Source organism: Ilumatobacter sp., from assembly GCF_046290335.1.
Classification (GTDB): Bacteria; Actinomycetota; Acidimicrobiia; order Acidimicrobiales; family Ilumatobacteraceae; genus Ilumatobacter_A.
Map to the genome: position 1 here is coordinate 806,190 of NZ_JBKAGH010000001.1, position 57,482 is coordinate 863,671.

Sequence of the window (57,482 nt, forward strand, 5' to 3'; positions counted from 1 at the left end):
GGCCGATCACTGCGTCGACGACCGATCACTGCGATCGCCACGGTGATGAATCGCCTCCCGGTGATGGACCGTTCCTGGATCGCCGTGCGGCGGGTCTACATCGTGGCCGTCGTCAGCTTCCTGCTGTTCCCGATGGTGATCATCCTCAAGAGTTCGATCGATTCGTCGGCGACGCTGCAGGTCGGCTTCGACGGCTTCACCTTGCGCTGGTTCTCCGAGGCGTTCTCCCCCGACGGCTTCCGCACCGAGCTGTTGTTCTCGCTGCGTCTGGCGGTCGTCGCCGTCGTGCTCAGCCTCGTGATCTCGCTCGGCGCGTCGTGGGTGCTCGCTCGTTACAAGGTTCCCGGCAAGGACGCGATCATCGCCTTGCTGATGTCGCCACTACTCGTGCCGCAGGCGTCGCTGGCGATCGGTTTCGTGTTGTTCTTCCTCTGGTTGGGGACGGCACCGTCGTTCGAACGGTTGCTGTTCGCTCACCTCGTGATCACGGTGCCGTACATGTGTCGCATGTTGGTCACCGCGCTCGAGAGTGTGCAGCCGCAGATGGAAGAGGCGGCCCAGTCGCTCGGCGCCAGACCGCTGCGGGTGTTCTGGCGAGTCACCCTCCCCCTCGTACGCCCAGGTCTGTTCGCCGCCGTCCTGTTCGGCTTCCTCGTCTCGTTCGACGAGGCGGCGATCTCGGTGCTGTTGGCGAGCGGCGACACGACCACCTTCCCGGTCAAGCTGCTGGGCGCGATGGAGTTCCAGCCGACGCCGATCGGCGCGGCGATCTCGGCGCTGTTGATCGTGGCGCTGGTTGCCGGGATCATCCCACTCGAGCGGCGTTTCGGCATCGCCTCCAATGCCGTCGGCACGAGCAAGACGCCCTGATGCCTCAGCATCGTCGCCCCAGCCCGTCGTCAGGTCACCACACCCTCACGCCGACGACATCTTGCCGAAACAGAGTCCTCTTACGTTTGGAGCATGAGCATGAGCACTGGGGTCAGCGTGTCCGTCCCATCGTCTGAGCCGCACGTGCTCGACCATCCGGTGTTCCGCCGGTTCTGGTTTCCGCTGGTACACGTCACCGAGGTCGCACACGGCCCCGTGGCACGCATGCTGCTCGGCGAGGAGTTGGTGATCTGGTCGCCACAGCCGGGCGTGGTCGCCGCAGCGTCCGATCGCTGTCCGCACCGAGATGCTCGGCTCTCGACCGGCTGGATCGAGTCGTGCGGACTCGTGTGCCCCTACCACGGCTGGGGGTTCGGAGAAGACGGCGCCGCAACGAGGATCCCCCAGGTCGCCGAGGGCGCCGCGTTCCCGAGCAAGGCGGCCTTGACCATGTACCCCGCGGTCGAGCGATACGGCTGGGTGTGGGTCACCATGTCGGACGACCCCATCCTCGACATCCCCGACATCCACGAGTACGACGCCGTCGGCTGGCGCACGATCCGCGAACCCGAGTCGGCCTGGGACTGCACGGCGCTCCACCTGATCGACAACAACATCGATCCCGCCCACATCGCGTATGTGCACGAGAAGAGCTTCGGGACACCGTCGAAACCCGAGGTCGAGATCCCCGAGGTCGAACACCACGGGCGAGGAATGCGACTGACCTACGAGGTCGAGGTCGAAGGTCGCCCGGGCGAGATCGGGACCACCACGGTGAGATCGACGGTCAATCGTCTGCACGGCCCGTTCTTGATGTTGAACCGGATCACGTACCCGGACGGTCTCGTGCACCTCATGGTCAAGGCCTGTACGCCGGCGACTGCGACGACGACCCGACAACTCCAGATGGTGCTCCGCAACGACACCGAGGCCCAACGCCCGGCGAGCGACATCGTCGACTTCGATCACCAGGTCTGGGGCGAGGACCAAGCGGTCCTCGAACGCTGCTGGACCGACTATCGACTGGACCTCACCGGCAACGTGCATCTCAAGACAGACAAGGCGTCGATCGAGTACCGCCGATGGTTGCAGCGTCTGGTGACCGACGGCGATACCGCGACGCTCGCCGATCCCTCGACCGTCCAGATGGCCGACCCGGACGACGACGTCGTGAGCGACGCGGCGCCTGCAGGGACGCAACGGGGCGCGGCGTGATCGATTCGGCTCATGGTCGCCTACTCGCCGACCTCTCGACCGACGAGGCGGCCCGGCGGCTCACGGAGTCGTCGATCGTGATCCTGCCGCTCGGGGCCGTCGAGCATCACGGACCCCATCTGCCGCTGTCGACCGACCTGGTCATCGTCGACGAGGTCGCCTCCGCCGTCGTCACCGAGTTCGGCGACGACCTCGATCTCTGGCTGCTCCCTCCCCTGCCGTTCACGAAGTCGAACGAGCACGCGTGGGCGGCTGGCACCGTGTGGCTCAGCCCGGAGACGATGCTCGCGATACTGCGCGACATCGGTCGGGCCCTCGCGGCGCTACCGGTCCGCCGGCTCGTGTTCCTCAACGGACACGGCGGCAACACGAGCCTGCTCGACGTGGCGTGCCGAGAACTGCGACTCGAACACGGGTTCATGACGTTCCTGCTCCACCCGAGCCTGCCACCCGATCACGGTGGCGACGGGTCGCCGTTGGAGTGCGGTCTCGGCATCCACGGCGGGGCTGGGGAGACGTCGATGTTGCTGTACCTGCGTCCTGATCTCGTCCACCTCGACCTCGCCGTCGACAACGTCCCGACCTGGATGAACGACAACGAGCACGTGTCGTTCGCCGGCTCGGCCGGTTTCGGGTGGCTCTCCACGGACTTCGGCCCGACGGGCGTGATCGGCAACGCGACGCTCGCAACGCCTGAGATGGGCAAACAGATCGTGGAGGACTGCGTCGCAGCACTCGGCGCCACCCTCGCGGAGATCGCTCGCTTCGAGTTTCCCGATTCGGTCACCCAAGGTCGTCGCTGATGCTCGTGGGCGAGATGATGTTCCTGCGCGACCACTGGTATCCGGTTGCGGTCAGCGAGGAACTCACCGAGCAGGCCGCTCCACAGATCGTGCGGCTGTTCGGCGACGAGTACGTCGTGTGGCCCGTCGGCGACGGGTCGTATTCGGTCAGCGAGCCGTTCTGCCCGCACCGGTCGGCGCACCTCGGCGGCGGTTGGATCGCCGACGGTGAGTTGGTGTGCCCCTATCACGGCTGGCGCTTCGACGGCGGCGGTTCGTGCACGCTCATCCCGCAGATGGACGACGACCTGCCGGTGCCACCGCGAGCAGCGCTTCGGGTGTTCCCGACGATCGAACGCTACGGACTCGTCTGGACGTGCGTGGGCGAGTCGCCGGCGGACCCGCCCGTGTGGAAAGAGGCCGCCGAACACCCCGAGTGGCGCTTCCACGTGGAGTTCTTCGAGACCTGGAACGTCGCCGCGCCCCGCATCATCGACAACAACCTCGACCAGTCGCACGTCGCGTACGTCCACACCGGCACGTTCGGCGACCGCGATGACGCGACGATGCCGGTCTACGACGTCGAGGCGACCGCCACGGGCGGTTTCGTTGCGCGGATGACGATGACCCACCGGGGCGTCGGCGTGCAGAACGGCGTGACGACCGACGAAGACGAACGCCTGCAGCGATGCACCGAGGTCGAGTTGGTGGCCCCGCTGGTCACGCGCACGCGCCTCGACTACGGCGGAGTTGCACCCGACTACTGCTTCTTCAGCGCGATCACCCCGATCGACGACACCCGCTCGACGTACGTCCGTCTCGTTGCGCTCGCCGGCGACGAGGAAACGCAACCGTGGGATGCCTTCCACGCGTTCGGAACCCGGGTGAAGGAGGAGGACCGGTTCGTGCTCGAGAGCACGGTTGCCGATTTTCCCGTGGATCTCACGAGTGAGGTCCATCTGCGCTGCGACAAGATCACCCTCGACTACCGCCGCTATCTGATGCGCCAACTCGCGACTGTTTGAACGGAGCACCGTGTACGTCACCGAAGTCCCCGATTTCCGCAAGTTCTGGTACCCGATCGCGTTCGCCGAGGACCTGAACGCCGGGCCGCTCGCACGTACCCTGCTCGGCGTCGACGTGGTGATCTGGTCCGACGGCGACGGCGGCGCAGCGGCGGCCCACGACCTCTGCCCGCACCGCTCGTCGAAGCTGTCGATCGGACACGTCGAAGACGGCTGCGTCGTCTGCCCGTACCACGGATGGCAGTTCGGGGCCGACGGCAAGGCCACCCACATTCCGCAGCTCGATCCCGGCCTCCCGATCCCGCCCAAGGCCACGTTGCGGTCAGTGTTCTGCACCGTCCGATACGGCGTCGTGTGGGTCGCTCTCGACGAACCGGTCGGCGGGATCCCCGAAGTCCCCGAGTTCGACGATCCCGGCTTCCGATTCGTTCGACAGTTCGACGAGGTCTGGGCCGCCGCGGCGCCGCGGCTGGTCGACAACTCCTTCGATCCCGCCCATGTCGCGTACGTCCATCAGGGCACGTTCGGCACGCCCGAGAACGCACGCATCGAACCTCCCGACATCGAGTTCACCGACGAAGGTCTCGTCATGCGCGTGCTCGTCACGGTCGAGAACCACCTCGACATCGCCCGACGAACCAACGGTGTCGACGAACAACAGACCGTCCGCACGACCGAGAGTCGCCTGGTCGCCCCGTTCCTGCGGGTCATGTCGATCACGTACCCGAACGGACTGCGGCACCTGTTGGTGACCGGCATCGCGCCGGTCGACGACCGCCACCTGCGCCTCGTGCAGTGGGCGGCCCGCAACGACACCGAAGCCGACGTGCCGGCCGCCGACGTCGTCGCGTTCGACCGAGCGGTGACGCTCGAGGACAAGTGGCTGCTGGAGATGACGAATCCCGATTACGAACTCGAACTCGCACAGAACGTGCACATCAAGGTCGACCGGGGAACGATCGCCGTGCGCAAGATCTACCGCGAGATCGCCGCCGGCACGTGGCCGGGGCTCGGCGGGCGACTGTTGGAGACGGCGTCATGACGTCGGTGCCCGTCATCGACATCGCCCAGTTCGACAGCGGGTCGGCCGACGAGCAGCGACGTATCGCCGATTCGGTCGGCACCGCGTGCGAGGAGATCGGGTTCCTCGTCGTGACGGGTCATGGCGTGGCGCCCGGGGTCATCGACGACTTGTACGCGGTGGCGATGGAGTTCTTCCAGTTGCCGTTCGAGCACAAGCGCGAGGTCCGCTCGCCGGTGAACAACCTGTACCAGGGCTACGCGCATCCGGGCCCGAACCCCGGCGATCACACGAGCGAGCGCCAGTCGTACAACGTGTTCCGCTACGACACCGTGGCCGAAGCGGTTGCCAACGGCTATCCGCCCGACCTCGAGGGGTTGTTTTTCGATGCCTTGTGGCCGCGTGAGCCAGCCGGGTTCCGTAACGCCGTTCGGACGTACTACGCCGAGATGGAACGCCTCGCCGGGCGGCTGCTGACGATCCTCGAGTCGACGCTCGGCACCGACCCACAACGCTTGACCTCGATGCTCGACCACCATCTGTCGACGCAGGCGATCAACTACTACTCCGACGACATCGACTCGGGTCACGAGCGCACGCCGTACCGGTTCAAGGCACACCACGACGGCTCGCTGCTCACGATTCTCTATCAGGACGACGGCCCCGGCTCGCTGCAGCTCCATCGTCGCGGTTCGGGATGGATGGACGTTGCGCCGATTCCCGACACGTTCGTCGTCAACACGGGCGAGATCCTGACCCGACTGACCAACGGCCGCTACCCGGCGACGCCGCACCGCGTGCTGCATCCTCCGGCCGACGCACCGAAGGTGCCGCGCATGTCGGCGCCGTTCTTCTTCAAACCGGGTCTCGACTCGGTGCTCGCACCGATGCCCGAGTTGCTGAGCGCCGACGAAGAGTCGCGCTACGACCCGCACACGGGTCGCAGTTGGTACACGCTCAACCAGCGCAACATCGACAACGGATACGACTCGACCAAGCAGTACGAGGCGCTCGCCGCCGACGGCGTCCTGCCGGCCTGAGGGGCGACCCGGTTCCGCCGAGCCGATCAGCCGACCGGGCGGAGGCCGGCGAGGTTCGGTGCGGCGATGTCCATCTCGCCCTCGGGGATGGCGACCGCATCGCTCGTCCACGCCCAGATCGACACCATCTTGCGATCCGGTGAGACGACGCCGTTGCGACCGTGCAGCATCCGGTAGTTGTCGATGCAGAGCAACTCCCCCGCTGCGGCCCGGAAGTGGGCGCCGTCGGTTCGAGCGGTCGCCACCGCATCCGCCCACCGCTCCAACATCGCTGCGTCGGCGGTGGCTTCGCGGCCCGGCATCACCGACTGATCGGGGTTGGCGCGCACCTGCGTTCGGCCACCCGGGGCGAGGCGGGCGATCGGGTGGAACGACCCCTGCGGGAAGTTCGGCATGCTGTGATCGATCGGCTGCTCCCAGGCGAAGCGGGCGAACTCGGCGTCAGCGCTGAGCATCGTGAGGAGCTCGAGTGCGTCGACGAGGAACGAGGCGCCGCCCACGTCACACGGCCGCTCGCAGTACAAGAACATGTGGTCGGGCGCGAAGTCACCGAACCCGAAGCCGTCGTTGTGAGCCGGCTGATGTCCGTCGAGCGGCACGCGATACCGCTTGCGGCCTCGCTCGTCAGCGGGCTGTGCCGTCACGATCTTGGCCTCGGTCTCGGTGCTCTCGGTCGTCACCTCGAACTGCGGGCGGACCTTCACGACCCGAGGGCCGAGCATGGCTTCGCCGAACGCGATGGCCTCGTCGACCGAGCCGATTCCGGACACGAGCCCAGCGCCGTCACGCGCCACGATCGAGCGAGCATGTTCGGGAGTCGCCGCGCGACGCGGCACGAGGCTGGCGGTACGAACGTCCATGTGGAGAGCATGCACGGCGGCGGTCACCGCACCGTTGCGCGTGCATGACGACCACGTTTCGAGTCGCTCAGACTCCGGTTGACGGTGACGGCGACCAGCCGGGCGGCGCGAGCTCGAAGCCGGTGAACTCGAAGCCGGGCGACACGGTGCAACCGACCAGTGTCCACGCTCCGAGCGAGCGCGCCGATTGCCAGGAACCGGCTGGAACGACCAGTTGCGGGCGCTCGCCACGGGCGAGATCGACTCCGAGCACTCGCCGATCGACTCTCGTGTCCGATGTGAGGTCGCTCGTGGCGTCGACCGCTTCGCCGTCCGTCGCTTCGTCGTGGTGCGCAGCGTCCGGCCCACCGTCGTAGGTCGACAACTCGATCGGCGCGCCGGCGTAGTGATGCCACACCTCGGTGGCATCGACGCGATGCCAGTGCGAGACGTCGCCACCGGCGAGGAGGAAGTAGATGGCCGTTCCCACGGAGCGCCCCGAACGCGACGGGCCCTCCCACATCTGTCGGTAGCGACCGCCCTCGGGATGTGGCGTCAGCTCGAGCAACTCGACGATGCGGTCAGGGGTCAGCTCCGACGTCATCACGAGATCCTGCCAGCTTCGGTGGCAAGGCGCCCCGACGCCCCACCCTTCGATCATTCGTGACGAGCGTCACATTCATCCCACAGGGATCCCTTACGAACCATCGTCATCGTCGTTCCTGTCCGATGATCACCATCGGGAGTCACGAAAGGAACCGACCATGTTCAACCCTCGACACCTCTTGGCCACCGCAGCGATCACCGCAACCGCGGTGGTCACACTGGGCACCGGCACGACCAGCGCCCAGGCGCCCGAAGGAGACGACCTGCGTCCGCGTCTCGAGCGAGTCTGTTTGCGAATCCCCAACATGCAGATCCGCACCGACAACGTCCTCGCCCGGATCAGCGGTGACGCCTCGACTCGCGGCTCGCTCGCCTGGCTCGACGTGAAGATCAGCGAAGCCGAAGCGAACGAGCGTCCCCAGCTCGCCGAGGTCTTGACCAATCGCCGTGCCGTCCGCGAAGCCGCCGTACCGGTGCTCGAAGCCAGGCGGGACGCACTCGCCGGACTCGCCGAGCAATGCGCCAGCTACGGCGTCGACGTCTGATGACGCACGGGTCGAGTTCGCGGACCTCGGCCGCGACGGGCAAGCGGATGCGGACCCGGAGGGACGGCCGGATGCAGCGGTGCAGCATCGTCGGCGCCCTTGCGCTGATGGTCGCCGTGACGGCGTGCGGTTCGGACTCGGCGAGCGACACGACCGACACCGACCCCGACGTCACGGTGACCACCGACGACGACGCCAGCGAGATGCCGACGAACTCGGCCGGCGCAACGTCGGACTCGGGTTCGCCACCCGACGATGTGTCGACGACGAGCATCGGCCACGCGGACGGCGACGCAGGGCAAGCGAACGACACGCCCGAGGACGACACAGCGACCAACGCTGCTCCCACGTCGTCGAACGCCGATCAGGAGTCCTCCCCGGCAACGGACGGTTCGACACCCACTGCACCCGCGCCATCCGCGCCATCAGCGACGTCCGCGCCATCTGCATCGGCGACGTCCGCGCCATCTGCATCGCCGACGTCGGCACCGGCGTCACCGGCGACGACGGCCTCATCACCCACGACGACGCCCGCGCCGCCGACGCCGACACCACCGCCCTCTCCCGCGCCTGCGCCGACCATGTCCGCCGAGGACATCGCCGCGCTGGAACGAGAACTCGACGAGATCGATGCGTTGCTCCGCGACCTCGAAGCCGGCTTCGCTGCGGACTGACGCTCGGCACCTGGGATCCCGGCACACGCCGAACGCCGATGCTTGACTTGGGCGATGCCCGACTCGACAGCGCACCACGCGGAGGGAGATGACTGAGCCGGCGACCGACACATCGGCGAGCGCGGCGAGCGGCGCGGTACTCGTCGTCGAAGACGACGCCGACGTGCGGTCGGCGATCGCGACCGGCCTCGAGGTCAACGGCTTCTCGGTGGTCGCGCTCGACAGCGCCGAGGCGGCACTCGCCGAGATCACCGGACGCCTGCCCGACCTGATCGTCCTCGACGTCGGACTGGCCGGGATGTCGGGCATCGACCTGTGCGCTGCACTGCGGTCACGCCAGATCGACGTGCCCATCCTCGTGCTGTCAGCCCGCGACGAGGTCGGTGACCGCGTCGCCGGGCTGCAGGCCGGAGCCGACGACTACCTCGTCAAGCCGTTCGACCTCACCGAACTCGTCGCCCGCCTCCAGGCGCTCCTGCGTCGAGCCGGAACCGCCGCCGCCTCCGGGCCGTCATCCAGCTCGACGTCCACGTCGTCCAGCTCGGAATCCAGGTCGGCGAGTTCGTCGTCCAGGTCGGCGAGTTCGTCGTCGAGGCTGGTCTTCGGGTCGCTGAGCATCGATCTCGATCGTCGCATCGCCGAGACTCCGGACACCCGCCTCGAGCTCACGCGCCGCGAGTTCGATCTGCTGGCCGTCTTGGCCCAGCACCGAGGCATCGTGCTCTCGCGCATCCAGCTCCTCGAGTTGGTGTGGGGCTACGACTTCGAGGCGGACACGAACGTGGTCGACGTGTTCGTCGGCTACCTCCGCAAGAAGATGAGCTCCGCCGGTCTCCCGAAACTGATCTCGACGGTGCGAGGTGTCGGGTTCGTGATGGAACGCTCGTGAACGCCTCCACCTCTCGCCGATCGGCTGCCTGGTGAGGCTGGAGACCCGCACCGGACTCGCCGCGCTGGCGGCCGCGGTGCTCGCGCTGGTCATCCTCGCCGCGGTGGCGACGAATCAGTTCGAGCAGGTCGTGCGAGAACTCGTCGACGAACAACTCGAAGAGCGCTCGGCGACCGCACCGGTGCTCGTCGCCGTCGGCGACCGCGTCGCCGTGTCCGAACTCGACTCGACGATCGCGGCCGCTCGGGTGCTCGTCGACGGACGCACGATCGACATCGGCCGGCTGCCCGACGATCCGCTGCCACCGATCGACCGGGAAGGCTTTCGCACCGCCACGGCCGACGGCGAGGACTGGCGGCTGTACACCGTGCGCGTCGACGACGTCCCGGCGGCCGGCGACACCGCCTTGGTCGAACTCGCTGCCCCGCTCGGCGACGTCGACGCTCGGGTCTCGACGCTGCGCGGACGAATGGCGTTGGGCGGGCTCCTCGCGGCAGCGCTTGCCGGCGTCGCCGGTCTCGTCCTCGGTCGACGGGCATCGCGCCCGTTGACGGACCTCCGCAACGACGCCGCTGCCATCACCGGGTCTGGCGATGCCGACCTGGCCGTGCAGACGGCCTACGGCGCCGTCGAGGTCGACGACGTCGCCCGCACGCTCAACGACAGCCTCCGCAGCGTGGCTGACGCGTCGACGCGCCGAGAGGAGGCGCTGGTCGCGGCACGGGCGTTCGCGGCGTCGGCGACACACGAGCTGCGCACCCCATTGCAGAGCGCGATGACGAACCTCGACGTCGAACTCGCCCCGACGGGAGGGTCCGATCGGGTTCGTGCGGCGCGGTCGGATCTCGACCGGATGAAGTCCGCGCTCGAAGCTGTCCGCGCCTTCTCCGACGCCGAACTCGTCGATCCGACCTGGTTCGAGACGGTCGACGTGGCCGATCTCGCCGAGGAGATCGCGGCGAGCGCGTCTCGGGGATCGGACCGAGTGTCGGTCGCCGGCGACGACTCCCTCGAGCTGTCGGTGTGGCCCGATGGCGTGCGCCTCGCGCTCGACAACCTGGTCCGCAACGCACTCACCCACGGTCGAGTCGCTCCCGAATCGAACGGTACCGACGTCGACGACGTCACCGAGCAGCACGCAGGCGAGGTCATCGTGACGATCGATGCGGTTGCCGGGGCACTGACGGTCGACGACGGCGGTGTCGGCATCGCCCCGTCCGATCGCGAGCGGCTGCTGCAACCCTTCGAGCGCGGGGCGACGCGCGTCGCCGGTTCGGGGCTCGGCCTCGCCTTCGTCGCGCGCGTCGCGGCCGCACACGACGGCGACTTCACGCTCGACGACAGCCCCCTCGGCGGCACCCGCGCCATCCTGGTCTTGCGCACCCTCCCGTCGCCGCCGACCGAGCGTTCCTGACGCGCGACCGCCGCCAGGAGCGGACGCTTCAGGAGATCGCCGGAGCGTCGGAGCCGACGAACTGCTCGCGCAGCTCGCGCTTCAACACCTTGCCGGTCGCGTTGCGCGGGAGTGCTTCGACGATCGCGATGTCGTTGGGCACCTTGAACTTCGCGAGCCGCTCGACGCAGTGTTCGACCACGAGCGCACGGTCGATCTCCGCGCCGGCTTCGATCGCCAACACAGCAAGTCCGACCTCGCCCCACTTGTCGCTCGGCAGACCGATCACTGCCGCTTCGGTGACCCCGGGGATCTGGTACAGCACGTTCTCGACCTCGGCCGGGTACACGTTCTCGCCGCCGGAGATGTACATGTCCTTCCAGCGATCGACGATGTAGACGAAGCCCTCGTCGTCGACCCGTGCCGCGTCACCCGTCTTGAGCCAACGTCCCTCGAACGCGTTGGCGGTGGCTTCCGGCTTGTTCCAGTAGCCGGGCGTGATGTTCGGGCCCGCCACCCACAACTCCCCCACCTCGTCGGGCGCGCAGTCGTTGCCCTGGTCGTCGACGATGCGGAATTCGGTGTGCATCAACGCCTTACCGGTCGACCCGATCTTGCGGAGCGCATCGCCGGGATCGAGGAAGATGCTCGCCGGGCTCGTCTCGGTCATCCCGAACCCCTGTGCCAGGTCGACACCTCGTTCGGTCCAGGCTTCCATGATCGTGAGCGCGCACGGCGCGCCGCCGACGCCAGCCACTCGCAGACGCGTCAGGTCGGTGTCGACGAAATCGGGATGCTGCATCATGAACTGATACGGCGCCGGCACCGCGAAGAAGTGGGTGATCCCGGCAGCGGGGTCACCGATGAGGCGCAACGTCTCGCCGGGATCGAACGCCTTCATGATGACCACGGTGCCACCGGCGTGGAGGACCGGGTTGGAGTAACAGTTGAGCCCACCGGTATGGAACAACGGCAGCACGTTGAGGTGCACCGTATCGAGCCCGACGCCTGCGGGCACGCCGAGGTTGACGCAGTTCCAGAAGTTCATGCCATGGGTGATCATCGCCCCCTTCGGCAGTCCGGTGGTGCCGGACGTGTACATGATCGTGATGACATCGTCGTGTGTCAGCGCGGCCCGCCCGACCGGGGAACCGTCGTGCGCGGCCAGCGCTCGCTCGTAGGCGCTGTCGAGGGCGCCTCCGTCGATCTCGAGGAGGTGATCGATGCTGCACCGCTGCTGGAGTTCGGTTGCAGCCGCTGCGAACTCGACGTCGTGGACGAGCAGCTTCGGGGAGCTGTCGTTGATGATGTAGTCGAGTTCGTTGACCGTGAGCCGCCAGTTGAGCAGCACGCAGATCGAGCCGGTGCGAGCGCACGCGAACTGCACGTCGAAGTACTCGACGTTGTGCCGAGCACGCCGATCCGGTCACCGCGCCCGACGCCGAGCGACGTGAGGTACGCCGCCATGGCGTCGATGCGCCGGTCGAGATCGGTGTAGGTGAAGCTGCGCGCGGTCGCGAGGTCGCGGACGGCCTCCTTGTCGGGCCGATTCTTCGCGTGATGGTCGATCCAGTCGTAGGCGCGGGTTGCGCCATGGCCGGCGGGTCGTGACGACGTGAGCGACGCAACGGCGTCCGGGTCGGGCGTGAATGTGGTGTCGTCTGCGGCTGCAGTCATCGGATCCCCTTGTCGAGTCGAGCCGGCTCATGATCGCGCAGCCGCCCCCACCCTCACCACATCGGGCGCCACGCCATCCCCACCCCCACCCAACCCCAGCCCCAACCCCCAGCCCCAGCCCCAGCCCCAGCCCCAACCCCAGCGATGAGAACCCGTGCGGACAGCTCGCCTCGGTTCTCATCGCTGGCGGGTCGACGATGTGGCCGAGGGTCGCTACGTTGTGCGACCGACTCGAAGTCGACGATGATCGAGGTGGCAAGTGGCGAGAACCCAAATCGAGCGATCCGCCGAAACACGGCGGGCGATCAACGAGGCCACGATCCGTTCACTCGTCGAAGCCGGCTACGCCTCGACGACGACATCGGCCGTGTGCGATCGAGCGGGCGTGTCACGGGGAGCCCTCACGCACCACTTCTCCTCGAAGCAGGAGATGATGACTGCGGCGATCACCCACCTGTCCGAGGTGCGCGAACGCCAGCTGAGCAAACGTGCCAGCGAGTTGGCCGACGGGCCGGATCGCACCCAGGCGGTGATCGAACTGCTGTGGGAGTCGTTCACCAGCGACCTGTTCTACGCCTCGCTCGAGCTGTGGAACGCAGCACGAACCGATCGGGCACTCCACGAGACGCTGTACCGCGCGGAGCGCGATCTCGGTGCCCGCCACCGAGTACTCGTCGCCGAGATGTTCGGAGAGCCCTTGGCGGCGCATCCCCACTTCGACCGCGTCGTCGACATGATGTTTCGTCAACTTCGCGGTGCTTCGGTCACCCGCATCCTTCGAGGGGATGCACATCACGAGGACGCGGTGATCGGCGATCTCGTCACAGCGATCGCAGCGATGACGGCGATGAGCGACTCGGTCGCTGGCGGGCTCGATTCCACGAGCTGACCTGGTTGGGCAGTCGCCTGGCCTGCATCTGTGGGCGACCACCTGCCAGCTCGAGTTGACAAACCGAACATTCTGTTTCTAAAGTCCTGCGGCAACGGACGGCGTCTTGCAACGACTCGCAGACGTCACCCAGTCGCGTGTCGCAGGGGGCGACATCGCCGAACCCACCCCGGTCGCCACTCCCGAGGCCGCTGCGAGAAACGGAGCATCCATCATGCCCACCATCGACGGCGCACTTCGCGCCACCGCCCGCCGCGTGCCCGACGCCGAAGCGCTGAGTTTCGACGGCAACGACTACACCTATGAGGAATTCGACGAAGCGGTCGAACGTGTCGCGTGTGCGCTCGCCGGACTCGGCGTGGCCAAAGGCGACCGCGTCGCCTTGATGTCGACCAACTCCGACCGCTTCGTCCTGGCGTTCTACGCCACGCATCGACTGGGCGCGATCTTCGTTCCCATCAACCCGTCGTCGGCGCCGCCCGAGATCGAGTATCTGCTCAGCGACTCCGGTGCGATCGTCTTCCTGTTCGACCCCGCGCTGCGCGCTGCGGTCGACGCGACCATCTCGATCGGATTACCCGAGAGCTGCCGCCGCGTCGTTGCGCTCGGCACATCGGGCGATCACCTCGACCTCTTCGCCCTGGCAGCCGACGGCGGCTCGTCGCGGCCGGACGTCGACGTCAGCGAAGACGACGACGCTCTGATCCTGTACACCTCGGGAACGACGGGCAAGCCGAAGGGGGCGCTGTTCGACCACCATCGGTCGATGTGGGTGGGCGTGAACGTCATCGCCACCTGTGGGATGCGCGTCGGCGATCGTTTCCTGCACGTCGCTCCCCTGTTCCATGCTGCCGAGCTCTGCATCATGTTGATGCCCGGCACGATGATCGGCGCGAAGCACGTGATCCTCAGCGGCTTCGATCCGACCGTCGTCGCCGACACGATGGAGTCGGAACGCATCACGATGTTCTTCGGCGTCCCGACGATGTTCCAGTTCCTGCTCAAGGTCCCCGGTCTCGCCGAGCGTGACCTGTCGGCGTGGCGGACGGGACTGTTCGGCGCGGCACCGATGCCGGCGTCGGCGGTCGAAGCACTGGTGTCGACGCTGCCGCACGTCGACTTCATGCAGCTGTGCGGGCAGACCGAGGGGGGGCCGGGCGGTATCTACAGCGACGCCGCACAAGTGCGAGCCCGTCCGGATGCGAGCGGGCGCCAAGCCCTGCCGTTCACCGAGTGCCGAGTCGTCGACACGTCGGGCAACGACGTCGAACCCGGCGGAACCGGCGAGTTGCTGCTCCGGGGCGAGACGATCATGAAGGGCTACTGGAACAGGCCGGAGGCGACCGCCGAGACCATCGTCGACGGATGGCTCCACACCGGCGACCTCGCCCGACTCGACGCCGACGGCTACATGACGCTCGTCGACCGGATCAAGGACATGATCATCACCGGCGGCCACAACGTGTACTCCGTCGAAGTCGAGAACGCGTTGGCCGCGCACCCCGACATCGCCGACTGCGCGATCGTCGCGAAGCCTCACGCCGAATACGGCGAGAGCATCGTGGCCGTGGTCACGCCTGTCGAGGGAGCGACGATCACGCTCGACGAGATCAAGGAGTTCTGTCGAGCCCGCGTGTCGCACTACAAGGTGCCGCACGATCTGATCATCCGCTCGATCCCGCGTAACCCCTCCGGAAAGATCATGAAGCACGTGATCCGCGCGGAGATGGACCCCAGTGCCTGATCAGTGCCTGATCAGCGCCGGACATCGGTCTGACGTCGGTCTGCCGTCGGCCCGCTCGGGCACGCCCGCACGCTGGATGCCCCGATCACGCCCATCGAGGCCGTCATCGGCGGTCGCTCGCACCCGTGCGAGAACCCGCGGACGCAGGTGCAATCGATCGAGCTTGATCGAAATCTGATCCAGCGTTCGGTGTGCGTTGGCGCTACGACCCCGTGGCTCCTCACCCGATTGCAGACGACACGGCCGATCAACGAGCGCCCTTTTCGCCTGGCACTCGACATCACTCGCGACATCGAGAACCCTGCCCAGCGGGAACCCTTCCTGGACAAACTCGCTGCGCAGCCCTCGGCAAGCGACGGTCGGTCTCGCCGAATTGCTCGATTCGGACGCGACGCTGTCCCGGAGCTGCACGACCTTGCTGCGATGCTCCAGCGTCAGCTGCTTCGACTGAGGAAGATCACCGACGACCTTCTCGACTCCGCCCGGCTCGACAGCTCGGATCATCGCCAGCAACCGCCGTCCACTGGTTTCGATCTGTGCGAGTGCATGGCGGTGTGCTTCGTCGCGGAGCTCGAGCCGGAGGAGTTCGCTGTAGCCCAGCAGCCCGTGGAGCGGTGTGCGGAGTTCGTGGCTCACGTGAGCGAGCAGTTCGTTTCTGGCCCGCCGAGCGTCTGCCTGCGCTTCCTCGGCCCGGTCGGTCGCCACCGCGGCGCGAGCGCGAACCAATGCGGTCCCGATGGCACGACCGATCTCACCAACCGCAGCGACCTCGTCATCTGCCCATCCGCCGACCGGTGCGAAGTGGTTGATCCCGACCAACCCGATCCCCTCTCCGTCGACCACGATCGGGACCTGGAGCACCGCAGCGACGCCGAACGACGAGAACGAGCGCTGTTCGGCTGCTGCCGACTCCGGTAACTCGCTGATCGCGGCAGCTGCGAACACCTCACCGTGTCGCGCCAGCTCGGAGGTGTGCGCGAAGTCGTCGGAACGAAGCCGTTGGATCACGGGCAGCTGCGGGAGGACGCCACTGGCGGTCCATTCGAAGAGGTTCTCGAACGTGCCGTCATCGTGGTACACGGTCACATACGACCGATCGGCGCCCAGCCGTTGCGCCAGCTGTTCCAGCGCAGCCACGACCTCCGATGTCACCTCGTCCCACGACGCGCCGGACAGTCGCCAGGCCAAGTGCTGGCCGGCCGCGGCTTCGTCGCTCATCCACACAGCGTTGTCGATAGACCATCGCCAACGGCGCCACCCGCCAGATTCTGATGCGGACTTGAGAAGCTTGATCGGATCTTGATCCGGTCTTGAGAATTGCCACGGAGGCACGAAGGTCGCCGCAATTGGGACGTTCTCCTCTGGAAAGCTGCAGCGCAACATACGAAAATGAATGCTGTCGACACAAGCCCCACCCGGGGCTGGTCGATGCCACCCGGCCCCATGACGCTGCGAGCGATCCAAGCGATCGGCGGGGCTCGGATCCACGCCCCAGACCCCAAGGAGCACTACCCGGATCATGATCACGATCGTCGTTCCTCTCGACGGATCCCCCTTCGCCGAGCGAGCCATTCGCCCCGCATGTGCGCTGGCAGCGCGCCTCGACGCCGCACGGATCGTGCTGCTGACGTGTGAGCCCGACGATGCCGACGAAGCGAAACGCCGACTCGATGAGCTCGCAGGGCTCCACTCCTCTGGCGTCGAGATCGAGACCAGGGTCGTCGGCATCGGCCAGCCTGGCGACGTCATCCTCGAGACGGTGTCGACGGAACCGGAGGCGATCCTGTGCATGGCCACACGGGGCCGCGGCGGGCTCGGGGCAGCGCTGTTGGGCAGCGTGGCGCTCGGCGTCGTACGCAAGTCCACACGGCCGTTGATCCTCGTCGGGCCGCGCTGCGGCACCGCGCTACTTCCGAGCGAACGCGGGCGGCTCCTGGTGTGTTCCGACGGCTCGGAGTTCTCCAACAGCATCCTTCCGATCGCTGACACGTGGTCCGAACTGCTCGACTTGCGCCCGTGGCTCACCGAAGTCGTCGGGCCTGATGAGAACCCGGAACCTTCCTACCGACCGGTCCCGAACCGGGAGATCGAAGCCGCCAAGCAACGCCTCGGCGTGCTTTCGACACGGTTCGTCTCGTCGACCGACGAGCCGGGCATCGAGGTCCTGCACGGCACACCGGGCCACTCGATCGCGGAGTTCGCCGAGCGGCTGCCCGCTGCGCTGATCGCCATCGCATCGCACGGCCGTACGGGGCTCACTCGACTCACGATGGGCAGCGTCGCGACCGAGATCGTCCGCCACGCTCCGTGCCCCGTCTTGATCTCCAGGCCGAGCGACAACTGAGCGAACCGACAACTGAGCCAGCCCGCCACTGCGCCGACCGACAACGTGAGCAACGGCGGATGGCCTCACGGTGAAACCCACCGAACACCAGGACCACCAGCATGAGCAGGAGAGCGAGATGATCGAGACGAGCGAGTACAAGATCAACGACATCGTCGTCGGGGTCGACGGTTCGGACGGTTCGCTTGCGGCGCTGCGATGGGCCGCTCGAACCGCGAAGGCACGAGGAGCGCGTGTTCGAGCCATCAGCGCATGGCAATATCCCGCGCACGCCGTCACGCCCGCCGGCCCCGCACGGTTGCCCGACGCCGACGAGATGGACCGTCAGACGTGCGAGGAGCTCGGTGCGTTGATCCGTCGGGAACTGGGAGACGATGCAGGTCGCGTCGACGCCGAGGCCGGTCGCGGCCCGGCGGCGACGGTGCTCATCACGGCCGCACGCACCGCCGATCTGCTCGTGGTCGGTGCACGAGGGCTCGGAGGATTCAGCGGGTTGCTGCTCGGATCGGCGTCGCAGCAATGCGTCGAGCACAGCCCATGTCCGGTGGTCGTGCTGCGCGGTGGCACCGAACGCACCGGCGGCCCGATCGTCGTCGGTCTCGACGGCTCCGACGGCGCTGCTCGCGCACTGGCGTGGTCGGCCGCCCAGGCCGAGGCGACCGGCACGTCCGTCGTCGCCGTACACGCGCTCGGGGCCGGACCGAACAACACGACGATGGATGCCGCACACGCAGCACTCGAACGGTGGTGTGCCCCGATCGAGGAGCGCTCGATCCGTTGTGACCGTCGCGTCGTGGCGAGCGATGCGCGCACCGCGTTGGACGACGTCGCCGACGCGACCGGTGCGTCGCTCATCGTCGTCGGTAGCCGAGGATTGGGTGCGGTGCGCGGCTTGCTGCTCGGCAGCGTGGCCGGCTACGTCGCGCGTTACTCGACACGGCCGATCGCCGTGATACCTCGGGCTGCGACGAGCTGATCGCTCGTGTGCGGACTGCGCGAGCGGATCGTCAGTCGAGTGCGCCGTCCGGTGCGACGTCGAGCGTGACGTCGAGGCGCAACGTGCCGGCGCGGTCGTGGGTGATCTCGATCGGACAGACGGTGCCGCGATCGGCGCGCACGATCCACTCGGCGACCGTGCGGTCGCCGGTGCCGTCAGAGCCCGAGGAGAACGAACGGACGGCGTTCTGCCGGAGCGCTCGTCCGGCGAGTTGGCCGAGGTCGAGGCGCTCGCTTCCGGTGACGAGCGATGCGCCGTCGACCAGCGAGAGTCGAGCGGTCATCGGCTGCACGTAGCCGCTGGCCAGGGCACGCTCGGTGACCGCCGTCTTCATCCAGCCGGCGTTCTCGACCACCACGCGGAGCCGCCACGTGCCGTCGCCGAGCGCCTCGACGATCGTCTCGCGATGCCGCAACAGCGGTGACGACAATGCCAGTCGCACAGCAAGACGCGAGTGCGGGGCGATCTCTGCTTCGAGGAGATGGGGAGGCGGGTTGCGAAACACGAGCTCGCTGTGCCAGCCGCCCAACTCGACGCGACCGAGTTGGGGATGGTCGAACTCGTACCAGTCGACGTAGCCCCCTGGCACGTTCTCGTCGACCCACGCGAGCAGTTGCAGTTCCTCGTCGAGTGGGTGGGTTCGGTACCACTCGAGCGGGTGCGCCTCGTCGAGACCGGCTGCCTGGAGCGCGTTCCAGAACTCGGTCGTCCAGGCGTACACACCGAGGTGATCGAAGGCCCAGTCGGTGCCCACCCCGCGGATGACGCTCTGCGGGTGGTAGCGGAAGTCGTGGAAACCCGAGATCGACGGGTAGCCGGTGAGCTCGGTCGCCATCTCGCCGAGCACCTCGTAGGTCCACAGATCGTCAGCGGCGAAGGAGTCGTCGGGCTGGTCGCTGTAGGCGCGGATGTGGACCCCGGAGAACGTGTGGTACGCCAGATACGCGCAGATGTTCTTGCGGTCGGTGACCGCCCGCAGCAGCGCCGCGATCTCGGGTTCGCTCCCGGGATACTCGCCCGCGTCCCACGGCCCTTCGACCTTGCGCTCCCACTTGTAGGGGAACTGCCGGTTCGGGTCGATGCCCTCGCGCAACGGAGCGCTGGGGACCCGCACGCCGTCGTAGCCGTGGATCCTGCCTTCGCCGAGCAGTCGGTAGTACGGGCCGTCGCCGTCCTCGTCGGGTTCACGCGCGATGAGCAGCCGCGGGTCGGCGGGATACGGCTTCCATGTGCCGTTCGGGTCCAGGACGCGCATCTGGAGCAGGCGCCCGTCACGGTCGACATCATCGGTGACGAGGCCGTCGAGTCGGTCTGGCGTCGGCCAGGGGTGCACGCTGCCGCGAACGAACGACGGGAGTTCGGCGAGCGAGCGCTCAGCCCCGTCGGGGTTGACCCGGGGGACGAGGTAGAAGGCGCGCGTGTCGAGAGCCCGGGTGATGTCGGCGTCGCGTCCGAACCCGGCGGTGAGGTGATCGACGAGATGGACGATCGCCATCGTGGCCGTGACCTCCGAGGCATGGATGTTGCCGTCGATCCAGATCGCCGGCTTCTCGGTGGGTACCCCGACCGCGTGGTTCGTCACCGTGAGCAGCCAGAGATCGCGACCTTCGTACGACTGGCCGATCGAGGTCAGCCGGACGAGATCGGGGAAGTCCGCGGCGAACTGCTCGAGCCACAGGGTCAGTTGCTCGAAATCCGGATACCGGTCGTACGCGACGTCACCCATCGCCGCACACTACGACCCGACCGCCAGGCTGTCACGGTGAGGTCGAGATCGACGACGCTCGCCGGCACGCTCGCCAGCCGCTCGCCAGCCGGGCGAACGACAGGGCGTGTGTCACGTGAGGTATCGATCGGCATCGGATCGGGTACTGCGTTCACATGACCTCTCCGCTTCCCATTCCCGTCGGACCGTTGTCGGAGCGCGTGATCTCCGCGCTACTCGACGACACCGGCCTCGACCCGACGGTCGAACTCGATGGCGACGACCCGTTCGAGCACGACCTGCAGCTCGCGCTGTACGTGCTCAACGAACTGCACTACCGCGGCTGGGTCGGTGTCGACGATCGACGGGAGTGGGAGCCGGCGGTCGCCACCGTCCGCACACGGCTCGCCGACGAATTTCATCGCCGCCTCGAACTCGAAGTGGGTGCCAACGCGAACGTCGACCCGCTCGCGGAGGCCGAACGCCTACTTGGTCTCGACGGGCCGTCGGTGTCGTCCCACCTGCGCGATCACGGGACCGTCGAGCAGGTGCGTGAGTCGATGGTGCTTCGCTCCCCGTACCAGTCGAAGGAGGCCGACCCGCATACGTTCGCGCTCCCCCGTTTCGACGGGCGAACGAAGCGAGTGTTCTGCGATATCCAGGCTGGCGAGTACGGCGTCGGCCACGAACGGTCCCACGCCGAACTGTTCGCCGATGCACTCGTCGGTCTCGGCCTCGACCCGACCCCGAACGCCTACATCGACCGGTGCACCGGGCCGGCCTTGGCGACCTCGAACCTCGTCACACTCGGTGCGATGCATCGCCGACTGCGCGGCCTCGTGCTCGGTCAGCTGTCGCTGTTCGAGATGGACTCGGTGGTCCCGAACCAACGCATGGTGGAGTGCTGCGACCGGCTCGGCCTCGACCCGAGCGTGCGCCCCTTCTTCCACATCCACGTGCTCGCCGACGCCGAGCATCAGACCATGGTCGAGGCAGCGTTTCTCAGCGACTATCCCGGTGTAGCGCCCGACCAGGTACGCCACCTGGTGGTGGGGTTGCGGGCGCAGTCCTTGATCGACCGGGCCATCGCCGCGTCGTGTGTTCCCACCTGGGAGCACGGCCAGCGAGCGCTGGTGACCCCCATGCGTCTTGCGCAACGCCGGGCCCGATCCGCATCGGGCATCTCCCTACGAGAAGTCGCTCAGCACCGATTCGACAACGGTTTGCCCGTGCCTGCGTGACCACCCGGCCGCAGGCACGCTTCGCTGGCCGACCCCCGGAATTCGCAACGGCCGAGTCCCACTACCGCGCCGAAGGGTTCGTCTCCCGACTGACACAACGGGTCTGCGCCGACGGAACCTGTATATCTCGAGGCTCAACCATTCCGCCGAAGCTGCCGATGCACCGAGGATGAGTTGCGTCTCACGGTCAGGATCGGCCTCTTCACGTCACGGCGTTGGCCGACCGGCACCGTCGAGCCGAGGGTCGGCGAACGCGCAGACATGTGCTCACGATCGCCACGACACGCCAACTCGCACCGCCGCGTTCGACCGCAGCATCCACAGCGCACGCAAGCGGTGTGTTGCTGGGGAATGGGCGTCGCCATGAGGGTGCTGATCATCGAAGACGACGCGGCTGTTCAGCGGGTCGTCTTCGATGGACTCAAGAGCCGATCTGTCACCACGGTCGTCGCTGCCGACACCGTCGCCGCCGGTCGCGCAGCGCTGGGGCGCCAGGACTTCCACGTGGTCATCGTCGGTCTCGCACTGGTCGACGGATCCGGGCTCGAGATCATCGCCGAACTGCGAGCATCAGGCTCGACGGCCCACGTCATCGTGCTCACGGATGCCGCCGCGGAAACCGACCGGGTCCACGCGTTCGAATCCGGCGCCGACGACTACGTCATCAAGCCGTTCTTCGTTCGCGAGTTGGTCGCCCGAGTCCTCGCCGTCGAACGACGCCACGGCCTCACCGCCGACACCAAACTGCACATCGGCCCGCTGGAGATCAATCTGAACGCCCGCGATGTCACACTCCACCACCGTCCGCTCGAACTGACCGCCATGGAGTTCGCGCTCCTCGCCTTTCTCGCCGCTCGACCTGGCCACACCTTCAGCCGAGGTGAGCTCCTCGAAGCGGTGGGGCACACGAGTGCCGACTGGCACTCCGGCTCGACCGTCACCGAACATGTCCGGCGGCTCCGTTCGAAGATCGAGACGGACCCTCGACAGCCGCAGCTCCTCACGACCGTTCGGGGCGCCGGCTACCGACTCGACGCGCCCGAATCCGACCCATCTGTTCATCGTCCACCGCCGGTCGGGACAGGGACCCTCGTCCACGTCGACGGGTACATCGTGTCGGCAGACACCACTGCAGCTCAGATCCTCGGGCACACGGAGCCGTCCGGCCTCCTCGGCCGGAACACGCTCGACTTCGCTGCGTCCGCATCCCGCAACGCGGTCGCCGAGCGTCGAGATCTGATCAGGGCAGGACACACTCGCCGGTCTCAGATCGCGACGGCTCAACGGTCGGACGGGTCCGAAGTCATCGTGGAGATGTGGTCGTCGGAGACCACGTGGAACGGCCAACCCGCTCGGCGCCTCGAGTTGATGGTGTCCGACGATTCGCCGACCCGGCTCCGTCACCTGGCCATCGGCGTGTACAGCGAAGTGTCCGATGCCGTGATCGTGACCGACCTGCACTTCCACGTCCGAAGCTGGAATTGGGCGGCCGAACGTCTGTACGGATGGACCGAGAACGACGTACTCGGACGGCATCTGCTCGATGTCGTCGACTTCGACGGCGACGAGTTCTCGACAGCGGAGCGACAACTCGAGATCAGCGGACGTTGGCACACCCAAGGCCGACAGCGCACACGAGAAGGTTCCCGCATCGACGTGATGTCGTCGATGACCACGATGCTCGACGACCACGCAGAGGCCATCGGCATCGCGATCGTCAACCGAGTCGTCGCGATGTCCTCGGACCAGACCGACGGCCCGCCTGAACCGGACGCAGGTGACGTGAGGCGCGGCCTCGATCGACGAGAGTTCGAGGTGCACTATCAGCCCGTCGTCGCGCTCGCCGACGAGCACCTCGTCACCGTCGAAGCCCTCGTGCGCTGGCGGCATCCGGTCCGGGGTCTCCTCAGCCCGGCGGCGTTCATCGACGTCGCCGAGCGCAACGGGTTGATCATCGAGCTCGACGCCTTCGTGCTCGACACCGCCAGCCGACAGGTCGCCGCGTGGCGGGCCGAGGGCGCCGATATCGGCCTGTCGGTCAACGTGTCGGCGGCCGCGCTCGCCGACGCAGGGCTCGTCGACAGGGTCATCGCGACGCTGGAGACGGCGGGACTCGACGCTCATGCGCTGTGGCTCGAGGTCACCGAGACGTCGCTCGTGCGCAACGTCGATCAAGCAGCGGCGATGTTGCACCGCCTCGCCGACCAGGGCATCGGGATCGCCATCGACGACTTCGGTACCGGCTGGGCCAGCCTCACCTACCTCAGCAAGTTCCCGATCCACGCGCTCAAGATCGACCGTTCGTTCGTCGCCGGGATCGGCGAGAACCCCAACGACCGCGCCATCGTGCGATCGATCGTGCACCTCGGCGCCGAACTCGGCCTCGCCGTGGTCGCCGAGGGCATCGAGACGGCGGCCCAGTCCGAGGCGGTACAGGCGATCGGCTGTGCCATCGGGCAGGGCTATCTCTTCGGTAAACCGACGCCTCCCGATGAGGTCGCAGTTCACCTCGCACACCGCGTCCGGCCGCTCGAGCTGACGATGGCGGCGAATTGGGGTTCGAGCGATGCGCACGCCGCGCCGTCGGCCATCGGGTCGTCGAGAACATCCTGAGCGCCGGGTCGGGTCGGTTCAGCTGTCGGGGTCGAGGTCGATGCGGCGGAGGAGCTGAGCGTTGAGGGCCACGACGACGGTGGAGGTCGACATCAAGACCGCGCCGACGGCAACGGGCAGAATGAACCCGATCGGAGCGAGCACACCGGCTGCGAGTGGGAGCGCCACGACGTTGTAGCCCGCTGCCCACCACAGGTTCTGCACCATCTTGCGATACGTCGCCTGTGAGAGTCGGCGGATCGCCACCACTCCACGAGGATCATCGGCGGCCAACACGATGCCTGCCGACTCGATGGCCACGTCGGTGCCTGCGCCGATGGCGATACCGACATCGGCTCGGGCCAACGCCGGGGCATCATTGACGCCATCGCCGACCATCGCCACCCGGCGGCCTTGGCTCTGCAGCTCTTGCACCTTGGCGTCTTTGTCCTCCGGAAGCACGTGGGCAAAGACCTCGTCGATGTCGAGTTCCGCGGCGACGGCGTCCGCGACCTGTTGGGCATCGCCGGTGATCATCGCCACCGAGACCCCGGCCTCGTGGAGTCGTCCGACGGCCTCACGAGAGACGTCTCGAACCGCGTCCTCGAGGGCGAACCCTCCGATGATCCCACCATGTCGGCCATCTCGCCCATCTCGGCCATCTCGAACGACGTAGAGGACGGCGGCGCCGCGGTCACGCCATTGTTGTGCCTCGTCCTGCATCGACGCCGGCTCCTCGAGGTCGCGTTCGCGAAGCAGCGCCGGACCGCCGACGGCGACCTTCGTCCCGTCGACGTCGGCTTCGACACCGCGACCGGCCATCGACTCGAAGCCGTCGGCTGCCGGGAGTTCGCCGGTGGCGTGCTCACTCGCGTATTCGTGGATGGCCCGTGCCAGCGGGTGCTCCGAGTCCGCCTCGACCGCACCGGCGAGGCGGAGCATCTCGTCGATCTCCACCCCGTCGACCGTGACGGTGTCGGTCACCCGATGTGCGCCGACGGTCAGCGTCCCGGTCTTGTCGAACAGCACGGTGTCCACGTTGCGCATCACCTCGAGCGCGACTCGGTCTTTGATCAGGATCCCCGAGCTGGCCGATTTCGATGTGGAGATGGAGGTGACGAGCGGGATCGCCAGACCGAGTGCGTGGGGGCACGCGATGATCAACACGGTGACGGATCGATCGAGAGCGAACTCCCCATCACCGGCAACCAGCCAGACGACAGCAGTGAGAGCCGCAGCAGCGACCGCGACGTAGAACAGCCACGCCGCAGCCCGGTCGGCCAGCTTCTGCGTGCGGGTGGCGGAGCCCTCGGCGTCGGCCACCATCTGTTGAATGCCGGCGAGTGTCGTGTCGTCGCCGACGGCGTCGACCTCGACGCGCAAACTCGAATCCGCCACCACCGTGCCAGCGACGACCCGATCGCCTTCGCTGCGTGTCACCGGTGTGGATTCGCCCGTGACCATCGATTCGTCGACATCGGCGGACCCGTCGACGATCTCTCCGTCGGCGGGAACCCGACCACCAGGGCGCACGAGGACCACGTCGCCGACTTCCAGCTGCGAGGCCTTCACGGTCTCGGTGGACCCGTCGTCGGTCACCCGCTCGGCTTCGTCGGGCATCATCTCCGCCAGCGCGGCCAACGCTCCACGAGCGCGCCCCACCGCGCGCATCTCGATCCAGTGGCCGAGGAGCATCACATCGATCAACAGGGCGAGCTCCCACCACACGTCGGCCTCGAAGATCCCGATCGATGTCGCCATCGATGCGACGTAGGCGACCGTGATCGCCATGCCGATCAACAGCATCATCGCGGGCTGTCGATCACGGATCTCCTCGCTGGCGCCGCTGAGGAACGGCCAGCCGCCGTAGAAGTAGATCACCGAGCCGAGCAACGCCACGATGACGTCGATCGCGTAGAGGTCGGGTGCGGTGTAGCCGAACCACTCTTGGATCATCGGCGCCCAGACGACCAGCGGCACCGACAGGATCAGCGTCAGCCAGAAACGGTCACGGAACTGAGCGGCATGATCCTCATGTCCGTGGTAGCTGTCGTGATTCTGGTGATCGTGCTCGTCCGGCTCGTCGCGCGTGCCGGCGGTGGCGCTGTCGTCGGACTCGTCAGACGAGCAACCTCGTGCACTGCCCGTGTCCTCGGATGTACGGGAGGTTTGGGGCACGGAATCGAGTTCCCTTCGTGAGCCGAGAGCAGACTGTGTCACTCTCGCCCTACCCACCTCCGAGTGAGTGTCAAACCCGGCGTTGCCACACCCCATCCGCAACGAACACCATCCGCAACGAACACCATCCGCAACGAACACCATTCGCAACAAGGTGCGTCGGGCCCCACGCAGATGGTCGAACGCCCTCCCGCCATCCGTACTCCGAGCGTGAAATCCGGATTCGACGATGTCGGACGATCCGAATCGCACGGCAATGCCGTCACGTAGCAATGCGAAGACGGACCTGCCGCCGAAGTGTTCGACAGCGGCGCCGTCGCGGTGTCGGAGTCGGCGGTGTCGCGAGTGATGGTGGCGGCGCCGCAACGGTGAGCGGGGGCCTGTTCGAACCGGGGCGTGCACACTTCCTGCGCCGACGATCAGGAGCATGTCCGTTGCAATCACGGGAATCGTGGTGGTGAAGCCGAACTCCCCTGACGCGACGATGGCCGGCACGAGCCACTGGCGGCGGACGTATCCCACCCCGTTGCCAAGCCAGCCTTCACCACCGTGATGTTCGGCGGCGGCCCGGGCGCGACCGTCGGCGGGGTGCCGTCAGCAGGGCCAGGCTGATGATCAGCGTCAGGGCGAGGCTGGCGACGATCGAGACCCGAAAGTCCCATCCTGGCAGCGCGGCGACGTTGATCGCGACGAGGACGATGAGCTGGGAGAGGAACTTCCCGCGCATGGCGTCCACGGTCGTTGGACCTCTGCTGGGGGTGTTCGCGTGCGAGTCGCGACGTCGACGTCACCGATTGCCGGTCGTCGTTTGGGTCCCACGGCATCGGGGTAGGCGGAGGGTATGGCCTTCATCATCGACACGCCTTCAGCCGCGCCAGGCACCGAGCAGACCACCGATCCTCATGGCGGTCGTTCTACCGACCGCGACGTTGCGCATCGCGACGTGGGCCACGGAACCATCGTTCCCGACGTGAGCCGACGCCTCCGGACCGCGAATCTCGTCGCCGGCGTCTTTCACCTCGCACAGTCGGTCGTCTTCTTGGCGATCGTCACCGACTTCGACCTGCCGGTCACGACGTCCTACGCCACCGAAGACCCCGTCCTCCTGCAGGGGCCGCCTCCGACCGAGATCTGGTTCGACGTCCGCGTCGGCTACGGCGTCGCCGCCTTCTCGCTGCTGAGCGCGCTCTTCCACTTCCTCGTGGCGACGGTGGCCCGCCGAACGTACGACCGTGCGATCGCAAACCGCCAGAACCCGTTCCGGTGGATCGAGTACTCGCTGAGCGCCACGTTGATGATCGTGCTGATCATGATGCTGCTCGGCGAATACGACGTCGGGGCGCTCATCGCCGTGGCCGGCGCCAATGCGTCGATGATCCTCTTCGGCTGGATCATGGAGCGGGTCAACACGCCGGGCTCGTCCTCGATCGACTGGTACCCGTTCGTCTTCGGCTGCTTCGCCGGCGCCGTCCCTTGGATCGTCGGAGGACTCTACTTCGCGGGTGCGCTCGGCAACGCCGACGAGGCGGTACCGACGTGGGTGTGGGCCATCTTCTTCAGCGTGTTCGCGTTGTTCAACGTCTTTGCGCTCAACCAGTTCCTCCAGTACAAGGCAGTCGGTAAGTGGCGGCGCTACGTGTTCGGCGAGGGCGTCTACATCGCTCTGTCGTTCGTTGCGAAATCCGCGCTGATGTGGCAGGTCTACTTCGGCACCACCCGCTGATCGCCGCCTCGGGCTCGCTGGTCTCGCCGGTCGCTGTCGTCCCTCGAGCCGGACCGTGCTGCGCGCTGAGTGGGTCGGTTCAGGTCGTGTCAGGATCGAGGTCGACGCGCCGGCGAGCAGCGTCATGTCGAGATCAGTTCTCGATCACGCCAGATGGCGCGCTCCGCCAGTGTGATGCGGCGCGCGGCGAACTGAGCCGGGGTGTTCTCGGCATTCGTCGCCCGTCGCTGCGGCGTGGCTGGCGCCTCCCATGGCGACTCCAGCGGTGCAACCTCCTTCGTCCAGCCTGGCCGTTGGATGCCCGAGTCATCCGCAAGCTTCTCCGCGATCGCAGCGAGCAGATTCGACATGAGCGGCGAACCCGATGACGGGGCGTCAGCGATTGCGGCTGCGGTCCACTCGGGATGCAATGCGATCTGGTCAGCGAACGAACGGAGTCGTGTCCAGTCCGGCTCATCCGTGTCGCGCGGGACTCCGATGTCCGCGAGTCGAATCATCGTTCGCGCCTCGAACGTGGGAACGAGCCTCTTGCCGAGCGCGGCCGCAATCTTCATCAGCGTGTCCCGCCGCAGATCGTCATGACCGTTCTCGATCCGCGAGATCGTCGGATACGCAACCCTGCAAGGGCGGCCAGGTCGCGCATCGACAGGCCAAGGGCTTCCCGCTCCTGACGAATCATCGTCGAGATCAACATGAATGTGAGCTTCAACGCTCACAGAGAAGCGCTGCAACAGCGGCGCCTCCGATCCGACAAGGCGCAGCGCGTCGTGCCCCAAGGTTCAACACTGGCCCGGCTCGGCACGCCATGACGGGTGATCCAGGGCGCTCTTCACCCCTGCTCAACGAAGCACGCCAACGATCGGCGGGACCACTGGGTAGAACTCTCAGCGTGGTCGGGGTGGGGAGGTTCGAACTCCCGGCCTCCTGCTCCCAAATCTGAAAATGGGGGTGTATCGGGGGGTGTCTGTCTGTACCGGATCTCGCCGATTTCTTACGATCTAGCTGGGGTGATTCTCGGACGAGCCGGAAGCTGCCGAACAGGGCGTCACGAGCCGGTGCAAGGCGAACTGATACATCGGCGATACCGGCCGCAGTTACTTGAGAACTCGCCGACAGGCTTCGATCCAGTCGAGAATCGGAGGGAGCATCGCCCGGCAGTCATCGCTGCCGCTTTCCGCAGCCACGTCGACAAACGCGTCTCCAGCGGCGTCCGCCAGTCCCCTCATCGCCTGGACGTACCACTCACCGTCGGCTCGAACCTGCTCTGCCAACGCCTCGAAGTGACGCACCTCTACCTTGTGGGGCTGGTAGGTCGAGCCGAGCTTCATCGCCAGTTTCCGCTTGCGAATGTTGACATCCACGTAGGGCAGTGCCGATGCGATGTCATAGAGCGGCGCCAATCTGATCACGCTGTCTGCGATCAGGAGTGAGTAGTTCTTCGCGTGCGCGTCGGTGCCGACGACAAGCCAGTTGTACCCGAGCGCGAGCAAGAACCGCTCGACGTCGACGTCGACGTCTGACGACACCTGCCGCAGCCGTTCCACGATCTGCGCCGGGGTTGGACCGCCGTCCGACTGATACTTCTCGGATGGATGCACCCCGAGCGCTTGGCACATGTCCTCCTGGTGGATGCGGCGAGTACCTCCGTGTGACCGGTCGTAGCGCTCGACGACGACGACCTTCTGATCCTCGAACCGCATCAGCTCGGTTTTGGCGGCGACGAGGCCCAATCGGTCCGCAGCTCCAAGACAGAGATACTCGTTGACCTCGAAGCTCTCGTAGCCGGCGATTGCTGGCTTGAGAATGTGGGTTGAAGGCGTGCCACCGTCTGGCTCGCTCCAGCCGACGCCGTCCACCCACGAAAGAGCGATCTTGGCCTGGGCTCCTGCAAGGGACCACCTGCCCTCGTCGTTCTTGTCGTGCCAGCGCGACGAGTCTGCTTTCAGGCCTCGTAGCCGCTCTGCGATCTCCGCTTCAGAGAGCGGAGTGCTCCCGCCGTCTGCGCGGAGACCTAGCGCGGCAGGGTCGTTCGAATAGCGGAACGCCCCGGCAGCATCGGCCCCGACGTGATTCAGCAGGCCGCAGATGTTCCGCTCGGAAACCTGCGCCTTCTTCGCCCACCTTGCGATGACGGTCGGATCGTCAGGCAGCAGCCCCCAGAGATACGGCGCGATCGTCTTGTGCGTGTAGTGCGTTCGCGACGTCGGCATGGACGTGGAGAGCGGAACCCCCGAATAGCCCGATGCGTAGTCGAAGGCCAGCGAGTCGACCGACGTCGCCGACACAACTCCGACGACCATCCCTTCGTCATCCACCACGCTGAGATCTGGAATGGCCACTACGCCTCGTCCGCCGGACTCTCTGCGGAGCGAAGTACGGACTGGAGCGCGTGACGAAGGTCCTCACTGAGCGACTCCGCCCCACTCAGCTCCCCAAGAACTCTTCGGAGTCGCTCGTTCGTCTCAGTCGCCGACAGTGCGTCCCGCAGGTTCGCCGATCCCGGCTGAAGAGCGGCCTCCAGGACCCTGCGGTCATCGGAGCCCAGGCGCACCAGGGCACTCTCCTGGAGCTGTCTTGCAAGTGGGCCCGAGTCAAAGCGCTCGGCGAAAGTCTCACGAAGCCTCGCCAGTGCGGCGGCCTGAAGGGAGTCGGCTCCGAACCGATCGAAGCCACCTGGAGCGCGCGCACGAGAAAGGGTCGCTAGTACTGCGCGATCAGCGTCGGTCGGTGCGCTTTCCAGCCGCGGTGAGATCTCGATCTCGAGCCCCAGCGCGTCAAGCGTTCGCAACAAGCGGTCGACTTCGATCGAAGATCGACGACTGTTCTCGATTGAGACGATCCAGTCTCGTGAGACACCGGCTCGCTCGGCGACCTCAGCTTGAGTCAGATTTAGATCCTTCCGCCGCTGCTGCAGAAGCCCCCCAATCTCGATGACGTTGCGAACCCTCACGAATGTCAGGTTAACACGACTTTCAGTGAATGTCGTGCCAGCGCGACTTTGAGAGAATGTCGCTTCAACGCTACATGTGGAGAATGCCGTGCCGGCACGACTCGGAGTGAACCCTCTACGCAACTGCCGTAGCGCTCAGCACTGCGCAGTGCGCTTGACCCGCTGACGCTCCTCCCGGTACGCCGCTTCGAACTCGGCGCGCTCGTGGTCAGTCATCCGTGCGAGCCGGATCGATCGGATCTCGTCGAGCGTGCGGTGACCGTGTTCGCCTCGCTGCTCCTCGTCCATCGACATAGAGCTGCAGCGTACGTCCGGCCACCCGCCCGGGATGGCGGCATTCGCAGCCCAGGGAAGGTTCGCCGGTAACGACATCGCTTCTCAACGGCCGTCGTTCAGCACCTGCTGAACCACCGATGTCGTAACGGTCGCCCCGCTCACCGGCGTGTCGGTAGGTAGCGGCACGCATCAGTGATGCCGCCCACACCGAGGAGGCCCCATGCAACCGAACCCGACCCACCAACCCCGAGCAGCGGTGCTGACCATCGCCGAGGTGATGGACGTCCTGCGCATCGGGCGAACCAAGGCCTACGAGCAGGCCCGGCTGTACCTCGACTCCAACGGCGAGGACGGCCTCCCCTGCATCAAGGTCGGCGACTCCATCCGATTCCTCCGCCACGCCATCGAAGACCTCATCGGCGAACCCATCACTCCCACATCCACCGACCACCACGACACCGACCCACCCCGCACCACCGCCACACCACCAACACGAACCAACCGAACACACCCCACCACCGACACCAACCCCCAACTCTTCACCGCCTAACCAACCACCCCCACAATGAACCGAAACACCACCCAACCAAACCAACTCACCAACGAGAGACAGGTGCCCGCCGGCGGTCGGGAGGCGACATGATGCGCGTCCGCACCCTCTTCGCCCGCAGCGCACGAGCCGCCGCCGAGTACTACGGCAACTACCTCGCCAAGGACGCCCACGAGATCCCCGGCCGGTGGACCGGCCGCCAGGCACCCGACCTCGACCTCATCGGCGACGTCTCCGTCGACGACCTGTCCGACGTACTCGCCGGCCTCGACCCACGCACCGGCCAACCGCTCGGTCGCCCACTTCTCGATCGCATCACGACGAACGGCAAGACCATCCCGGCCGTCGGCGGCTTCGACGCCACGTTCTCCGCACCCAAGTCGCTGTCGATCTGGTGGGGCCTCACCGGCGACGAACGACTCGCCGAGTGCCACGACATCGCGGTCCGTGCCGCTGCGTCCGCCATCGAGCACTACGGCTCGACCACCCGCAACCGATCCAACGGCCGCCGCATGCACGTCGACACCAACGGCCTCACCATGGCCGTCTTCCGACAGTCGACCAGCCGCGCCGACGACCCCCAGCTGCACTCCCACGTCATCATCTCCTCCAAGGTCCAGACACCCGACGGCCGCTGGTACGCGCTCGACGCCCGGGTCCTCAAGAAGCACCAACGCACCTTCGGCGGCCTCTACCAGTCGGTTCTCCGGGCGGAGCTGACGAAGCGTTTTGGCATCGCCTTCGACGACATCGACAATGGCCTCGCCGAGATCTCGGGCGTCCCCGCCGAACTGATCGCCCAGTTCTCCAAGCGTGCCGCCGACATCGACATCGAGATGGACCAACGCATCGGCGCGTTCATCGACGAGATCGGACGGGAGCCGACCCGTTTCGAGCGAGCCGCCATCGAGCGCGAGGTCTCCCGAGACACACGGGCACCCAAGACCGGCCGCTCCCCCGCCGAGCTACGCAACCGCTGGATCGCCGAGGCGGCAGCACTGGGCGTCGACGTCCGCTCACTCACAGCATCGATCGCGGCAGCCGCCCGCAACGCACCGACACCTCATCCCGTGAGCGTCGAGTCGGTCCTCGCCGAACTCGCCGAGCGCCGCTCCGTCTGGCACCGCCTCGACGTCCTCCGCACCCTCTGCGACCTCACCCCGCCCCAACCCGGACACGACGGAGCGAGCTGGGCCGCCGCCCTCGAGCAAGCGGTCGACACCGTCCTCGCCGACTGCATCGACCTCGACCCAGCTGACCACGCAACCCACCGCCGAGCATCCGACGGCCGATCGATCTGGACCGAGCCCATCGCTGTGCAAGCGACGAGCGAGCACGTCCTCGCCCAGGAGGAGCGCATCCTCACCTGGGCGATGGGCACCCAGCTCGACGACCCGTCCCCCGCCGTCGATCTCGACTCGCTCGGACTCGACGAGACTCAACTCGAAGCAGCGTCAGCCGTCGCCGGGGAAGATCAACTCGTGGTTGTCGTCGGGCCGGCCGGCGCTGGCAAGACCCGAATGCTCGACACCGCCGTGTTCGACCTCCAGCGTCGCGGTCGACCTGTCCTCGGCGTCGCCCCGACCACCCGAGGTGCTGAAGTCCTCCACTTGGAAGCCAACCTCGAAGCCGACACCGTCGCCAAGCTGATCCACGACCTCGACCATCCGGGTCCCGAATCGATCGCCGCCGGACTCCCGACCGGCACCACCCTCATCGTCGATGAAGCCGGGATGCTCAACACCGCCGACCTCCACCGCCTCGTCGACCACGTCGAGCGACACCAGTGGCGCCTCGTCCTCGTCGGCGATCCCCACCAGCTCGCGCCCGTCGGCCGAGGCGGCATGTTCACCGAACTGTGCAACAACGTCCGCACCGTCGAACTCGACCAGCTCCACCGCTTCACCGAGCCGTGGGAAGCCAACGCCTCACTCGCCCTCCGCCGAGGCGACACGAAGTCACTCAACGTGTACGAGGCCTTCGACCGGATCCGACCCGGGCGCCTCGACCAACACCTCGACACGATCGCCGACCTCTGGCTCGACTGCGACCGGCGAGCCGAAACGCTCGCCATCACGACCTCCCGCAACGACGACGTCGCCACTATCAACGCACGCATCCAAGCGACGCGGGCGAGCGCAGGCCAGCTCGACCCAAACACCATCAACCCGATCGGCGACGAGTGGGCGATGGTCGGCGACATCGTCGCCACCCGACACAACGACCGCCGCCTCCGCACATCCCGAGGCGACCACGTCCGCAATCGGGAACGCTGGACCGTCACGGCCACGCATCCGGGAGGCGAGCTCACCGTGTCCCGACTCGAAGGACACGGATCGACAACGCTCCCGGCGGCGTACGTGGCGGAGCACGTCGAACTCGCCTACGCCACCAGCGAGTACGGCGCTCAGGGCATCACAGCAGACCGCAGCCTCACCCTCGCCACTCCCGCCACCACCTGCCGAGGCCTCTACGTCGGCATGACTCGTGGTCGAGCCGAGAACCTCGCCCTCGTCGTTACCGATGAGCCAACCCTCGACGCCGCACGAGACGCACTCGACTTCACGCTCGCCAGCGACCGCGCCGACGTTCCAGCGATCCGACATCGCCAGGAAGCGAGGCAGGGCCGAGCCACCGAACTGCTGACACCGAACGCATCGCTGCGACTCTCGACCGGCCCAGAACTCTCGATCAGCTTCTAACCAGAGCGAGCGACGTCAGTGGGACGAGCGCTGGCCCTGCGAGCATCTCGGTCGTCAATCAGAATCCTCGCTCCCACGGACGAAGCGGAATCCTTCACCGGGCAGCCTGTGCGCCGCGACAAAGGGTGGAGTCGGCAGGCGCGTAATCGGCGGCGGTTTGAAGACCCGTCTCCAGATCCTCCGAACCAACGACGTAGCGAACACGAGCGTCAGCGAGATGAGCAGCAGAGCTGGCACGGCGACCAGCACGACTGCGCCCCAATCCTCGAATGGAGTGTTCCCAACATTTGGCATCCAGCTCGACTCGACCTCCGGCTGAAGAAGGCTCCCTACGGAGCCGAGCACGGCAACAAGGACTGTGAGGAGCACCACGAGCCCTTGCGTGCGCGCCGACGACCTCTCGATTCGTTCCGACTCGCGACCGGCGGCCAACTCCTGCGATATCTGGTGCTGGGCGAGCACGGCGTCTCGGCGCGCTTCAAACCCGTGTTGGCTCAGCAGCGCCTCCTCGACCTCGGATAGCTCTCCGACGCGCAGCAGTCGATCTCCGCTCACTTCCGGATAGCTGGCCAGCAGCCGCGTCGCCGCATCATTGAGATCGCGAGTCGTGTGGGCCGACGCCAACCTCGCGCCGAAGGACTCGATCATCCGGAGCCGTAGCAGTGCAAGGTCTACCGCCAACCCGAGAGCGAACTCGGGGTACATCCAGTCCTGGCCATCTGGCTGTCGGCCGCCTGCAAAGAGATCGGCTCTGAATCGATCGGTGCTCAGACTGACGACGCACGACGACGACAGGTAGACGGTCGCCGCAGAGTGATGGAACGGCCCGGCGACAAGACGATCCGAGATCCGCGCTCGGCTGGTCGTTAGGGAGTCCGTGTTGTAGTGCATCGCCAGCGACGTGCCAACGGCCCCATGCTCGGCGTCAGCCAGACCACGAACGCTGAGAAGAGGCGTCATCAGATACTCGCCTAGGTGCTCGGCAAGCGGTTGGCCCGTCGCCGCGTAGACAACCGCCTCCCGGTAGACGCTGAAGACATCGCCAAGCGAGACCCGTTCATCGGGATGATCGAATTCGATCTGCGAGCGCCCGTCTCCTTCGATGACTTCGCCCTCGCCGGGTCGGCCACCGAGTGCTGCCGCATACAGATCAACCAGTTCGAGGTCCATAGTCGTCGCAACTAGATCGGGAACCGTGCACCCGGCGCGCCCGTTCAGCACGTCGACTGATGCACGATCGGCGTCGAGAAGCAATGCGAAGACCATGACCGCCTCTCCCGACCGATGAATGAGCAGGCTCACGTCCAGGACGTCTGCTTCCGACGCCGCGTGATGTGTGATCGCGACTGGAGGCAACGAGAGCCTCATCCACGGCTCGCTGACCGCGAAGTTCGGACGTAGCAGCTCGTCGTCAATCACCGATGCGAGCCCCTCCAAGTAGGCAAGCTCCCCGAACTGAATTCGGAGGCCGTCCGCCATCTCCCGAATCGAGCGACGATCATCATCCTCGCTGGCACCTTGCGCCTCGGGCTGCTCGGCGGTTCGGGTCCGAACCGACCGCACCAAGGCCAGCGCTGCGCGAGGGTGACGGAGCCCGAAACGCAGGAGCTTCCCGAAAGTGGGGTTCGCTAGTCGCTCCAACGAGGCATCAAGGCTCTCGAGTTTCTCGACCGCTGCAGCGACGGACGGTCCCACGAGAACCTCACCGCTTCCATCCACCGCGACAACGGCAACTCTCTTCCCCAACAAACGTCGTGCAAGTTCCTCCGGATGCAGCGCCGATCCAATCGTGAACGAGAATCGGTAGAAGATCACCGACTCACCAACCGACGCTTCAGCGAGCTGCGCAAAGTCGCCAGTCGATCCTCGCTCCTCCTGCTCCGGAGACGGGAGGTCGGCTGACGCTGACGAGCCCTTGGCCACACGGGCAAACAAGTCGGCCAATCGCCGAACCACGTTCGGGCTGCGATTCGCACCGCCCATCGCTTTCACCCTCGCCGTCCGATCCGCTCGACGACCGCAAGCTGACTCGTCGGCAACGCGTGCGCGTAGGTGTTCATGAGCATCTCGGGGCTGTGGCCGAGGATGTCGGCGATGGCTCGTAGCTCGCCGAGGTCCTTCGACTGTTGCACCATGTGCGTCGCTGCAGTGTGGCGCAGGCCGTGCGAGGTCAACCTCGGCAGCTCGGCTCGCTGGACGAACCGTTCGAGCGCCCGGTCGTACGACCGCGGCAACACGAGCCCGCCCTGGCGAGTGGCGATGATCAGATCGTTGTCCTCCCACTCTGATCCTGCTGCCAGCCGCTCGGCAGCCTGCTCAGCACGGCGACGGGCGAGCACTCGCAATGTCTCGTCGTCGAGCGGGATCGTGCGGCGCGACCGTTCGTTCTTCGCGTTGCTCCACGACGCACCGAAGCGGACGGCGACGAGGCTCTCGTCGATCCGGAGCGTCTCGGCCTCGTCGTCAAAGTCGTCCCACTTCAACGCCAGCAGCTCACTCCGGCGAAGCCCGTAGAGCACATTCAGCCGGAAGGCGATCGCCCACCGATACCACGACGTCGCCTCGAGGAACGCCTCGACCTCGTCGACGGTCCACGTCTCGGCCTCCTTCTCCCGCTTCGGCTTCGCCACGGTGCGAGGAAGACCGACGCGAGCCGCCGGGCTCCGAGGGATCAAGCCTTCATCGACGGCTTCGCTCAACGCCGCCCGGAGCACAGTCCGACAGATCTGCACCGACCGCCTCGACAGCTTGCCGCCGTTCGCCAGCCCCTCGATCCAGCCGGCGACGTCGTCGCGGTCGAGCATCGAGAGTTGAATCGCGCCGAGGCCCGCCTCGATGTGCGGGATCGCCCAGGCGTACTGCTCCTGCGCCTTCGGCGTGATGTCGGTCCGGCCCGCGACGTAGCGGCGCACGAGCCAGCTCACCGTGCCCTTCGTGACCGCCACGTCGTCGGCGCGCATCTCACGAGCGGCGGCGTTCGCCGATCGCTGGGATTGGTACGTGCCGAGCTGTTTCGGCTTGTGCTTGCCGGTGACGGTGTCGATCCCGTCGACGCGCACGACCCACTTGCCGCGCTGCTTGCGGACCGTCGGTTGACCCGTTGCCTTCCACGCCATCGGCGCTCCCATCGATACTCAGCCGCCCCCGGACTGATACATCGATGATACAACGGCCTGTCAAGCCGATCGCCGAGCTGGAAAACACCAGCTCAACGTGGTCGGGGTGGGGAGATTCGAACTCCCGGCCTCCTGCTCCCAAAGCAGGCGCGCTAACCAAGCTGCGCTACACCCCGTTGGTGGAGCGTTGAACCTACCGGACGACGGAGCGACCGAGACGGCTAGGCGCCGAGGAGCTGACGGATTCGTTCCGGACCGAGTTCCTCCTTGGCCACGAACTCATCGGCGCCGCCGATCAGCGCGTCGCTCGGCAAGTCGCCGCGATCGTCCGACGACACGAGCACCATGCGCATCGTCGGCACCAACGCGTGCAATCGCCTGGCCAACTCGATCCCATCGATCCCCGGCAGGTTCAGATCGAGCAGTGCGATGTCGGGCAACCCGGTCAGCACGGCGTCGGAGCGACCGACCGCCACGCCGCCGGTGAATCCGGCGGCCGCAGCAGCCGCCTCGCCGAACGCGGCGAGTGCGTCCTCCCCACTGGCGAAGGTGGCCCATACGTCGCCGCCCACATCCTCGATCAGTGCACGAATCAGCGCCACGATCGAGGGGTCGTCATCGACCACGAGCACGCTGAGCGGAGCGATCATCACCGACCACCACTCGACAGCAACGCCACCAGCACGAGCCACGTCAACGCCACCGGCACCCGCACAGACGGCACCGGCCGTCGGATGCGGTCGAGCAGGGCACTCCCGTCCATCGTTCCATCATCGGCGCCACAGCCAACGCGGGCGATGACGGTCACCGGTGTCCGCTCGGGGATGCGGACCTGTGCGTCCAGGGGGTGCCTACACCCCCGACGTCTCGAGCGGGATCGAGGCGCTCACGACCACGCCGGCACCGGGCTCGGTCTCGATCCGCAGGGCAGCGTCGACGGCAGCGACCCGGTCCGCCATGTTCCGCAACCCTCTCCCCTCGCCGACCACCTCGGGATCGAAACCCAGCCCGTCGTCGCTGATCTGTAGCTCCAGGCGATCGTCGGACTCGACCAACTCGATCGTCACGGTCGCGTCGGGGCCTGCGTGCTTGGTCGTGTTCTGGATCGCCTCGAGGCAACAGAAGTACACCGCCGTCTCGATCGCTTCCTCGTGGCGACCGACGCCACGGGCCCGAACGGTCACCGTCAGCGCAGCTCGCCGCGCTGCGGCCGACAACGCCTCGGACAACCCTCGGCGCTCCAACAACGGCGGGTACAGCCCGTGAGCCAGGTCGCGAAGCTCATCGATCGCCGCCTTCACCTCGGCGATCAATTCGTTCGCGTCGTCGGCCAATTCCGGTCGCTTCGACGCGAGGATGCGCAGCCGGATCGAGAGCGCCGTGAGCCGCTGCTGAGCTCCGTCGTGAAGGTCGCGCTCGAGTCGTCGGCGCTCCGCATCAGCGACGCCGACCAGGCGAGAACGCGACGACCGCAGCGCGGCGTTCGAGTCGACCAGGCGAGCGATGCCTTCCGCGTGACGGGCATGGGTGTCGAGCAGCACACCAGCAGCCGGGATCGTGAAGACACCGACGCCGACGATCACGACGACGTTGCGAAGCCACGACGGCAACTGATCCTCGATCGGGCTCTCGACGAGCACGGCGAGCGCCGTCATCGCCGTGAGCGCGAGCGCGGAGCCGGCGATGAAGCGCCGGATCTCGTGGTGGTCGAGCAGCGGTGCCACGCCGAGCATCGGGACAAGCAGCATGAAGATCAGGATCGGAAGCGCGAACGGGACGAGTGGCGCGAGCAGGAGTCCGAGGATCCAGAGGGCCACGGTGAGCATCACACCGGTGGCGACGAAGTTGTCGGCGTCGAGCTTCGCGAGCCGCACCTGGATGAACACGATGTCAGCCGCGAGCGCGCCGAGGAACAGCAGCGTCCACCACGAGTCGACGATCGTGAGGGCGAGGACGACCCCGAGCACGAACACCACCAACGCATAGATCTGATTGGATCGGAACTGGATCCTCAGCCGACGAATCCACGCGACCTCGTCACCCTCGACGGTCGCTGGCCCGAAGAACGTCAATGAGCGAGCCACGTCAGCACCGCCCGCACCCGTTTGTGGGCCCCGTCGGCCTCGGAGAGGTCGAGCTTCGAGAAGATCGAGTTGATGTGCTTGGCCACGGCTCGCTCGCTGAGCACGAGCCGCTCAGCGATGGCTGCGTTGTTGTGGCCTTCGGCGATCAGGCTCATCACGTCGCGTTCACGGGGTGTCAGTCGGCGAACCGCAGATGCCGCTGGCGATTGCGAACCGAGCAGCACCGACACGATCTCGGGGTCGACGACCGAGCCACCGGAGCTGACCGCTCGCAACGCTCGCGCGAGTTCTTCACCGTCGCCGACGCGCTCTTTGAGCAGGTAGCCGACGTACTCCGAACCGCCGTTGAACAGTTGCAGCACATAGTTGGCTTCCGCGTATTGGCTGAGCACGAGCACGCCCGTCTCGGGATGCCGCGCCCGAATCTGCATGGCGGCCTGGATCCCCTCGTCGGACATCGACGGCGGCATGCACACGTCGGTGAGCACGACGTCGGGTCGATGCTGATCGACCGAGTCGAGGAGGCTGGGCAGATCGTCGCACTCAGCGACCACCTCGATGTCGTCCAGGAGACCGAGCAGCGACACGACGCCCTGGCGGACCAGGATCGAGTCGTCGGCCACCACGACTCGAATTCCGCCACCACTCACCGAGTCGACAGTAGTGGCCTCCAACGGAGCGCGGCGACCTCGCCCTGATCGGTACACGGATCGGCATCGGCCATGACCGACCGCGAACAGCTGTGTCGCCACACATGGTCGGCGCGGCACCGACGCAGAGCCAGCGCGGGTTGGTGAGGTCGAGGTTCAGAGCGCGAAAGGTCGACCCGAAGCCGGCTCGGGCCATCGGCGCCAGCCGAGCGAGAGCCCGGCCGCCTGGTACGCATCGGTCAATTGGACGACGTGGAGGTCGGCGCGTCGGGCCCCGATGACGGTGTTGGTGAACTCGTCGACGACGTCGAGCATCGCTCGGCGATACGTCGGCCCGTGGCCAGCGCCGATACCGGCGAGCGCGTGGGCGAGTTCGTGCGCGGCGGTCGCCCAGGTCGCTTGGGGCGCGGCGATCCGGATCTCGACGATCTCGCCGGCCGCTCGAGCGCACGACGATGCAGCATCGGCTCGCATGGCGATCGCTCGCACCTTCGGCCCTGGCCACCACTCCCCCGCCGCGAACGCATCGATCGTCCCGATGATCTCGGCGACCTCGCGAACGCGTTCGAGATCGGTGCCGTCGAACGCGGCCGTCTCTGCGGCGTACACCTCGGCGCGCCCGCGGTCGATGCTCATGTCGGCCCCGATCCGAGTGCCGGTCGGCCGCCAAGACGGGTCCGGCCGACATCCGCGCGTTCGGCTGCCGAGACGCCGCTGGCGAACCCGTCGGGCTGCACGCTGCGCGGGGCACCGGCGGCTCGAACACGACCCCACGACGAGCGAACGAACTCGTCGACTTTCTCCGCTCGCTCCTGCAACGCCAACGCGTTGGCTGCGACGTGCTCGGCAGAACCCGCAGACGCTTCGACCGAGGATCGAGCCTCTGCCAGCAGATCACCGAGGCGGGTGGCGAAGCCGAACAGGAACGATCGGCGGAACCGCTGCGTCGCTGCACCCGTCGATCGCTTGATCATCGCCATCTGGCCGCTCGCTTGTTGATGCAGCGAGGTGTACATCACCTCGACGACGTCGAGATCGCGACGATGGCCGGCGGCATACGCGACGGTGCCGCCCGGCAGCGCCCGGAAGACCACTCGGACATCGTGCGCCGCGGCGACCGCCATGAGCAAGGCGAGCCTGCCGCGTACGTAAGCGCCGCGACCGATGTTGAGTTCGACGATGCCGAGGTCGTCACGCGCGCCTGCGTCGGCGAGCTGCTCAGGCTGGATCCGATAGTGAGCGACGAGTTCGGCGGCCTTACGAGCGAACGCTTCGGACTCGTGTTCGTTGTCAGTGCGCTCCGCTTTGTCGAGGAGTTTGCGGACGCGAGCGACGAGCGACTCGGCGGGCTCGACGGCGGGACGATCAGATTGCGAAGAGTTCATGACGTTCGTGAGATCGGGGCTACCTTGCGAGTATGGGAGCGGTTGAGCCGATTCGTGACGAAGCTGCAGAGGTAGCCGACGACGACGTCGACGAGGTCGACGGTCGCTCCAAACGCCGGATCAGAAACCGTGAGGCTGTCATCCAGGCGCTCATCGATCTGGTCGGAGAGGGGCACCTCGTCCCGACCGTGTCGGAGATCGCGAAGCGCGCTGGTGTGTCGGACCGCTCACTGTTCCGCTACTTCGTCGACTTGCGCGATCTGGCGCACGCTGCCATCACACGAGAAATCACTGAGGCACTGCCCCTCACCAGGATCCATCAGATCGGACGTGGTGACCTCGCCGTTCGCATCGACCGGATCATTCACACCCGACTCCGCACCTACGAGCGCACCCACATGCTCGGCCGCATCGCGCAGATGCACTCGGTTCGGATCCCCGAAGTCGGCGAAGCACTCGACGCCGTGCTCGTCGGCAACCGCCAGCAAATCGAGATCCACTTCGCTCCCGAGCTCGGGGCACTGCCGACCGAGGAAGCCGAGCGCGTCGTACTGGCGGTGCTGGTCACGATGAGCAACGAGAGCTACGACCTGCTGAGCCGCCAGATCGGCCTCGACCCCGAAGCGGTCGAGGAGACCTGGCGTCACGCACTGCTCGCACTGCTCGCCTCCTGACCCGGGTCGGGTTTTCGCCGAACCAGATACACTCCGGCGCTCTAGCGGACGTAGTTCAACGGCTAGAACCTCAGCCTTCCAAGCTGATGATGCGGGTTCGATTCCCGTCGTCCGCTCCAAGAAAACCCCAGTTCAGGATTGCTTTCCTGGCCGGGCGAGCGGAACGCCGATGGGCCCCGCGGGCCGGAGCGCCTAGACATACCTGCCGAGTTGGCACCGAGCACGGACAGCCTTCCGCGGCCCGAGCCGGTTCCTTCGGCAGCATCCGCCAGCTGCCGCTACCAAGAGCGCTACCGGCACGTCGGCAAACAGATCCCGGCCGACACGACGTTCGCCAACAAGACCGACGCGAGACGCTGGCTCGCCACGACCAAGGCCGACATGCTCCGCGGCGTCGGGATCGACCCGAACGCTGGCAAGATCCCGTTCGGCGAGTACGCGACCCGGTGGGTCGCGGAGCGGCCGGTGCGTCCGCGGACGCGCGAGATCTACGAGTGCCAGCTCCGCCACATCTTCGCCGTGTTCGCCGACGTACACCTGTGCGACGTCCACCCTGTCGACGTGCGGACGTGGCATGGCCACCTGGTCCGATGACGCCGTCGGCGCCGAGATATCGCGCGCCCATCGCAAGCATCACCGACTCGCCAGATCGGTCAAGCGACGGCGACACCCTGTGTGTGCGGCAGCATCCCGCCCGGGCGCGCTTCCGAACGCGTGCAGCGCCTGTGCTGCCCATGTGCAGGAGTGCTCGAGGACGGTCGGTGTTCGGAATCTCCGATCAGGCGACGAAGGAAGCATCAACACCACGTTGATGACCAAGAGGAAGAGGACTCAGGACCCATCGTGATCGGATGTTCTCGCCGCGAGAGACAGGATTCCGCCTGAGTTCAGCCCGATCACCTGGATCGGTACGACTGCGACGCCCTCAAGCGCCATACCCAAGAAACACAACCAAACGACGACTATTGTGTTTCTTGTGTTTACGGCGTAGCCTATCGACATGCGTGGCGTCGCGAGTGACCCCAATCTCCAACCCCGGGGAGACGAACTGCTCACCACCGGTGAGGCAGCAAAGATCCTGAACTGCACGCGCCAGCACGTCGTCGACCTGTGCGACCGGGGTGACCTTCCCTACACCACCGTGGGCACGCATCGCCGCATCTCGCGCGAGAACGTCGAAGCCCTCAAGACGAGAACCGACCGGCTGAGTCGCGACGAACGTCGCAGCCTCTGGCTTGCCTACGTCGTCGCCGGCCGGATCGCCACCGAGCCCGAACGCATGATCGGTGACGCGCTCCGTCACCTCGACAAGATGCGTCCCAATGCTCGAGGACAGGCCAAGAGGTGGCTCGACGAGTGGACGCGCCTCTTGAACGGCCCTGTCGATCGAATCCTTGCGGCGCTCACCGATCGCTCACTGCGTGGGCGGGAGCTCAGGCAGAACTCTCCGTTCGCCGGCGCACTCACCGAGGAGCAGCGCCGGACAGCTCTGGAGGCCTGGCGATCGCACGACGTCGGCAATCCGCGGGGCCGCCGATGAATCGTGAGCAACTCGCACATGTCGTTCGAGCTGCCGCGATAGTCACCGGCGACGGTGACATCGTCATCATCGGGAGCCAATCGATCCTCGGGGCAGCAGATGTCGGACGCTTGCCGGAGGAGGCCACGATGTCGATGGAGGCTGACGTCGCGTTCCGCAACGACATCGATGCAAGCAAGGCCGATGCCGTCGACGGGGCGATCGGAGAGCTTTCACAGTTCCACGAGACGTACGGCTACTACGCGCAGGGCGTCGAGATCAGCACGGCGGTGCTCCCGGCTGGCTGGGAGGACCGAGCCGAGATCCTCGACAGGTCGGATTCCCGACCCGGGTACGCTCGCTGCCTGGAACCGCACGATCTCGTCGTGTCGAAGCTCGTCGCCGGGCGAGAGAAGGACATCACGTTCGCAGCCGCCCTCATCGAGCACGGCTTCGTGCTTTCCGCGACCCTGCACGAACGAGCCGAGCTGCTGGGCCAGCCGAACGCTGTGATCCGACGGGTACGCGACCTCATCCACCGCTGCACACCTGGGTGAGCAACCCAGGGATGAAGTTGCACCGGTTTCTTGGACACGGGGTTATGGCAGATTCGGCTGGCCGTGGTCGTGGCGCCACTTGTCAGCATATTCGGATGGGGTGAGGTGGCCGAGGCTGCTCTGGTGTCGTTGCCGGTTGTAGAAGACCTCGATGAACTCGAAAAGGTAGGCGTGCGCTTCGGCTCGGCTGGGGAACCAGATCGTCCCGCGGATCCAGGTGATCTCAACCTTCAGCCGGGCCCAGAATGTTTCCATCGCGGCGTTGTCGTACGCGTCGCCGGTGGACCCGAACGACAGGGACATGTCGTGGTTGCCGGCAGCGAACGCGAAATCCAACGACGTGTAGATCGATCCCTTGTCCGCATGGTGGATCACCTCGACCGGGTTGCCCGTGCGGGCCAACGCCATCTCGAGCGCAGCGACAACGAGGTTGGTGTCCTGACGCCCGGAGGTGTCCCAGCCAACGATGCCCCGGTGGAACAGATCGCGGATCCCAGCGAGGTAGAGCTTGCCCTCGCCGGTCTTGAACTCCGTCACGTCCGCGACCCACCGCTGGTTCGGAGCCGACGCAGCGAAGTTCCGGTGCAACAGATCAGGTGGCCCGCCCAGGTCCGGTCGACCACGCCGCCACTTGCGCGGCGAATGCGCCCCGACCAGGTTGTTCGCGCGCATCAGCCGAGCGACACGGGATCGGGCGACCCGGTGACCTCGACGACGCAACTGCCCGTAGACGCGCGGCGCTCCGTAGCTGCCGCGGGACCGTTCGTAGATCTCTCGGATCGTCACGAGGAGTTCGGCATCGGCGATGTCGCGTGCCGATGGTGTATGGGTGAGCCCCGCGTCGAACGACGACCGAGGCACCTCGACGAGGTCACACATCCGCTTGACGTCGAAGTCGCCGAGGTGGTCGTGGACGAAGCGGAAGCGGATCACCGCATCGTCTCGCGGGCGAAATACGCAGCCGCCCGACGAAGGATCTCTTTGTCCGTTTGCAGCTCGATCACCTGCTAACGCAACCGGGCCAACTCGTCGCGCTCGGACTCCGACAACGCCGCCGGGTCACCCGCTCGGCTGTCGGCATCGCGTGCGGCGCGCACCCAGTTCCACAGGGTGCCCTCTGCGATGTTCAACGACCGGGCGACCTCCGCGATCGGCCGGCCAGATGTTCTGGCGAGTTCGATCGCGTCCTTGCGGAACTGATCGGGGTACTTGTTCGGACGACCCATCTGGGCCTCCTTCCTACACGGTCTCCCGCGTAATCAGGTGTCCAAGAAACCGCGTCAACATCAGTCCGGTGAGGGTCCCCGTTGAGGTCCCCGAGGGCCGCCGAACCCGAAAACAACAAAAGCCCCAGGTGCTCTGACCTGGGGCTTCTTCGTGGAGCTAAGGAGAATCGAACTCCTGACCTCTTCCATGCCATGGAAGCGCTCTACCAACTGAGCTATAGCCCCCCGGTTGAAGGAGCGCTGTACGTTACCGCCGGCGGCCGAGCGATGACAACGATTCCGGCGAGCGAAATTCTCGTTGCCGAGCGAGAGTCAGCGCTGCCAGGCGATGCGGGGCACGTCGCCGTACAACCGCTCGATCTCGTAGAACTCGCGCATCTCGTCGACGAACACGTGCACGACCACGTCGCCGTAGTCGATGAGCGTCCACTGCTGTTCTCGCAGGCCTTCGACGCGTGCTGGCGAACGGCCGAGTTGCTCCTTTGCCGCACGCTCGATCTCGTCGGCCACGTTGCGTACGAGTCGCCCGTTGCTCGCGCTCGCTATCACGAAGTACCCGGTGATCGACAGCACGGCCCCGACGTCGAGCACCAAGATGTCGGTCGCCTTGCGGTCATCGGCCGTACGCGCTGCGAGCACCGCCAACGCCTCGCCGGAATCATCTGGGGACGCGGCGGCGTCGACCGAATCGGATGCGCTCGAGGCGCCGCTGTCGTCATTCATCTGCGGGCACGGTATCGCTGCCGTCATCGCTACCGGTCGACTCGTCGCCGCCCGTGATCGCATCGCTGCCGGCATCGCTGCCGATATCCGGGTCAACATCGCTGTCGACATCTGGGGCGTCGCCGGAGATGTCGAAGTCGGCGCCGTCGGTCGGATCGACGTCGACCGAGTCCGCCGCCGACGCCTCCTCTTGGGCTCGGAGTTCGGCTCGATGGTCGAGGAAGTCGGTGCCGAGCACGGCGACCACGTCGACGCCCTCAACCAGCCGCGTGGCGACGACCACCTCGACCTCCCCGAACAGGATCGGGCCGGCCTCTTCGACCACTCGAACCAGCGATTCGTCACGGACCTCGAGACGCGTCACCTCACCGACGCCCTCGACCGCTGGCGCCGACCGCACCGACACGACGTTGCCGCGCGCGAACTGGATCTCGCCGATCAACTCTCGCAACAACCCGACCGTCGACGACCCCTCCCCGACCGTCGCCACCTGCTCGTCGTTGAATCGAGCCACGATCTGGAACGTCGACGACTCGTTCGGCGTCGACACGAGGGCGGGCGAGATCTCGGCGAAGACGAGGATCGCATCGGTCCGGTCGAGGAGCACGAAGTCGGCACCGTCGTCGTTGTCGGTGCCGCGAGCGGTCGAACGGTCGATCGCAAGGTCACGGGCGCCGATAGTCCCGGTGAAGAGCCGGTCGAGCAGTTCGTCAGGTGTCGTCGGCGCGACGGGGCGGCCGAACTCGTCGAGGGACACGTCGACATCGCGCGACGACGATCCGGCGAACGCGATCGCCGACCAGAGTGCGACGTCGACAGCATGCTGGTCGTAGCTCGTTCCGTCGATGTCGATCGCGGTCAGCGCGGCGACCACCTGGTCCGCTGTCAACGAGCGCTCCCCTGCGGCGGCGACGAATCCGGTTCCGTCGCTGTCGGCGTCGACGACGCGCTGGGGCAGATCGACGCGCAGCGGGGAGATCCGATCGACGAACTCCGCAGCACCGTCCGGGCCGATCACCAGTGCGCGTTCGACGGTCAGACCGAGCATCGATTCCAGCGCCAACTGCAACGCTGCTGCGTCCTCGGGCGCGTCGGGCGAGAACGGCCTACTACTCAGTGGTTCCCGTTGGCGACCGAGCCCGAGCGTGGTGTCGACATTGACCGGCATGGTGACGATGCTGCCCCCGACACCACTCGGGTCGAGCGTCACGATGGCGAGCGACGTGAGGCGGTCGAGATCGTCGACGATCGCCACGCCGAGGTTGGGCGTCGAGGGGAACGCTTCGACCACTCGCTCGTCCCCAGCCACCGCTCGGCCCGCCTCCGAGGTCCGCAGCGTCGAAATGCCCACGACGACTGCGACCGCGGCCGCGAACATGAACGCCACCGCAGCGATCGCCCCGAGCTGCGTCACGCGACGTCGACGACTCGGGTTCGCGGTCACGCGGAACCACCGCCGACACGCACATCGACACCGACCGTTTCACCGGCGCGATCGCGCACATCTTGTCCACGCGCCACGCCGTACAGCCCACGCTCCGCGATCACGCGGAGCACCGGGTTGGTGACGAGATAGTCGAGTGGCCGACCGTCGGTGAATCGACGCCGAAGATCCGTACTCGATACCTCGAGGCGCGGCACCTCCACACGGATCCAGTCGACGTCGTCGGGCAGTTCCACCGGCTCACCCGGACGATCGACGACGACGAGGCGTGACTGCGCAACGACTTCCTCGTATCGCTCCCACGTGTGGAGCCCCGCGGCCGCATCGTCGCCGATGATCGTGAAGAACTCCGCCTCGGGATACTCGTCACGCAAGACCCGCAACGTGTCTGCCGTGTAGCTGTTGCCACCGAGCTCGATCTCGTGACGCCCGGGCTGCAGACGGTCGACCGTCGACACTGCCGCAGCGACGAGCGCGTAGCGATCTTCGGCCGGAGTGATCTCACGGATCCCCTCCTTCTGCCAGGCCACGTTGTTCACCATCAGCACGACGACGTCGAGCTGGAGCTCGTGGGCGACGTTGACGGCGGTGACGAGGTGTCCGACATGCGGCGGATCGAAGGTGCCCCCGAACAAACCGACTCGCACCGGGCCCGGGTGGCGGGCGAGACTCGCCGCAGATCCGAGAGCCGTTTCGTGACGCTCTGCGGCGGAGTCGCCACGTCGGGTGAGCTCCCCATCGGAATCCGGCACGATCTACCAGCGTACGTTTGAAATCACGAAAAGGAACGCAAACGACCGGAATGGGACTTGACAGACCTGTTACTGTGAAACGTCCCCCAAATCACCCCCAACGTTCCGGTTTCAAGCAATCTTGAGAGGGAAACCTCTCACGTGCAGCGCCTGTTGTTCCGATCACCTGTTTCGAGCGTCGCTGCTCGCCCCGGGTCCACGATCCAGCCAGACGATGCCGTTGTGCCACAAGGCACAGTGCTCATCCGGAATCTCGCACACAACGAACGGTTGTTAGAAGCATCATGAACGACTCCATTGGTCTGTACCTCAACGACATCGGCAAGGTCCCGCTCCTCACCGCCGAAGACGAACGCGAACTGTCGCGCGTCATCGAGGCCGGCCGCGAAGCCCGCGAACAGCTCGAAGCTGGCAAGAAGGGCGTGGCGCTCAAGCGCCAGGTTCGTGAAGCCGCCAAGGCCAAGGATCGGTTCATCCGATCCAACCTGCGCCTCGTGGTGAGCATCGCTCGTCGCTACCCCCTGCCCCAGGGCATGGATCTGCTCGACTTGATCCAGGAAGGCAACCTCGGCCTCGAGCATGCCGTCGACAAGTTCGACTGGCGCCGTGGCTTCAAGTTCTCCACCTACGCCACGTTCTGGATCCGCCAGGCCATCGGCCGGGCCCTCGACCAGAAGGCCAGCCTCATCCGCATCCCGGGTGATCGTTCGGCCAGCCTGCGCGCTGCGCTGCGTCAGGCATCCGGCGACGGCGAGACCCTCGACCAGCAGAACGCCGAACTGCACCGCCTCACCACCCCGGTGAGCCTCGACAAGACCGTCGGCGACGACGGAGATGCCACCCTCGGCGACCTGATGGCCAACGGCGACACCACGCCCGAAGACGCGGTCATGGCACTCGTCGAGAGCGATCTGCTCGACGAACTCCTCGACACGCTCGACGCTCGCGCACGCTTCGCCGTCGAGGCCCGTTTCGGCCTCGTCGACGGTGAGCGCAAGAGCTTCCGCGAAGTCGGCGAACAGCTCGGCGTCACCGCCGAGGCCGCCCGTCGTCTGGTCAGCCGGGCCGTCGCCGGTCTGCGCGACGACGCCGAGCGCATCCTCGCCGTCTGAGTCGACGCCGCAAGGCGTCGCTCGACGACGCAATTACGCCTCGAAGCGCCCGAGCCGACAAGCTCGGGCGCTTCGCTCGTTTTCGAGGCTGCCAACACCTGTCGTTCGCTCGACCCGTTCGCTCGCCTCGTTCGCTCGCCTCGGCAAGGTGCCCGGATAGCCTGGCCCGATGTCATCGCGTGAACAGTGGTCGCCGAGTTCGTGGCAGGAGCGTCGTGCCGGGCAGCAGCCACATTGGCCGGACCCCGGCGCACTCGATCAGTCATTGAAGACGATCGCGTCGATGCCACCGCTGATCTTCGCAGAGGAATGCCGCTCCCTGCAGAGCCACCTCGGCCAAGTCGCCGCCGGCAACGCCTTCCTCCTGCAGGCCGGCGACTGCGCGGAGAGCTTCGAGGAGTTCTCCGCCGACAACATCCGGGAGAAGCTGCGGGTCATCTTGCAGATGGCGATCATCCTCACCTACTCCGTCGGCGTCCCGACGGTGAAGGTCGGACGCATGGCCGGGCAGTTCGCGAAGCCGCGCTCGTCCGACTTCGAGAAGGTCGGTGACCTCGAGATCCCGTCGTTCCGAGGCCACATCGTCAACGACCCGACCACCACCGAAGCCGCTCGAATGCCGAACCCCGAACGCCTCGTCCAGGCCTACCACCAGTCGGCGTCGACACTCAACCTGCTGCGAGCGTTCACCAAGGGTGGCTTCGCTGATCTGTCACGCGTGCACTCGTGGACCCAGGAGTTCGTCGCCGCCAGCCCACAGGGCAAACGCTACGAGAAGCTCGCATCGGAGATCGAGCGGGCACTGTCGTTCATGCGTGCCTGCGGTATCGAGACCGAACAGAACGCCGTCCTCTCCGAAGTGGATGTCTTCACGTCGCACGAAGCGCTGCTGCTCGGCTACGAAGAAGCGCTCACCCGACGCGACTCGCTCACGGGCGGCTGGTACGACTGCTCGGCACACATGCTGTGGATCGGTGAACGCACCCGCGAGCTCGACGGCGCGCACGTCGAGTTCCTGCGCGGCGTCGGTAACCCGATCGGCTGCAAGGTCGGGCCGACCACCACCGCCGACTATCTGATCGAGCTGTGCGAAGTGCTCAACCCGTCGCGTATCCCCGGCCGCTTGACCCTCATCACACGGATGGGTGCAGATCACATCGAAGACGGCCTGCGCCCGCTGCTTCGTGCCGTCACCGACTCCGGGCACCCGGTCGTGTGGGCGTGCGACCCCATGCACGGCAACACGTTCACGGCGCCGAGCGGACGCAAGACGCGTCACTTCGACGACGTCCTCCGCGAAATCGGCGGGTTCGTGCGGGCGCACCGCGCCGAGGGCACCTGGCCCGGCGGCATCCACGTCGAGCTCACCGGCGACGACGTCACCGAGTGCTTGGGCGGCGCCGAGGAATTGGACGACACCCAACTCGACGACCGCTACGAGACGGTCTGCGATCCACGCCTCAACGGGCGTCAGAGCGTCGACCTGGCCTTCCGGGTCGCCGAACTCCTCCGCGAGTTCACCTGATCGACGCGGCAACCACTCCGACGAACTCCTCCGACGAACCGCACCTCCGACGAACCGCACCTCCGACGAACCACTCCGACAAACCGCACCGTAGTGACCAGCGCCGTACCGATGACGTCCGCATCATGACCGACCGAGCCCTCGAGCTCACGGCGACTTGGCCGGTTCCCACCGTGGCCGCTGCTGTGGTTCGACGCGGCGAGGTGCTCGACAGCATCGGACCCAGCGATCACCGATTCCGGCTCGCCTCGATCAGCAAGCCGATCACGACGTGGGCCGTACTGATCGCCGTCGAAGAAGGCATCGTGACGCTTGATGATCCGGTCGGGCCCGACGACGGCAGCGGCCGCACCCTACGACACTTGCTCGCGCACGCGGGAGGATACGGCTTCGACTCCCCCCGCCCGATCGTGCGACCCGAACGCAAGCGGATCTACTCCAACACGGGCATCGAGATCGCCGCCGACCACGTCGCCTCAGCAGCCGGGATGGACATCGCGACCTACCTTCGACTGGGAGTGTTCGAACCGCTCGAGATGCCGAACAGCGAGCTGCGCGGATCGGCGGCGCACGGCGTCTGGTCGACCGTCGCGGACCTCGTACGCTTCGTCGGCGAGGTCAGCACGCCGACGTTGATCACCGCGGCGAGTGCTGCCGACGTCCGACGGCTGCACTACCCCGGTCTCGGAGGTATCGTTCCGGGCGTGGGTCGTTTCGACAACTGCCCGTGGGGCCTGGGGTTCGAAATTCGTGGGAGCAAGGCTCCGCACTGGACAGGATCAGCAAACTCCACGGACACCTTCGGTCACTTCGGCGGGAGCGGCACGCTCATGTGGATCGACCCGCAGGCCGACGACCTCGCACTCGTCGCCCTCACCGACCGCTCGTTCGACCAATGGTCGGTGGAGGCGCTGCAACGATGGCCGGAGATCTCCGACGCCGCGCTCGCAGAGTTCGCAGGAGCGCGATGATGGCGTCGTTCAGCCCCGGCGATCGCATCCGCTACGAAACGATCGACGACGACGGGTTCCCGCTCGTCCGCTACGGATTCGTTGGCGGCGACCCGGGCGACGACGGCCCAGTGGTCGTGCTCCTCGACGGCGAACTCGGCGGTGACTTCGTCGAACGCAACAAGCTGGTGCCCGTGCACATCGGCACCGTGGTGCTGACCCTCGACGGCAAGGACCTGCTCGACGATCCGTCGCTGCGCCAGGGCCTCGTACACCTGTGGCAGGCCGAGGCCGAAGACGCCGGGCTGCGCATCGCGGCGCTGCATCCGATCGGCACGGGCGTGCGCGACTCCAGCGAGGGCTACCTGCTCGCCGAACTCAACACCTGCGACCAGCAGTACGTGCTGCGTGCCGCGCAGTGCCCGATGGGCAACGACGCCGTCGTCGTCGGCGCGAGCCTACCCAACCGGTTCTGACCGGCCCTGCCCTCGCCGCCGCACACCGGTCGATCTCGACCCGCGAGCGCAGCTCAGCCGAGACGTCAGCTCAGCCGAGCCGCTCGATGATCATGGCCATGCCCTGGCCGCCGCCGACGCACATCGTCTCGAGGCCGATCGTCTTGTCCTGATCCTGGAGGTTGTTGATCAGCGTCGTCATGATGCGCGCGCCGGTCATGCCGAACGGGTGGCCGAGCGCGATCGCTCCGCCGTTGACGTTGACCTTGTCGAGTTCGAAACCGAGGTGCTTGGCCGACGGGATGACCTGAGCGGCGAACGCCTCGTTGATCTCGACGAGGTCGATGTCGTCGGCGCTCATGCCGGCGCGAGCCATCGCCTGACGGCTCGCTTCGATCGGACCGAGACCCATGATCTCGGGGTTCAACCCGGTGACGCCCGACGACACGATCCGCGCCAACGGGGTCAGCCCGAGCGCCGCTGCCTTCGTGTCGCTCATCACCATGACGGCGGCGGCGCCGTCGTTGAGCGGACACGCGTTGCCCGCCGTGATCTCACCGTCGGGTCGGAACACCGGCTTGAGCCCGGCGAGACCCTCGGCGGTGGTCCCGTCGCGTGGGCCGTCATCGGTCGACACGATGCGTCCGTCGGGCAACGTGACCGGCGTGATCTCGTTCTCGAAGTGGCCCCGGGCAACCGCTGCAACCGCCCGCTGCTGGCTCATGGCGCCGAACTCGTCCATCTCTCGGCGCGTGACACCTTCGATCTCGCGGACGTTCTCGGCAGTCTGGCCCATCGCGATGTAGAAGTCGGGCAGCCCCTCCGGCGGGGTCCACGTCGGCTGTCCGCCCTGGCTCCGCAGCGCGGTGCGTTCCCCAGGTCCGGCGAAGATCGGGTTCGGCGCAGTGTCGGACGCTCCTGCGCCATATCGGCTGACCGCTTCGACTCCCGCAGCGATGAAGCAGTCGCCCTCCCCCGCCTTGATCGCGTGGGCCGCCATGCGGATGGTCTGCAGGCTCGACGAGCAGTAGCGATTGACCGTGACGCCGGGAACGTCGTCGAGACCGGCGAGCGCTGCGACCATGCGACCGATGTTGAAACCGGCTTCACCAGCGGGCTGCCCGCAGCCCATGATCAGGTCCTCGACATCGGCAGCCGACACCTGCGGCACCTTCTCCATGAGCGCACGGACGATCTGTGCGGCCATGTCATCTGGGCGCAGATCGACCAGCGAGCCCTTCATGGCACGTCCGATCGGGCTGCGGGCGGTGGCGACGATCACTGCTTCGGTCATGCCTCACAGCGTAGTTACCGACTGGTAACCCGCCAACGCGACCGAACAGCCTCGGCGATCACGCGATCGATGTGATGCCCCTGCTCGAAGCCCAGCCGCGACCAGGCCTGGAGCGCGGGCTGGCCGGTCGGTCAGGCGTCGCCGGAGCGTTGGGTGGGCAGCGTCGGGTTCAGCGCGTCGAGGGGCGCTGCCACGGGCGGAGCGAACGGGGTCGCAGCCGGTGGGGCGAAGGCCGAGTCGAGCTCACTCCCGACAGCGATGTCGGCGGTGCGTACCACGCCACCAGGAGCCGGCATCTCAGTGTGATCGACACCGGGCGCCGGAGCAGCAGGCATGGACGGCGGGGGCGGTGCCGTCGGCGTCGGCGTCGGCGACACGACCGCGGCTCCCTGCGCGTCCGCTACCGGGCCGGCATCGATGCCGGCACTCAAGAGCCGAGGCTGGCCGGTCCGCACCGCCTCGTCGAGTGCGCTGAGCGCGCGATCGACGGCGTCAGCCACGCCGGTGGCCGGACCGGAGGACACGCCAACCGAGACCGTCACGCCACGCTCCGACAGCAGCGGCATCTTGGCGACGTTGGCGCGGATGCGATCGGCGACCGCTACCGCATCATCATCGGACGTGGACGGCAAGAGCACGCAGAACGTCGACGCTTCGTGCCGATACACGACGTCGGTCGTCCGGACCGTTGCCATGATCACCCACGCGACACGCTCGAGGACCTGATCTCCGGAGGCCGCGCCCTTCTTGCCGTTGTAGGACGCGAACCGATCGACATCGATCATCAAGGTCGCGGTCGAGTTCTCGCTCGTATCGATGCCGGCGGCGATGTCGGCGTCGAGTTGACGACGGTTGAAGGCCCCGGTCACCCGGTCGACGATGACCTCATCGCTCTTCTTCCCACGCCGAAAACTGAAGCTCATGTGAGCCCATCGGCACGGCCTGACTCCAGCTTGAGAAATTCGTGCAACACCCAGGGTCAGACCCCAGGTGTTGATCACCCAGGGTCAGACCCCAGGTGTTGATCACCCAGGGTCAGACCCCAGGTGTTGGTCACCCTGCATGATGGGCCGCGTCAGCGGGTGTCGACGACGCGGAAGGATTCGGCGCTGGTTCCCTCGGGGAAGCCGTGTTCAGCCGCAACCGACTGCCACCACGAGCGCATTCGTTCCTCGAGGGCGGCCGGATCGCGATGCTGGCTCTCGTGACACATCAACGCCCGGATCTTGCGTTCGAGGTTCTCGGTGATGTCGACGCCCTCGTCGCCACTCGTCCCGAACGGAATCCACACCTCGTCGACCGCCCAGTCATCGAGTTCGGCGCACGCCGTACCGGGAAACGCGAACGGATTACGAGCGTCTGGATACACCGCGCACATCGTCGCCTCGCCGGTCGCGAGATGATCGGGATGCGAGCCGTAGGTCGAATCGAGATTGCGCAGCGGGTTCTGCGTAATCACCACCTGCGGGCGAACCTGACGGATCACTCGGCTGATGTCGTGGCGCAGCGCCATGTCGACGACGACCGTGCCGTCCATGTGTCCGAGGAAGACCAACTCGGACACGCCCACCTCGGCGGCCGCTCGAGTCTGCTCGCCACGCCGAATCGTCGTCATTTCGTGGCGCAGGATCGTGTGATCGAATCCACCAGCTTGGCCATCGGTCACCAGGCAGTAGACGACCTCGACGCCGGCGTCGGTGAGGTTCGCCACCGTGCCCGCCGCGCCGAAGTCGACATCGTCGGGATGCGCCATCACGACCAGCGCTCGTTCGATCTCGGTGGGTTGCAACATCGCCGCCACCGTATCGACAGTCGCGAGATTCAACGGCCTGCGATCTACAGTCGCGGACATGACGACCAGCGCGACCCCGGTTCCTCTCGACTCGATCGATCTGTCCGACATGGAGTTCTGGGCAGGCCCGCGGGACATCCGTGAGGCAACGTTCCAGACCCTGCGCGACACGCCCGGTTTGCTGCATTTCCAGGAGCGCGTGATCGAAGAGTCACCGTTTCCCCCGGGGCCGGGCTACTACGCGCTCACCCGCCACGAAGACATCTGGCAGGTCAGCCGCAACGCCAAGTTGTTCTGCTCCGGGCAGGGCTCCAACATCGGCGACCTGCCTCAGGAGATGAACGAGTTCTTCGGGTCGATGATCAACATGGACGACCCGAAACACTTCCGGCTGCGTTCGATCGTGTCGAAGGGGTTCACCCCGAAGGAGGTGAGCCGCGTCGAAGGACTCGTGGTCGAGAAGGCCAAGGTGATCGTCGACCGGCTGATCGAGCAGTTCCCCGGCAAGACGTGTGACTTCGTCGAGCACGTGGCCTCGGCGCTTCCCCTCGAGATCATCTGCGACATGATGGGGATCCCGTCGGACGACTACGCCAAGATCCTCGGCTGGACCAACACCATCCTCGGCGTCGGCGACCCCGAGTACGTGACGTCCTACGACGACCTGATGACGCACTCGCTCGAGATGTTCATGTACGCCCAAGCGCTGGGCGAAGACCGCCGAGCCAACCCGCAAGACGACATCACCTCGGTCATGATGGCCGCCGAAGTCGACGGCGAACAGCTCACCCCACAGGAATTCGGCTCGTTCTTCATCCTCCTCGTCGTCGCAGGGAACGAGACGACGCGCAACGCGATCTCCCACGGCATGAAGGCGCTCACCGACTTCCCCGACCAGCGCGACCTGCTCTACGGCGACTACGAGACCCACGCAAAGTCGGCAATGGAGGAGATCGTGCGGTTCGCCTCGCCGGTCATCCACTTCCGCCGGACCGCGACCGACGACACCGAGATCGCCGGCATGCCGATCAAGGCCGGTGAGAAGGTCGTCATGTTCTACAACTCCGGCAACCGCGACGAGCGGGTGTTCACCGACCCGCACCACTTCGACGTTGCTCGGTCGCTCCAACCCGCACAGGTCGGCTTCGGTGCTGGCGGACCACACTTCTGCCTCGGCGCCAACCTCGCTCGCCGCGAGATGATGGTGATGTTCGACGAGCTGCGTCGGCGTCTCCCGTCGCTGCGCATCACTGGCGAACCCGAGTACCTGCAGTCGAACTTCATCAACGGCATCAAGCGCCTCGAGTGTGCTTGGGACTGACGTTGAACTCGCCCGGCGCGGCGCACCGCACCTCGATCATTCATGCGCTGACCCGAGTCGGGATCGTCGCGTACGTCGCGTGGACGCTCTGGCTGTTCCAGGTGCTGTATCGCACGACGCAGGTCAGCGGACAACGGTTCTCCGGGGTGTGGGAGCAGCGCCTCGAGACGCTCGCATTCATCGGCTTCCTCCCCAACCTGCCGGCGCTGGCCGTCCCCGCGGCCGCAGCAGCAACGGCGACGTGGCTCGCCGGACCGACGCAGGAGTTGGGTCTTGCGATTCTGCTGCGCCTGATCCGATGGACGGCCAACGGGCTCGTCGTGATCGGGATCCTCGGCGTGCTCGCCACGATCTTCGGGCAATCGGGCGGATTCGACGAGATCGAGACGATCGCGTTCCGTGCGTCCGGCGCCGTCGGCGCAGCGGCGCTGTCGGT

General features: G+C 66.6%; 54 protein-coding genes, 3 tRNA genes and 1 pseudogene (2 of these 58 cut by a window edge). 30 read left to right on the plus strand and 28 right to left on the minus strand.

Annotated features, from left to right (window positions below):
* From ACE37B_RS03670 to ACE37B_RS03695, 6 genes are all read left to right on the plus strand, one after another.
* Positions 1-870, plus strand: the final stretch of a protein-coding gene (locus ACE37B_RS03670) for an ABC transporter permease (protein WP_409921925.1). Its footprint begins 939 nt before the window's first position; the window shows 870 of its 1,809 coding nt (coding positions 940-1,809); the start codon falls outside the window, past its left edge; the stop codon is at positions 868-870.
* Between the two features lie 93 nt (positions 871-963).
* Positions 964-2,085, plus strand: a complete 1,122-nt coding sequence (locus ACE37B_RS03675) for a Rieske 2Fe-2S domain-containing protein (RefSeq protein WP_409921926.1) — start codon at positions 964-966, stop codon at positions 2,083-2,085.
* Positions 2,082-2,888, plus strand: coding sequence for a creatininase family protein (locus ACE37B_RS03680; protein ID WP_409921927.1), 807 nt, complete (start codon positions 2,082-2,084; stop codon positions 2,886-2,888). Before ACE37B_RS03675 ends, ACE37B_RS03680 begins: the two co-directional genes overlap by 4 nt.
* Positions 2,888-3,892, plus strand: a complete 1,005-nt coding sequence (locus ACE37B_RS03685; protein WP_409921928.1) for a Rieske 2Fe-2S domain-containing protein — start codon at positions 2,888-2,890, stop codon at positions 3,890-3,892. Before ACE37B_RS03680 ends, ACE37B_RS03685 begins: the two co-directional genes overlap by 1 nt.
* Before the next feature lie 10 nt (positions 3,893-3,902).
* Positions 3,903-4,934, plus strand: a complete 1,032-nt coding sequence (locus ACE37B_RS03690) for a Rieske 2Fe-2S domain-containing protein (protein ID WP_409921929.1) — start codon at positions 3,903-3,905, stop codon at positions 4,932-4,934.
* On the plus strand, positions 4,931-5,953 hold the full coding sequence (locus ACE37B_RS03695; protein WP_409921930.1) for an isopenicillin N synthase family dioxygenase: 1,023 nt from the start codon (positions 4,931-4,933) through the stop codon (positions 5,951-5,953). Before ACE37B_RS03690 ends, ACE37B_RS03695 begins: the two co-directional genes overlap by 4 nt.
* Before the next feature lie 26 nt (positions 5,954-5,979).
* On the opposite strand, the gene ACE37B_RS03700 is transcribed toward ACE37B_RS03695, so the two are convergent.
* Together ACE37B_RS03700 and ACE37B_RS03705 are read right to left on the minus strand one after the other, a co-directional pair.
* A complete protein-coding gene (locus ACE37B_RS03700) occupies positions 5,980-6,813 on the minus strand; it encodes a TauD/TfdA family dioxygenase (RefSeq protein ID WP_409921931.1) in 834 nt (277 codons plus the stop codon).
* A 67-nt stretch (positions 6,814-6,880) separates the two neighbouring features.
* Positions 6,881-7,396, minus strand: a complete 516-nt coding sequence (locus tag ACE37B_RS03705; protein WP_409921932.1) for a cupin domain-containing protein — start codon at positions 7,394-7,396, stop codon at positions 6,881-6,883.
* A 160-nt stretch (positions 7,397-7,556) separates the two neighbouring features.
* Between ACE37B_RS03705 and ACE37B_RS03710 the strand changes: the two genes are divergently transcribed.
* The 4 genes from ACE37B_RS03710 to ACE37B_RS03725 all read left to right on the plus strand — a co-directional run bounded on the left by ACE37B_RS03710 (position 7,557) and on the right by ACE37B_RS03725 (position 10,920).
* Positions 7,557-7,943, plus strand: coding sequence for a hypothetical protein (locus tag ACE37B_RS03710; RefSeq protein WP_409921933.1), 387 nt, complete (start codon positions 7,557-7,559; stop codon positions 7,941-7,943).
* A gap of 71 nt (positions 7,944-8,014) precedes the next feature.
* On the plus strand, positions 8,015-8,617 hold the full coding sequence (locus ACE37B_RS03715; RefSeq protein ID WP_409921934.1) for a hypothetical protein: 603 nt from the start codon (positions 8,015-8,017) through the stop codon (positions 8,615-8,617).
* 88 nt (positions 8,618-8,705) lie between these two features.
* Positions 8,706-9,506, plus strand: coding sequence for a response regulator transcription factor (locus ACE37B_RS03720; protein WP_409921935.1), 801 nt, complete (start codon positions 8,706-8,708; stop codon positions 9,504-9,506).
* A 31-nt stretch (positions 9,507-9,537) separates the two neighbouring features.
* Positions 9,538-10,920, plus strand: a complete 1,383-nt coding sequence (locus ACE37B_RS03725) for a sensor histidine kinase (protein WP_409921936.1) — start codon at positions 9,538-9,540, stop codon at positions 10,918-10,920.
* Positions 10,921-10,948: 28 nt separating this feature from the next.
* Here the strand turns inward: ACE37B_RS03725 and ACE37B_RS03730 are convergent.
* A pseudogene (locus ACE37B_RS03730) lies at positions 10,949-12,468 on the minus strand (acyl-CoA synthetase).
* A gap of 367 nt (positions 12,469-12,835) precedes the next feature.
* Between ACE37B_RS03730 and ACE37B_RS03735 the strand changes: the two are divergent.
* Together ACE37B_RS03735 and ACE37B_RS03740 are read left to right on the plus strand one after the other, a co-directional pair.
* A complete protein-coding gene (locus tag ACE37B_RS03735) occupies positions 12,836-13,465 on the plus strand; it encodes a TetR/AcrR family transcriptional regulator (protein ID WP_409921937.1) in 630 nt (209 codons plus the stop codon).
* 106 nt (positions 13,466-13,571) lie between these two features.
* Positions 13,572-15,209, plus strand: a complete 1,638-nt coding sequence (locus ACE37B_RS03740; RefSeq protein ID WP_409921938.1) for a class I adenylate-forming enzyme family protein — start codon at positions 13,572-13,574, stop codon at positions 15,207-15,209.
* Here the strand turns inward: ACE37B_RS03740 and ACE37B_RS03745 are convergent, their stop codons facing one another.
* Positions 15,210-16,427, minus strand: a complete 1,218-nt coding sequence (locus ACE37B_RS03745; RefSeq protein ID WP_409921939.1) for a histidine kinase dimerization/phospho-acceptor domain-containing protein — start codon at positions 16,425-16,427, stop codon at positions 15,210-15,212. It abuts the gene before it with no gap.
* 301 nt (positions 16,428-16,728) lie between these two features.
* On the opposite strand from ACE37B_RS03745, the gene ACE37B_RS03750 reads away from it, so the two are divergent.
* A complete protein-coding gene (locus tag ACE37B_RS03750; RefSeq protein WP_409921940.1) occupies positions 16,729-17,553 on the plus strand; it encodes a universal stress protein in 825 nt (274 codons plus the stop codon).
* Between the two features lie 70 nt (positions 17,554-17,623).
* Positions 17,624-18,529: a universal stress protein gene (locus ACE37B_RS03755; RefSeq protein WP_409921941.1), complete on the plus strand. Its 906-nt coding sequence runs from the start codon at positions 17,624-17,626 to the stop codon at positions 18,527-18,529.
* Between the two features lie 31 nt (positions 18,530-18,560).
* On the opposite strand, the gene ACE37B_RS03760 is transcribed toward ACE37B_RS03755, so the two are convergent.
* The gene (locus tag ACE37B_RS03760) at positions 18,561-20,276 is read right to left on the minus strand and encodes a M14 family metallopeptidase (RefSeq protein ID WP_409921942.1); all 1,716 of its coding nucleotides are present in this window, start codon (positions 20,274-20,276) and stop codon (positions 18,561-18,563) included.
* A 155-nt stretch (positions 20,277-20,431) separates the two neighbouring features.
* On the opposite strand from ACE37B_RS03760, the gene ACE37B_RS03765 reads away from it, so the two are divergent.
* Together ACE37B_RS03765 and ACE37B_RS03770 are read left to right on the plus strand one after the other, a co-directional pair.
* A complete protein-coding gene (locus ACE37B_RS03765) occupies positions 20,432-21,496 on the plus strand; it encodes an iron-containing redox enzyme family protein (protein ID WP_409921943.1) in 1,065 nt (354 codons plus the stop codon).
* 363 nt (positions 21,497-21,859) lie between these two features.
* Positions 21,860-24,109: an EAL domain-containing protein gene (locus tag ACE37B_RS03770; RefSeq protein WP_409921944.1), complete on the plus strand. Its 2,250-nt coding sequence runs from the start codon at positions 21,860-21,862 to the stop codon at positions 24,107-24,109.
* Positions 24,110-24,127: 18 nt separating this feature from the next.
* On the opposite strand, the gene ACE37B_RS03775 is transcribed toward ACE37B_RS03770, so the two are convergent.
* The gene (locus tag ACE37B_RS03775) at positions 24,128-26,266 is read right to left on the minus strand and encodes a heavy metal translocating P-type ATPase (protein ID WP_409921945.1); all 2,139 of its coding nucleotides are present in this window, start codon (positions 26,264-26,266) and stop codon (positions 24,128-24,130) included.
* Positions 26,267-26,807: 541 nt separating this feature from the next.
* Positions 26,808-26,993: a hypothetical protein gene (locus ACE37B_RS03780; protein ID WP_409921946.1), complete on the minus strand. Its 186-nt coding sequence runs from the start codon at positions 26,991-26,993 to the stop codon at positions 26,808-26,810.
* Positions 26,994-27,236: 243 nt separating this feature from the next.
* On the opposite strand from ACE37B_RS03780, the gene heR reads away from it, so the two are divergent.
* Complete coding sequence (gene heR, locus ACE37B_RS03785) at positions 27,237-27,989, plus strand: heliorhodopsin HeR (protein ID WP_409921947.1); 753 nt, start codon at positions 27,237-27,239, stop codon at positions 27,987-27,989.
* Between the two features lie 122 nt (positions 27,990-28,111).
* On the opposite strand, the gene ACE37B_RS03790 is transcribed toward heR, so the two are convergent.
* The 4 genes from ACE37B_RS03790 to ACE37B_RS03805 form a co-directional block, all read right to left on the minus strand.
* Positions 28,112-28,705, minus strand: coding sequence for a helix-turn-helix domain-containing protein (locus ACE37B_RS03790; protein ID WP_409922886.1), 594 nt, complete (start codon positions 28,703-28,705; stop codon positions 28,112-28,114).
* Positions 28,706-29,083: 378 nt separating this feature from the next.
* Complete coding sequence (locus ACE37B_RS03795; protein WP_409921948.1) at positions 29,084-30,307, minus strand: type II toxin-antitoxin system HipA family toxin; 1,224 nt, start codon at positions 30,305-30,307, stop codon at positions 29,084-29,086.
* Positions 30,308-30,327: 20 nt separating this feature from the next.
* Positions 30,328-30,939 carry a helix-turn-helix domain-containing protein gene (locus ACE37B_RS03800; protein ID WP_409921949.1) on the minus strand — a complete coding sequence of 204 codons (612 nt, stop codon included), beginning with the start codon at positions 30,937-30,939 and terminating at the stop codon, positions 30,328-30,330.
* 135 nt (positions 30,940-31,074) lie between these two features.
* Positions 31,075-31,233, minus strand: coding sequence for a hypothetical protein (locus ACE37B_RS03805; RefSeq protein WP_409921950.1), 159 nt, complete (start codon positions 31,231-31,233; stop codon positions 31,075-31,077).
* Between the two features lie 202 nt (positions 31,234-31,435).
* Here ACE37B_RS03805 and ACE37B_RS03810 point away from each other — a divergent pair, with 202 nt between their 5' ends.
* Both ACE37B_RS03810 and mobF read left to right on the plus strand, forming a co-directional pair.
* Positions 31,436-31,765, plus strand: coding sequence for a helix-turn-helix domain-containing protein (locus ACE37B_RS03810; RefSeq protein WP_409921951.1), 330 nt, complete (start codon positions 31,436-31,438; stop codon positions 31,763-31,765).
* An 89-nt stretch (positions 31,766-31,854) separates the two neighbouring features.
* Positions 31,855-34,467 (plus strand): MobF family relaxase, encoded by a 2,613-nt coding sequence (gene mobF, locus ACE37B_RS03815; RefSeq protein ID WP_409921952.1) that lies wholly within the window; start codon positions 31,855-31,857, stop codon positions 34,465-34,467.
* 54 nt (positions 34,468-34,521) lie between these two features.
* Here the strand turns inward: mobF and ACE37B_RS03820 are convergent, their stop codons facing one another.
* From ACE37B_RS03820 to ACE37B_RS03855, 8 genes are all read right to left on the minus strand, one after another.
* Positions 34,522-36,282 carry a hypothetical protein gene (locus ACE37B_RS03820; RefSeq protein WP_409921953.1) on the minus strand — a complete coding sequence of 587 codons (1,761 nt, stop codon included), beginning with the start codon at positions 36,280-36,282 and terminating at the stop codon, positions 34,522-34,524.
* A 173-nt stretch (positions 36,283-36,455) separates the two neighbouring features.
* Positions 36,456-37,583, minus strand: coding sequence for a tyrosine-type recombinase/integrase (locus ACE37B_RS03825; protein WP_409921954.1), 1,128 nt, complete (start codon positions 37,581-37,583; stop codon positions 36,456-36,458).
* A gap of 98 nt (positions 37,584-37,681) precedes the next feature.
* Positions 37,682-37,759: transfer RNA gene (locus tag ACE37B_RS03830), tRNA-Pro, on the minus strand.
* Positions 37,760-37,804: 45 nt separating this feature from the next.
* Positions 37,805-38,233: a response regulator transcription factor gene (locus ACE37B_RS03835; protein WP_409921955.1), complete on the minus strand. Its 429-nt coding sequence runs from the start codon at positions 38,231-38,233 to the stop codon at positions 37,805-37,807.
* 201 nt (positions 38,234-38,434) lie between these two features.
* Positions 38,435-39,667, minus strand: a complete 1,233-nt coding sequence (locus ACE37B_RS03840) for a sensor histidine kinase (RefSeq protein WP_409921956.1) — start codon at positions 39,665-39,667, stop codon at positions 38,435-38,437.
* Positions 39,652-40,317, minus strand: a complete 666-nt coding sequence (locus ACE37B_RS03845; RefSeq protein ID WP_409921957.1) for a response regulator — start codon at positions 40,315-40,317, stop codon at positions 39,652-39,654. The genes ACE37B_RS03840 and ACE37B_RS03845 overlap by 16 nt, the downstream gene beginning before the upstream one ends.
* 156 nt (positions 40,318-40,473) lie before the next feature.
* Entirely contained in the window at positions 40,474-40,953 is a 480-nt protein-coding gene (locus tag ACE37B_RS03850; RefSeq protein ID WP_409921958.1) for a hypothetical protein, read from the minus strand.
* Positions 40,950-41,702, minus strand: a complete 753-nt coding sequence (locus ACE37B_RS03855; protein ID WP_409921959.1) for a DUF2786 domain-containing protein — start codon at positions 41,700-41,702, stop codon at positions 40,950-40,952. Before ACE37B_RS03855 ends, ACE37B_RS03850 begins: the two co-directional genes overlap by 4 nt.
* Before the next feature lie 32 nt (positions 41,703-41,734).
* On the opposite strand from ACE37B_RS03855, the gene ACE37B_RS03860 reads away from it, so the two are divergent.
* The 5 genes from ACE37B_RS03860 to ACE37B_RS03880 all read left to right on the plus strand — a co-directional run bounded on the left by ACE37B_RS03860 (position 41,735) and on the right by ACE37B_RS03880 (position 44,452).
* A complete protein-coding gene (locus tag ACE37B_RS03860; RefSeq protein WP_409921960.1) occupies positions 41,735-42,376 on the plus strand; it encodes a TetR/AcrR family transcriptional regulator in 642 nt (213 codons plus the stop codon).
* A 44-nt stretch (positions 42,377-42,420) separates the two neighbouring features.
* Positions 42,421-42,495: transfer RNA gene (locus tag ACE37B_RS03865), tRNA-Gly, on the plus strand.
* Positions 42,496-42,586: 91 nt separating this feature from the next.
* A complete protein-coding gene (locus ACE37B_RS03870; protein ID WP_409921961.1) occupies positions 42,587-42,970 on the plus strand; it encodes a hypothetical protein in 384 nt (127 codons plus the stop codon).
* A gap of 406 nt (positions 42,971-43,376) precedes the next feature.
* Positions 43,377-43,916 (plus strand): helix-turn-helix domain-containing protein, encoded by a 540-nt coding sequence (locus ACE37B_RS03875; RefSeq protein WP_409921962.1) that lies wholly within the window; start codon positions 43,377-43,379, stop codon positions 43,914-43,916.
* The gene (locus ACE37B_RS03880) at positions 43,913-44,452 is read left to right on the plus strand and encodes a DUF6036 family nucleotidyltransferase (protein ID WP_409921963.1); all 540 of its coding nucleotides are present in this window, start codon (positions 43,913-43,915) and stop codon (positions 44,450-44,452) included. The genes ACE37B_RS03875 and ACE37B_RS03880 overlap by 4 nt, the downstream gene beginning before the upstream one ends.
* Before the next feature lie 42 nt (positions 44,453-44,494).
* Here ACE37B_RS03880 and ACE37B_RS03885 read toward each other — a convergent pair whose 3' ends face one another.
* The 6 genes from ACE37B_RS03885 to nadD all read right to left on the minus strand — a co-directional run bounded on the left by ACE37B_RS03885 (position 44,495) and on the right by nadD (position 48,597).
* On the minus strand, positions 44,495-45,385 hold the full coding sequence (locus tag ACE37B_RS03885) for an IS3 family transposase (protein WP_409921964.1): 891 nt from the start codon (positions 45,383-45,385) through the stop codon (positions 44,495-44,497).
* 74 nt (positions 45,386-45,459) lie between these two features.
* A complete protein-coding gene (locus ACE37B_RS03890) occupies positions 45,460-45,678 on the minus strand; it encodes a transposase (RefSeq protein WP_409921965.1) in 219 nt (72 codons plus the stop codon).
* Positions 45,679-45,830: 152 nt separating this feature from the next.
* Positions 45,831-45,903: transfer RNA gene (locus ACE37B_RS03895), tRNA-Ala, on the minus strand.
* Positions 45,904-45,990: 87 nt separating this feature from the next.
* Entirely contained in the window at positions 45,991-46,401 is a 411-nt protein-coding gene (rsfS, locus tag ACE37B_RS03900) for a ribosome silencing factor (protein ID WP_409921966.1), read from the minus strand.
* A complete protein-coding gene (locus ACE37B_RS03905) occupies positions 46,394-47,815 on the minus strand; it encodes a hypothetical protein (protein ID WP_409921967.1) in 1,422 nt (473 codons plus the stop codon). The genes rsfS and ACE37B_RS03905 overlap by 8 nt, the downstream gene beginning before the upstream one ends.
* 26 nt (positions 47,816-47,841) lie before the next feature.
* Positions 47,842-48,597, minus strand: coding sequence for a nicotinate-nucleotide adenylyltransferase (gene nadD, locus ACE37B_RS03910; RefSeq protein WP_409921968.1), 756 nt, complete (start codon positions 48,595-48,597; stop codon positions 47,842-47,844).
* Positions 48,598-48,881: 284 nt separating this feature from the next.
* Here nadD and ACE37B_RS03915 point away from each other — a divergent pair, with 284 nt between their 5' ends.
* From ACE37B_RS03915 to ACE37B_RS03930, 4 genes are all read left to right on the plus strand, one after another.
* Positions 48,882-49,709 carry an RNA polymerase sigma factor RpoD/SigA gene (locus ACE37B_RS03915; RefSeq protein ID WP_409921969.1) on the plus strand — a complete coding sequence of 276 codons (828 nt, stop codon included), beginning with the start codon at positions 48,882-48,884 and terminating at the stop codon, positions 49,707-49,709.
* Between the two features lie 169 nt (positions 49,710-49,878).
* Positions 49,879-51,234, plus strand: coding sequence for a class II 3-deoxy-7-phosphoheptulonate synthase (locus ACE37B_RS03920; protein ID WP_409921970.1), 1,356 nt, complete (start codon positions 49,879-49,881; stop codon positions 51,232-51,234).
* Between the two features lie 125 nt (positions 51,235-51,359).
* Positions 51,360-52,205 carry a serine hydrolase domain-containing protein gene (locus ACE37B_RS03925; protein WP_409921971.1) on the plus strand — a complete coding sequence of 282 codons (846 nt, stop codon included), beginning with the start codon at positions 51,360-51,362 and terminating at the stop codon, positions 52,203-52,205.
* Positions 52,205-52,660 carry a hypothetical protein gene (locus ACE37B_RS03930; protein WP_409921972.1) on the plus strand — a complete coding sequence of 152 codons (456 nt, stop codon included), beginning with the start codon at positions 52,205-52,207 and terminating at the stop codon, positions 52,658-52,660. The genes ACE37B_RS03925 and ACE37B_RS03930 overlap by 1 nt, the downstream gene beginning before the upstream one ends.
* A 70-nt stretch (positions 52,661-52,730) precedes the next feature.
* On the opposite strand, the gene ACE37B_RS03935 is transcribed toward ACE37B_RS03930, so the two are convergent.
* The 3 genes from ACE37B_RS03935 to ACE37B_RS03945 all read right to left on the minus strand — a co-directional run bounded on the left by ACE37B_RS03935 (position 52,731) and on the right by ACE37B_RS03945 (position 55,725).
* Positions 52,731-53,933: an acetyl-CoA C-acetyltransferase gene (locus tag ACE37B_RS03935; RefSeq protein WP_409921973.1), complete on the minus strand. Its 1,203-nt coding sequence runs from the start codon at positions 53,931-53,933 to the stop codon at positions 52,731-52,733.
* Positions 53,934-54,064: 131 nt separating this feature from the next.
* The gene (locus tag ACE37B_RS03940) at positions 54,065-54,856 is read right to left on the minus strand and encodes a GGDEF domain-containing protein (RefSeq protein ID WP_409921974.1); all 792 of its coding nucleotides are present in this window, start codon (positions 54,854-54,856) and stop codon (positions 54,065-54,067) included.
* Between the two features lie 152 nt (positions 54,857-55,008).
* The gene (locus ACE37B_RS03945; protein ID WP_409921975.1) at positions 55,009-55,725 is read right to left on the minus strand and encodes a PIG-L deacetylase family protein; all 717 of its coding nucleotides are present in this window, start codon (positions 55,723-55,725) and stop codon (positions 55,009-55,011) included.
* A 58-nt stretch (positions 55,726-55,783) separates the two neighbouring features.
* Here ACE37B_RS03945 and ACE37B_RS03950 point away from each other — a divergent pair, with 58 nt between their 5' ends.
* Both ACE37B_RS03950 and ACE37B_RS03955 read left to right on the plus strand, forming a co-directional pair.
* Positions 55,784-57,046 carry a cytochrome P450 gene (locus tag ACE37B_RS03950; RefSeq protein ID WP_409921976.1) on the plus strand — a complete coding sequence of 421 codons (1,263 nt, stop codon included), beginning with the start codon at positions 55,784-55,786 and terminating at the stop codon, positions 57,044-57,046.
* A protein-coding gene (locus tag ACE37B_RS03955; RefSeq protein WP_409921977.1) for a hypothetical protein crosses the window boundary here: on the plus strand, positions 57,037-57,482 show its 5' portion. It continues 40 nt past the right edge of the window; only the first 446 of its 486 coding nucleotides appear in the window; the start codon lies at positions 57,037-57,039; its stop codon lies beyond the right edge, outside the window. The genes ACE37B_RS03950 and ACE37B_RS03955 overlap by 10 nt, the downstream gene beginning before the upstream one ends.

Bases quoted from the DNA above. Each gene is read 5' to 3' on its own strand.
- ACE37B_RS03745 (WP_409921939.1), bottom strand. From the start codon at position 16,427: ATGAGCGACGAAGCCGCGGCCGGCCAGCACTTGGCCTGGCGACTGTCC.
- ACE37B_RS03890 (WP_409921965.1), bottom strand. From the start codon at position 45,678: ATGGGTCGTCCGAACAAGTACCCCGATCAGTTCCGCAAGGACGCGATC.
- ACE37B_RS03915 (WP_409921969.1), top strand. From the start codon at position 48,882: ATGAACGACTCCATTGGTCTGTACCTCAACGACATCGGCAAGGTCCCG.
- ACE37B_RS03710 (WP_409921933.1), top strand. From the start codon at position 7,557: ATGTTCAACCCTCGACACCTCTTGGCCACCGCAGCGATCACCGCAACC.
- ACE37B_RS03810 (WP_409921951.1), top strand. From the start codon at position 31,436: ATGCAACCGAACCCGACCCACCAACCCCGAGCAGCGGTGCTGACCATC.
- ACE37B_RS03940 (WP_409921974.1), bottom strand. From the start codon at position 54,856: ATGAGCTTCAGTTTTCGGCGTGGGAAGAAGAGCGATGAGGTCATCGTC.
- ACE37B_RS03685 (WP_409921928.1), top strand. From the start codon at position 2,888: ATGCTCGTGGGCGAGATGATGTTCCTGCGCGACCACTGGTATCCGGTT.
- ACE37B_RS03695 (WP_409921930.1), top strand. From the start codon at position 4,931: ATGACGTCGGTGCCCGTCATCGACATCGCCCAGTTCGACAGCGGGTCG.
- ACE37B_RS03835 (WP_409921955.1), bottom strand. From the start codon at position 38,233: ATGATCGCTCCGCTCAGCGTGCTCGTGGTCGATGACGACCCCTCGATC.
- ACE37B_RS03950 (WP_409921976.1), top strand. From the start codon at position 55,784: ATGACGACCAGCGCGACCCCGGTTCCTCTCGACTCGATCGATCTGTCC.
- ACE37B_RS03805 (WP_409921950.1), bottom strand. From the start codon at position 31,233: ATGTCGATGGACGAGGAGCAGCGAGGCGAACACGGTCACCGCACGCTC.
- ACE37B_RS03925 (WP_409921971.1), top strand. From the start codon at position 51,360: ATGACCGACCGAGCCCTCGAGCTCACGGCGACTTGGCCGGTTCCCACC.
- ACE37B_RS03920 (WP_409921970.1), top strand. From the start codon at position 49,879: ATGTCATCGCGTGAACAGTGGTCGCCGAGTTCGTGGCAGGAGCGTCGT.
- ACE37B_RS03780 (WP_409921946.1), bottom strand. From the start codon at position 26,993: ATGCGCGGGAAGTTCCTCTCCCAGCTCATCGTCCTCGTCGCGATCAAC.
- ACE37B_RS03825 (WP_409921954.1), bottom strand. From the start codon at position 37,583: ATGGCGTGGAAGGCAACGGGTCAACCGACGGTCCGCAAGCAGCGCGGC.
- ACE37B_RS03860 (WP_409921960.1), top strand. From the start codon at position 41,735: ATGGGAGCGGTTGAGCCGATTCGTGACGAAGCTGCAGAGGTAGCCGAC.
- ACE37B_RS03675 (WP_409921926.1), top strand. From the start codon at position 964: ATGAGCATGAGCACTGGGGTCAGCGTGTCCGTCCCATCGTCTGAGCCG.
- ACE37B_RS03945 (WP_409921975.1), bottom strand. From the start codon at position 55,725: ATGTTGCAACCCACCGAGATCGAACGAGCGCTGGTCGTGATGGCGCAT.
- ACE37B_RS03715 (WP_409921934.1), top strand. From the start codon at position 8,015: ATGCAGCGGTGCAGCATCGTCGGCGCCCTTGCGCTGATGGTCGCCGTG.
- ACE37B_RS03935 (WP_409921973.1), bottom strand. From the start codon at position 53,933: ATGACCGAAGCAGTGATCGTCGCCACCGCCCGCAGCCCGATCGGACGT.
- ACE37B_RS03880 (WP_409921963.1), top strand. From the start codon at position 43,913: ATGAATCGTGAGCAACTCGCACATGTCGTTCGAGCTGCCGCGATAGTC.
- ACE37B_RS03855 (WP_409921959.1), bottom strand. From the start codon at position 41,702: ATGAACTCTTCGCAATCTGATCGTCCCGCCGTCGAGCCCGCCGAGTCG.
- ACE37B_RS03700 (WP_409921931.1), bottom strand. From the start codon at position 6,813: ATGGACGTTCGTACCGCCAGCCTCGTGCCGCGTCGCGCGGCGACTCCC.
- ACE37B_RS03930 (WP_409921972.1), top strand. From the start codon at position 52,205: ATGGCGTCGTTCAGCCCCGGCGATCGCATCCGCTACGAAACGATCGAC.
- ACE37B_RS03875 (WP_409921962.1), top strand. From the start codon at position 43,377: ATGCGTGGCGTCGCGAGTGACCCCAATCTCCAACCCCGGGGAGACGAA.
- ACE37B_RS03765 (WP_409921943.1), top strand. From the start codon at position 20,432: ATGACCTCTCCGCTTCCCATTCCCGTCGGACCGTTGTCGGAGCGCGTG.
- ACE37B_RS03770 (WP_409921944.1), top strand. From the start codon at position 21,860: ATGAGGGTGCTGATCATCGAAGACGACGCGGCTGTTCAGCGGGTCGTC.
- ACE37B_RS03705 (WP_409921932.1), bottom strand. From the start codon at position 7,396: ATGACGTCGGAGCTGACCCCTGACCGCATCGTCGAGTTGCTCGAGCTG.
- ACE37B_RS03750 (WP_409921940.1), top strand. From the start codon at position 16,729: ATGATCACGATCGTCGTTCCTCTCGACGGATCCCCCTTCGCCGAGCGA.
- rsfS (WP_409921966.1), bottom strand. From the start codon at position 46,401: ATGAATGACGACAGCGGCGCCTCGAGCGCATCCGATTCGGTCGACGCC.
- mobF (WP_409921952.1), top strand. From the start codon at position 31,855: ATGATGCGCGTCCGCACCCTCTTCGCCCGCAGCGCACGAGCCGCCGCC.
- ACE37B_RS03850 (WP_409921958.1), bottom strand. From the start codon at position 40,953: ATGAGCATCGACCGCGGGCGCGCCGAGGTGTACGCCGCAGAGACGGCC.
- ACE37B_RS03720 (WP_409921935.1), top strand. From the start codon at position 8,706: ATGACTGAGCCGGCGACCGACACATCGGCGAGCGCGGCGAGCGGCGCG.
- ACE37B_RS03760 (WP_409921942.1), bottom strand. From the start codon at position 20,276: ATGGGTGACGTCGCGTACGACCGGTATCCGGATTTCGAGCAACTGACC.